Consider the following 55,096-nt stretch of genomic DNA (forward strand, 5'->3'; position numbering starts at 1 on the left):
CCCCACCAAGGGGGAGATGGAAGCAAGCGGTCGCGTCATCCTCCAATCTCCCCACTTGTGGGGGAGAAAGCGATTTCGATGGCTTAGCCGAAGGCTAAACATCAGAAATCGCAAGAGAGGGGGCGATTGATTTCCGGCTGTTATCAGTGCCCCTCGAAGAAACCTCTGGCCCCGATCCACCGTCTTGCTGCAAGATCATCTGGTGAAATCAGAACGCTGATAAAGCCGACATCACCCCACATCCAAGACAACATATCGTCACATTGGATGGAAAGAAGAGGTATTTCAGCGCTGAAATCCTCCGATGATTGCTGAAAAGTTGGAACCAGACCGAACATCGCGTGTGGAAGGACCCGCCAGCCGGAGCGGCCGCGTTTGTTGATCAGGAAGCTTCGGATTTCATCTGGAATGCGCGCGAAGACTTCAGCGGAATCTGTCATCATGTCTCTGTAAACATCTGATGCAGCGTGACGCAGCTTTGATGTCCCGCCGCCGTACCGGATATGGGGACGCAAAGCTTTCATACTGGTCTCAAGGTCATTAGCCGCGGCCTCTCCCAGCGCCTGAAATGGGTCCATAGTGCCCGAAATATTGTCCCAATGCTCGATGAAGGCGCGAACGTCCGGCATTTCGACTTCCTTTTTCTGCCAGGCTTCTTCCAGCTTTTGAAGCGTTTCTGCTGGCCAAGGACCGCGTCTCGATCGGTTGGCGTCATGTTCATTCACGACACGCTTGTAGTCTGATACGAGGCGTGTCACCGCCTGCCACGGAAATTGGGCCGATTCTATTCCTTCGAGGCTATCCTTTTCAAAAAGGTGAATGCTCTCTGGATTGGGACCAGCGCGGTCGATTGCCGCGCCCAGATCGGGGTATTTGCCGTCTCTAACTTGTGCGAGCGAGAACTCGATTGGCCAGCGCCGAAACACACGAGGTACGTCTTTAGCGATTGAGGAACCCGGATAGTAGTACGCCCAACCATCCCGATACAGGGGCGGGCAATCTTCCGGTGGCTGCGCCAGCGTCGTCGATGGATCTTCAGAGTAGACCACGCCGACGCTTGGCTCGTCATCCTTGAGGTACGTATCGATAAAGAAATTCAGGATTCCTCTACTGGGCAATGCCGGCGTGGTGTTTCCTCTCGGCAAATTGCCGAGGTCAATTTGCGCGATATGATGTAATGGAAAGCCCCCTTTTGGGGAGCGGGGCCATTTTGTCCCGTCGATGGCGGGCAAGCCTCCGAACCAGCTTGTCGCAGTCTGCCATTTGATTTCGTGATCGCGCTTCATCCGCGCCAAGACGATCACGTCCAAAAGATAGCTCTTGTACTTCATCGGCTCTCTCCTACTGGTTGTGCAGTCGTACACGTCAATAGATTTTGTTTTTATGAACGAAAGACGCAGGGCGCGGAATTTCAAATCCCGGCACCCGGAGCCATTTTCCCCACCCCCCTTTCGCAATTGCAAAAAAAAGGGTATGAGCGCGGCAAAGTAACTGGCGCTGTCCTCCCCGCATTTTTGCCGCGCCCAAGCCTCAGAGATCTAGAACGATGGAAATTCGCAATATCGCGATTATCGCGCACGTTGACCATGGCAAGACCACGCTTGTCGACGAACTCCTTAAACAGTCGGGCTCGTTCCGCGAAAACCAGCGCGTTGCAGAACGCGTGATGGATAGCAACGACCTCGAAAAGGAACGCGGCATCACCATTCTTGCCAAGGCGACCTCGGTCGAGTGGAAGGGTGTTCGCGTCAACATCGTCGACACCCCCGGCCACGCCGACTTCGGCGGCGAAGTCGAGCGCATTCTGTCGATGGTGGACGGCGCGATCGTTCTGGTCGATAGCTCTGAAGGCCCGATGCCGCAGACGAAGTTCGTGGTCGGCAAGGCGCTCAAGGTTGGTCTTCGCCCGATCGTTGCGATCAACAAGATCGACCGTCCGGATGGCCGCCATGAGGAAGTCATCAACGAAGTGTTCGACCTCTTCGCAAACCTCGACGCCACCGACGAACAGCTCGACTTCCCGATCCTCTACGGTTCGGGTCGCGATGGCTGGATGAATGTCAGCCCGGAAGGCCCGAAGGATGAAGGTCTGGCCCCGCTGCTCGATCTCGTTCTCAAGCACGTTCCGCCGCCGAGTGTTGGCGACGAAGACGGCGCATTCCGCATGATTGGCACGCTGCTGGAAGCCAACCCCTTCCTCGGCCGCATCATCACCGGCCGCATCCATTCCGGCTCGATCAAGCCGAACCAGTCGGTCAAGGTCATCGGCCAGGACGGCAAGCTGATCGAAAACGGTCGTATTTCCAAGATCCTCGCTTTCCGCGGCATCGAGCGCACCGCCATTGACGAAGCCCATGCGGGCGACATCGTGGCAATCGCCGGCCTCTCCAAGGGCACGGTTGCCGACACGTTCTGCGATCCGTCCGTGACCGAGCCGCTGCATGCGCAGCCGATCGATCCGCCGACGGTCACCATGTCCTTCCTCGTCAACGATAGCCCGCTGGCCGGCACCGAAGGCGACAAGGTGACGAGCCGCGTCATCCGCGACCGTCTCTTCAAGGAAGCCGAAGGCAACGTCGCGCTGAAGATCGAAGAGTCGGAAGGCAAGGATTCGTTCTTCGTCTCCGGCCGTGGCGAATTGCAGCTCGCCGTTCTGATCGAAACCATGCGCCGCGAAGGCTTCGAGCTGGCCGTGTCGCGTCCGCGCGTTGTGATGCACAAGGACGAAACGACCGGCGAAACGATGGAGCCGATCGAAGAAGTCGTCATCGACGTTGACGAAGAACATTCCGGCGTCGTCGTGCAGAAGATGTCCGAGCGCAAGGCCGAAATGGTCGAGCTTCGCCCGTCGGGCGGCAATCGCGTTCGTCTCGTCTTCTTCGCGCCGACCCGTGGCCTCATCGGCTACCAGTCGGAACTGCTGACGGATACGCGCGGCACGGCGATCATGAACCGCCTGTTCCACGACTACCAGCCCTACAAGGGCGAGATCGCAGGCCGCACCAATGGCGTGCTTCTCTCCAACCAGTCGGGGGAAGCGGTCGCCTACGCCATGTTCAACCTGGAAGATCGCGGCCCGATGATCATCGAGCCGGGTGAAAAGGTCTATGCAGGCATGATCGTCGGCATCCACAGCCGCGACAACGACCTGGAAGTCAACGTTCTGAAGGGCAAGCAGCTGACCAACATCCGCTCTGCCGGCAAGGACGAAGCCGTTCGCCTGACGCCGCCGATCCGCATGACGCTGGACCGCGCTCTGTCGTGGATCCAGGACGACGAGCTGATGGAAGTCACGCCGAAGTCGATCCGTCTGCGCAAGTTCTATCTCGATAGCAACGACCGCAAGCGTTTCGAAAAGAGCCGCTCGGCTGTCGGCGCTGCGTAAGTTTGATGTCATAGGCAATTAAAAAAGGCCCGCTTCGCAAGAGGCGGGCCTTTTTATTAGCCGATTAATTAGCCGGATTAGAACTTCGCCGTCATCGGGTCCGGGCCGACGCGGTTGTCGCCGTCGAGTGCATCGAGAACCGCCTTGGCATCCGCATCCAGCGTGAAGTCGAAGACCTTGAAGTTTTCTTCGATGCGGGATGGCGTCACCGATTTCGGGATGACGATCAGGCCGTTGTCGAGGTGCCAGCGGATGATGACCTGCGCCACCGACTTGCCGAGGCGCTGTGCCACCTTGGCGATTTCCGGGTTTGCGAGCAGCTTGCCCTGGCCGAGCGGGCTCCAGGACTGCGTGCGCATGCCGAGCTTTTCATGCACGGCGCGGAGCGCCTTCTGCTGGAAATCCGGATGCAGTTCGATCTGGTTCAGCACCGGTGTTTCGCCGGTTTCGCCGATGATGCGGGTCAGGTGTTCTTCGGCGAAGTTGGAGACGCCGATGGAGCGGGCGCGGCCCTGTTTCTTGAGTTCGACCAGAGCCTTCCAGGCCTCGACATAGGTGCCGCGATGCGGGGAGGGCCAGTGGATGAGGAAGAGGTCGACATAGTCGGTGCCGAGGCGCTTCAGGCTTTCGTCGAAGGCCTTCAGCGCTGCGTCATGGCTCTGGCGGTCGTTCCAGAGTTTCGTCGTCAGGAAGATATCGCCGCGCTCGACGCCCGACTGGCGGATGCCTTCGCCAACACCCTCTTCGTTTTCGTAGATCGCAGCGGTGTCGACATGGCGATAGCCGACGTCCAGCGCCTTGCGCACGGCCGGGGCCGCCTCTTCATTCGGCGTCTGCCAGACGCCAAGGCCGATCTGCGGAATGGTTTTGCCGTCGTTGAATGTGATTGTCGGTTGATCCATGGGTGGTTCCTCTTTGGGTGGTCAAGGCTGGTGACGAAAATGCACAAAGTTCCGATTTGTTACCCGTTCTTCACTTGAAACGGGTCCGCTCCTCGGCTTTGTTAGCGCGCGTCGCGCAAACATGTGCAGCGGTTTTGTGAAAACGACGTGCGAATGCATAAGGCCGCCAAACAGCGAAAAATGGAGAGTGCTTTGAAAACGGAATGGATGGACATTACCGCTTCCGACGGGAAGACCATTAAGATGTATATCGCCACGCCGGATGACAAGGTCAAAGGCGCCATTGTCGTGCTGCAGGAGATTTTCGGGGTCAACGAGCATATCCGCACAGTCTGCGAACGCTATGCGGCGGAAGGCTATGTGGCGGCTGCACCGGCGATTTTCGATCGCCAGTCGCCCGGCTACGAGCGCGGCTATGCGCCGGAAGACGTGCAGGCCGGTATCGCCATGATGCAGAGTTTCGACCGCGATGCGGTGATGCTCGATATAGGTGCTGCGGTCGAGGCCGTGAAGCAGTATGGCAAGGTCGGCGTCGTCGGCTATTGCCTCGGCGGGTCGCTCGCCTATCGCGCCGCGATCAGCCGTGACGATCTCGCAGCCGCCTCCTGCTATTATGGCGGCATGGTTTCCGACATGGCGGACATGGCGCCCAAGTGCCCGACGATCACGCATTTCGGCGAGACGGACCAGTCGATCCCGCTCGAAAAGGCGGAGATCGTCAGGCAGAAGCGTCCGGAAGTGCCGGTTTATATCTACCCGGCGGGCCACGGCTTCAGCTGCGACGCGCGCTCCGCCTATGAGCCGGTCTCGGCCAAGCTGGCCTGGGAGCGGACGCAGAAGCTGTTTGCGGAGAATGTGGGGTGAGTTTTCTCCTCACTCGTTGTGGGGGAGGAAGTGATTTCAATATCTTAGCCAAAGGCTAAGTGCTAGAAATCGCAGGTGAGTTGTCCAACTTCGGCGAAGCGTTGGACTCCTCGTCCGCAAGCTCCAGCTCGACGCTGGATATATCGCCTTGCTAAGGTTTGTTTGTGGCGTTGGGACCTGTCATCGCTCGCCTCGAGCGGACGGAAAGGAAAATATCCCCGTCTGGCGCCCTTTCAATCCGCCCCCACCCGCGTCGTCGGCACCCCCTGCGGCGCGAGCACCGGCACGAAGACCCGGCGAGAGGCGCGCACGGCAACTGGAAGGCCCTGATAGAGCCGTTTGTGCGCCTCGATGATGACGACGCCGGAAAAGGCGGGCCAGAGTTTGCGGCCGATCTTTTCCATGCCCTGCCACATGCCAAGCAGCGAGCGCCGCGCGGCGGGTGGGAAGAACAGCGCCTCGCTCATCGCGCCGGGGGTGAAATTGGTCTCGCGTAAGAGTGCGATCAGCTGGCTGCGGGAATAGGGTCGGCCGGTTCCGAACGGCGTGTTGTCGAGCCGCGCCCAGAGGCCGCGCCGGTTTGGCACGACAATGACGAGGCGGCCGCCGGGGGCGAGGACGCGCCACAGTTCTTTCAGCGTTTCGCGCGGGCTTTCGGCAAATTCCAGCGAATGCACCATCAGCACGCGATCAATCGCCGCATCCGGCAGCGGCAATTCTTCATCGAATACGAGGGCTGCGGCGGAGAGGCCCGGAACCGGCCAGTTCACGGCCCCTTGCCCTGCCGGCATGAAGGCGAAGGTGCGTTCCGCACCGGCCTTGAACCGGTCGAGATAGGGCAGCGCGTAGCCCAGCCCCATCAGCCGCTCGTCGGGCACGCCCTGCCAGATCGCCGCGAGCGCCATGGTGATGGACTGCTCCGCCGTCCGCCCGACGGGCGACAGGTAGAATTCTCTCAAATCGACGATATCGGCATACATGAAACGATTGTGACCTGCGGACGGGTGGACATCAAGCCGTGAACGACTAGATTCCAGATAAGGTCAACAATCGGGAAAACCAAATGACTGCGCTGGATATCGATCTCTTCTCCTGCCTCTCGGACAATTTCGGCGTCCTCATCCACGATCCGGAAACCGGGCTGACGGCGGCCATCGATGCGCCGGAAGAAGGCCCGATCCTGGAAGCCCTGCAAAGGCGGGGCTGGACGCTGAGCCATATCTTCATCACGCACCACCACCACGACCATGTCGGCGCCATCGCGCCACTTTCCGCCCGCTTCAAGCTCGACGTCATCGGCCCCGAGGGCGAGAAGGAGAAGATCGCCGGCCTCACCCACACGGTCGAGGATGGCGAGCGATTCGACTTCGCAGGCCACCCCGTCGAAGTCATCCTGACGCCGGGCCACACGCTCGGCCATATCTGCTACCATCTGCCCGACGACAAGCTGCTCTTTGCCGCTGACACGCTCTTCGCGCTCGGCTGCGGCCGCGTCTTCGAAGGCACCATGGAGCAGATGCACAATTCGCTGCAGCGCCTCGGTCAGCTTCCCGACGACACCACGGTCTATTTCGGCCACGAATATACGCTCTCCAATGCCCGCTACGCGCTGACCGTGGAGCCGGAAAACCCGGCGCTTGTTGCCCGCGCTGGAGAAATCTCTGAACTGCGCGAAAAGAACCGCTTCACCGCCCCGACGACGATCGCGCTGGAGAAACTGACCAACCCCTTCCTGCGGGCGAAGGATGCGGCCGAATTTGCCGAGATCCGCAAGGGCAAGGACAATTTCAAATGAGATCGGCCGAAATGAAACCCGCCGACATCATTGCAGCGCTCGGGATGCAGCGCCATCCGGAGGGCGGCTGGTATGCCGAGACCTTCCGCGACACGGAAGGTGGCCCGCGAGGTCATTCCACGGCGATCTACTACCTGCTGGAAAAGGGCGAACGCTCGCATTGGCACAAGGTGACGGATGCGAGCGAAGTCTGGCTCTATCACGCCGGAAGCCCGCTGACGCTCTCCCTGTCGGAACATGGCAAGACGATCGAGACCTACAGCCTCGGCCCCGACGTTGTGGCAGGCGAGCGTCCGCAGGTCGTCGTGCCCGCCGGCTGGTGGCAATCGGCCGAGCCGACTGGCGATTTCACGCTGGTCAGCTGCACCGTCGCCCCCGGCTTCATCTTCGAAAGCTTTGAAATGGCCCCGCCGGACTGGCAGCCCGGCCTATGAGGTGGCGCGCCGCCTGAAGATCATGTCGCGCGCGGCAATCACCGCGCCGGCCGTGATCAGCAGGCCCGCACCGGCAATCCGCCAGGACGGTTCGGCAAAGCCGCCGAGGATCAGCGCGCCGGTCGACAGCAGCGGTGCGGCGTAGCTTGCCGCCCCCAGCAACTGGATATCGCCCTTTTTCACCCCGTAATCCCAGGTGTAGAAGGCAAGGCCGACCGGGAAGAGCCCGAGCCCGATCACGGCGACCCATTGGCTGGTCGTTTCCGGCCAGACCGTCTGTTCCAGCGCCAGATGGCTGATCAGCGAGAGAGCCGAGGTGGCGAGACAAAAGGCCGTCACCGCATCGGTCGGCACGGAGCCGAATTTCCGCGACATCAGCGAATAGGCAGCCCAGGTGAAGGCGCAGAGAAACGCCATGACATAGCCGAGCGTATAGGCCCCATCGAAGGAGAGCCCGTTGCGCGAGACGATGAGGAACGAGCCGGACAGACCCAGCACCGCGCCGATGACATGATGCAGCCGCAGCCGCTCGCCCGGCAGCAGCGCCGAACCCAGCACGATGAAGAGCGGCCAGAGATAGGCAATGAGCCCTGCTTCCGCCGGCGGCGCGTTGCGCAGCGCGGTGAAATAGAGAAAGTGATAGCCGAAGAGCCCGGCAATGCCCGTCACCCAGACCGGCCAGGGCTGGCGGAAGGCGGCAATGCGGGCGGGCTTGGCCGCCAGCATGATCAGACCCGGCAGGCTGCCGATGAGGAAGGTCACGGCGGCAAGCTGGAAGGGCGGCATCTTGCCCGAGGCCGCCGTCATCAGCGCCAGCAGCGACCACATGAGAATGGCGGTGAAGCCGATGAGAGTAGCGCGGGATTTCATCAGCTCGTCTCCGGCCCAAGCCGGAAAAGCCAGCCGTCAGGCACCAAATCGGGTTGCAGCGATCTCGACAGATCCGAACCCAGTCGGCACGAGGATCTTCACCGGCGCATATACATCCGCAACCGGAGATTTGGCAAACCAGATCTCCATGTCCTTGAGCTTGGCGACATATTCCATGTCGCTCTTGCCCTTGCGATAGCCGGCCTTCAGCCCGAGCTTCAGCCCGCAGACATGGGCTTCGAGCTTTTCGCGACCGTTGCGATAGGTCTGCACGCCCTTGTCTGTCAGCTGGAAATCCGTCCGCGCCTCGCCATCGAAAACCGGGATGGTAGCGGCACATGGGTTGGTATCGGCGGGCAGGATCAGGCCCGACAAAGGATCCACGGCGCGGGCAATATCGGCCGGCGTCACCGGCACCCAATTTGCCGGCGGACTGAGCGGCGGCTGCGCCTGGAACGACTTCACCCCGCCGCCGGCAAAGGACACTTCATAGACCTTGTGGGCAGTGCCGGCGACATAGTCGGAACGGTAGTTCTCGGCGACAAAATTGTCGCCCTTGAGCTTGCCCGACACATTGGCCGTGCCCTCGACCTTTCTGAACAGCCGGGCAAGCCCGGTCGTCTTGAACTGCCCCTGGATCTGGAAATCCTTGCCGGCAATCTCCGTGCGGAAGGAGGCCTTGGCGAGACTGAGGCCCGAAAGGGTGATCGAATAATCGGTCACATGATTGATGGTCGCCGCCGGCAGCGCCGAATTGATCGGCGCGGCAATGCCGAGAGCGGACAGGGCAAGAACGGCCAGACGGGCCGGGCGAAAAGGGGGTATCACGCGGTTCTGATCCATGGCTTCTAACCGAAAAAGGAGTAAGACGATCCGAAGGCGATCCTGTCATTCACCGGCTGAATGCCGGCTGAACACTCGGTTCATGATATTGCAGGCCTGAATTTCGGCCTTTTCATGAGGTTTGGCTTGACGGATGTCCGCGTGGTGACTATAGAACCGCAACTTTCCAATCATGGCCAGATGGAAAAGGCCGTTCCGGCAACGGAAACCTTTTGCCCGGCCGCACGAAAAACATAGGGTGTAACCATGTCGCGCAGCTGCGAATTGACCGCCAAGGGCGTACAGGTTGGCAACAACGTCAGCCATGCAAACAACAAGACGAAGCGCCGCTTCCTCCCGAACCTCGTCAACGTGACGCTGATTTCGGATGCACTCGGCCAGAGCTTCCGCCTGCGCGTTTCCGCAGCAGCGCTCCGCTCCGTCGAGCATCGCGGTGGCCTTGACGCCTTCCTTGCCAAGGCAAACGAAAACGAACTCAGCATGCGCGCCCGCCTGCTGAAGCGCCAGATCGCCAAGAAGCTCGCTGAAGCTGCTTGATCGACTGATGCAGTCATTATGATTGAAGGCTTGGATGCCCGGCATCCGAGCCTTTTCTCATGAATGAGACCTGCTGGTCTCCCCAATTCACATTTCTGTCCCTCCAACTGGTGGCATCACCCAGGATAAAAAAATGCTGATAGACAAGCGTACTCTGCCCTTCGTGGCCCTGATGACCCTCGTGGTCGTCTCCTCCAACTACCTCGTCCAGTTCCCGATCCAGGGAACGCTGTTCGGCATCAATCTCGCCGACCTGCTCACCTACGGGGCTTTCACCTATCCCTTCGCCTTCCTCGTCACCGACCTGACGAACCGCCAGTTCGGCCCCTCGGCCGCGCGCAAGGTGGTTGCCGTCGGCTTTGCCGTGGCCGTTGTCTTCTCGATCTTTGCCTCCACGCATCGCATCGCGATTGCTTCAGGCACGGCCTATCTGGTCGGCCAGCTGCTCGACATCACGGTGTTCAACCGCCTGCGCCGCCTGTCGTGGTGGAAGGCGCCGCTGATTGCGAGCCTCTTGGGTTCGGCCATCGACACGATCATCTTCTTCTCGCTGGCCTTCGCCCCCGTCTTCGCCTTCATCGGCCCGAACGACGACTTCGCCATCGGCTGGGGCACGATCCTCGGCATCTTCTCGACGGAAGCCCCGCGCTGGATCTCCTGGGCCATCGGCGACTTCTCCGTGAAGCTCCTCTGCGGCATCGTCCTGCTGCTGCCCTACGGCGCCTTCATCTCCGTGGTGAAGCCCATGCCGGGCCAGGCTGCGAAGGCCTGAGCCTCGAAGGCAATGCCTCTCTTCTCCATTGTGCCGGACCTGATCCGGCACAATGGAAGGAACCCAGAGCCTCATATGAGGAACCCGCCCCTTCAATCCTTCAGCCGAAACTCCAGCATCAGATTGCTTTGCAGGAAGGAATTGTTGTTGTCGGAGACGAGGACAAGATGCGTTGAGCCGTCAGCGGCATGGAACGCATCCACGCCTTCCATATTGTCGATCTTGTAGCTCAGATCGGCCACCATCAGCTCCTCGCCATCGACGGTCGCATCCGGCCTGATGTCATCGGCGCGGATCAGTCGCAAACGGATTGCCACGCCCTGCAACAGGCTGAAGCTGCGCTCCAGCAGCACGAGATCACCGCTCGGCAGGAAGGTGCCGTCGCTGATGTCGAAGGCGCCATGGCGGCGGACATAGAAGATGCCCTTGCGCGGCCCCTCGAGAACGGCCGCGTAGTTGTCTCCAGCCGCGTTCAGGCTCTCCTCTGCCACGATCACCGGCGAACCCGCCAGCGGCCCGTTGGCAGGCGCTACAACGACCGTCTCAAGGCCCTTGTTGGCTTTCAGCCGCGCATCCGGGATCAGCTTGGACAATGTACGCTTCGGGGGTGAGGTCTGAAAGCCCGGATCGGGATAGACATCGACGCGGTGAACCCGCTCGAAACTCACCAGCACCTCTCCAGTCCTGAATGCCAGGCTCTCGGCATCCATCTTTTCCTTGCGGGCATCCGGCCTGCCGGATTTCGCCAGCATCGGCGTGACGTCCACGTCTGCGATCCCGGCAAGACGGCCGGCCGCATCACGCACCAGCGCACCGGTAATCCAGTCGCCGTTGTCGATCACGCCGACGAAATGTGTCTGGTCGGGCCGCAAGCGGATGGAAGACCAGCCGCCGAAATTCGGATCGGGCGATTTCATCACCAGCCCGACGAGAAATTCCAGCCGGCCGAAAACGGTCTCCGAACTGCCCGGGTGAAAGGTTTCGATGCGCTCGCTTGTCACCGCGACCGGAGCGGCATGCGCCATGGCAGGGGCGACGCCGAGCATGGCGACGACGGCGCAATCCCTCAGGAGACTCTTCACGTCAGGCAAACCTTTGTTCAAGCCGGCGATCAGCCCGCGCGGCGCATGCCCCGGCGGCCACTGCCGCCCGCTTCGCTCTCATCGGCAAAGAGGGCTGCCAGCTGCTCGGTCATCGCGCCGGCCAGCTCGTCCGCATCCACGATGGTCACGGCCTTGCGGTAGTAGCGCGTCACGTCGTGACCGATACCGATGGCGAGCAGCTCGACCGGCGACTTGGTCTCGATCTGCTCGATGACCGCGCGCAGGTGGCGCTCCAGATAATTGCCCGGATTGACCGACAGCGTCGAATCGTCGACCGGCGCGCCATCCGAGATCATCATCAGAATGCGCCGCTGTTCCGGCCGGGCGAGCAGACGGTTATGCGCCCAGATCAGTGCTTCGCCGTCGATGTTTTCCTTGAGCAGCCCCTCGCGCATCATCAGACCGAGATTGGCCCGTGCGCGCCGCCAGGGCGTGGCTGCCGACTTGTAGATGATATGGCGCAGATCGTTGAGGCGGCCGGGCGTTGCCGGCTTGCCGTCAGCCAGCCACTTCTCGCGCGACAGTCCGCCCTTCCAGGCCTTGGTGGTGAAGCCGAGAATTTCGACCTTCACGCCGCAGCGCTCCAGCGTGCGGGCGAGAATGTCGGCGCAAGTGGCGGCGACCGTGATCGGTCGGCCGCGCATGGAGCCGGAATTATCTATCAGCAGCGTCACGACCGTATCGCGGAACTTCGTGTCGCGCTCCTGCTTGAAGGAGAGCGGCTGCATCGGGTCGATGACCATGCGCACAAGCCGCGCCGGGTCGAGATAACCCTCTTCGAGGTCGAAGTCCCAGGAGCGGTTCTGCTGCGCCATCAGGCGGCGCTGCAGGCGGTTGGCAAGACGGCCGACCGCGCCCTGAAGATGCGCCAGCTGCTTGTCGAGGAACGCGCGCAGGCGCAGGAGTTCCGATTCGTCGCACAGCTCTTCGGCCGGGATTTCCTCGTCGAATTCCTGCGTAAAGACCTTGTAGTCGACCTTGTCGTTGAAATCGTCGAAGGGGCTCGCCGGGCGCTTCATTTCGCCGGGCGTTTCGCTGTCCTCGTCGCCGTCGTCGCTCATGTCGTCGTCGGAAATCTCCGCGCCGTCCATTTCGCCGTCGTCCAGCTGCTCGTCGGAGGCCTCGCTGTCTTCGGACGGGGCAGCATCATCGCCGGCCTCTTCCTCGACATTGTCCTGATTTTCCTCGTCGCTGCGCGGGCTGTCCTCTTCGGAGGAATCGTCCTCGTCGTTATTGTCTTCCGTGTCGTTGTCGCCGTAATTCTCGGCCATTTCCATCGAGGTCAGCAGATTGCGCACCAGCTTGGCAAAGGCCTGCTGGTCCTCGATCGCAGACGGCAGCTTGTCGAGATCGACCGCGCCCTTCTCTTCGAGGAAATCGCGCCACAGATCGAGCACCGCACCCGCTTCCGCCGGGGTCTTGCGCCCCGTCAGCCGCTCGCGCACCAGAAGTGCGACAGCATCGTGGATCGGCGCATCCTCGCGCCGCGTCACGGTGCGATAATTGGACTTCGACAGCCGGTCGGCCAGGACCGTGTCGAGATTGTCGCCCATGCCGGCCATGCGGTTGGCGCCGATCGCCTCCACACGCGCCTGTTCAACGGCATCGAACACCGCCTTGGCATCCTCGCCCTGCGGCGACATGACGGCGTGAACCTTGGCATTATGGCAGGCCTTGCGCAAAGCCATGGAATCGCCAAGGCCGCGCGTCATCGAGACATCATGCGCGGTCGGGCGCTTGGAAAGCTCAGGCAGGCGCATGCGGTCGCCGGCAAAGCCGGGCCGCTCGCTCGAAAAGACAACCTCGATCTCCGGGCTGCCGGCTACCGCGCGGATACAGCCCGTAATCGCCTGCCGAAGCGGCTCGGTATCAACCCCGCCGCCCGGTTTGGCCTTCGAATTATCGCCCCTGCCTGCCATGATCGTCTTCTTTGTTTACGCGTTTCCGGACGGAAAACCGCTTCACACTTTTCCTGGAAACGCTCTTAAGCCGTCAGTACGATATTGGCAGCGCTTTCCTTGAGCTCGACGCCAAAGGCGCGCTGGTAATGCTCAGCCACCAGCGTGCGCTCCAGCTCGTCGCACTTGTTGAGGAAGGTCAGCCGGAAGGCAAACGCGACATCGCCGAAGATTTCCGCATTTTCCGCCCAGGTGATGACCGTGCGTGGGCTCATGACGGTCGAAAGATCGCCATTGATGAAGGAGGCGCGTGTCAGATCGGCAACGCGGACCATCTTGGAAACCGTGTCGCGACCATTGCCCTGGCGGAAGCTCTTCACCTTGGCGAGAATGATGTCGACTTCGTTCTCATGCGGCAGATAGTTCAGCGTGGTGACGATCGACCAACGGTCCATCTGGGCCTGGTTGATCTGCTGCGTGCCGTGATAGAGGCCCGTCGTGTCGCCAAGACCGACCGTGTTGGCGGTCGCAAACAGGCGGAAGGCGGGGTGTGGGCGGATGACGCGGCTCTGGTCGAGCAGCGTCAGGCGGCCCGAGGATTCCAGAACGCGCTGGATGACGAACATCACGTCCGGGCGGCCGGCATCGTATTCGTCGAAGACGAGCGCGACATTGTGCTGATAGGCCCAGGGAAGAATACCGTCCTTGAATTCGGTGATCTGCTTGCCGTCTTTCAGGACGATGGCGTCCTTGCCGACGAGATCGATACGGCTGACATGGCTGTCGAGGTTGACGCGCACGCAAGGCCAGTTGAGGCGGGCTGCGACCTGCTCGATATGGGTCGACTTGCCCGTGCCGTGATAGCCGGACACCATGACGCGGCGGTTATGCGCGAAGCCTGCGAGGATCGCGAGCGTCGTGTCGCGGTCGAAGAGATAGTCCGGATCGAGGTCGGGAACGTAAGGGTCGCCCTGGGAGTAGGCGGGAACCATCAGGTCGCTGTCGATGCCGAAAACCGTGCGCACCGAGACCTTGGTGTCGGGGAGGTTGGAAATTTCCAAATCGATCTTGCTCATTGCGTCTCCATCGCGGCGGACCTCGTCCGGCCGACCGCGCAAGGCCTTCCCTGGCGGCTTTGTTCAATCTTGTCCTATCTCGACGGGTTAGCAGAAACCCGCCTGCTTTAGCAACTGATAGGCCTGGACGACGGCGCGAAAACGCTCCTCCGATCCACGGTCGCCGCCATTTGCATCCGGATGATGCTTTTTGACAAGCTCTTTGTAGCGCGACTTGATGTCCTCGGGCGTCGCATTTGCGGCAAGAGCCAGCGTCTCGAAGGCCTTGCCTTCCAGCGGCTTGAGTTTCTTCACGCGCGGCTCGAAGCGGGGTCCGCGGCCGCGCCCCTGTTCGACAAAGCCGAACGGGTCCTTCATGCGCGCCTGGGCGCCTGCAGAGCCGGACCGCGTGGTGCCCTGCGTCGGGCCATGTTTGGAATTCTTGTTGACCCCCACCGTCCAGGTCGGACGATGACCGGTGATCGCCTCTTTCTGATAGCGCGCGATCTCGGTGTCGGAGAGGCCGGAAAAGTAGTTATACCCCTTGTTGTATTTCTGCACGTGCTCGAAGCAGAAAAGAAAATACTGTCCCTCCGCGTGACGCCCGACAGGCGCGCGGTGCTTGCCCGGTTCGTCACAACCGTCCCACTGACAGGTGGGGGCGGAAGGCTCCGGCCTCGCTTGCGCATGCTTTCGCGTGCGGATGCGATCAAAGTATTTGGAATCAAGTTTCATGAGGCGCTGAGTATGGGGTTTTAAAAACCCCACCACAAGAATTGACAAGCAAGAATGTTGGTGGCCTTCTGGAACCCTTTTCGCCGCTTTGCAAGGGTGCCAATGTCCGTTCAATCCGAGATAGAGGAGCTGCTGGGAACACACTTCCAGCCGGAACGCCTCGCCGTGATCAACGAAAGCGACCGCCATGCCGGTCATCGCCCGGAGGAAGAGGGCAACGAGACGCATATGCGGGTCCGCATCGTCTCGCCCACCTTCGCCGGCATGACCCGCGTTGCCCGCCACCGCGCCATCAATGACGCGCTGAAGCCCGCCTTCGACAAGGGCCTGCATGCGCTGGCCATCGAGGCCGCCGCCCCCGGCGAGGCAACCCGGTGGTAACGCCGGCGGTGACGCGGCCGTCTTTTGCTGGTAATGCGCAGCCAGCAATGTAAATGTACAACACATGAGAGACGACAAGACATCGCGCGACAAGCGCGGCTATCACCACGGCAATCTGCGCGAGGCGCTGATCGAGGCCGCGCTGAAGCTGATCAACGAGCATGGCTCGGACGGCGTCACGCTGTCGGAAGCCGCGCGCATTGCCGGCGTCAGCGCCGCAGCCCCCTATCGCCATTTTAAGGACCGTAACAGCCTGATGACGGCGGTGGCCGAACAGGGTTTTGCGACCTTTGCCGAGGTGCTCGAAAAGGCCCGTGCGGCCACGCCAAACAATCCGGTGAAGTCGCTGATGGCGATCGGCGAGGCCTATCTGGATTTTGCCCGCCGCGCGCCGGCACACTATGCTGCGATGTTCGAAGCCGGTATCGCGCATGGTTCGACGCCGGATCTCGCCCGCGAAAGTGCCCGCGCCTTCAACGTGTTGCGCGATGCCGCCACCGACATCCACGCCATTCTCCCACCGGATCGCCGCGCCCCTGCGCTGATGATTGCGCTGCATATCTGGTCGCTGACCCATGGCGTTTCCTCGCTGTTTCTCCGCGGTGACAACGCCCGGCGAAACCTGCCGGTGAAGCCGGAGGAACTGCTGGAATCCGGCGTCCTGATCTATCTCGACGGCCTCGGCTACGCGCCGCGCTGACGGCGACCGCAACCCAACCGATCAAATATTTTCGTTGCCTTCTTGACTTTCCCCAGCACTCCGCCAATCTATGTGAATGTTATTAACATTAACACCAACGGAGGCAGCGATGAGCATCGCCACCAAACTGGATGAAATGGGACGTCCCGCATGGATCGTGGCGATGATTGCCGGCTTCATCATCTTCTGGCCGATTGGCTTGGCCATTCTGGCTTTCACCATATGGAGTGGTAGAATGGGTTGCAGATCTTACGCATATGCCGGCTATCGTGACGAACGCCGCGCCTGGAAGGAAGCATGGCGGGACCGCAAGCGCGAGATGCGCGAGATGTTCCGCTCGGAGCGCAACCGCTTCGGCGGTGCGATGAGCGCCACCGGCAACAGCGCCTTTGACGACTACAAGGCCGAAACGCTGCGCCGCCTCGAACAGGAACAGGCCGAATTCGGCGAATTCCTCGACAACCTGCGCCGTTCGCGTGACAAGGCCGAGTTCGAACAGTTCATGCAGAGCCGCCGCAACGCGACGGCGCCTGCAACGACCGAGACCAACGGTTCCAACAACGCCCCGAGCGATATCGAACCCTGGCGCGGCCCGTCGGAAAACAACACGCCGAACTACTGAGTCCGGCGTGACATCCAGAACCGGCATCGTCCCAGGGACGGTGCCGGTTTTCGTTTGTGACCTCGACCGGAACAAATGCTGCGTACCCTGCGTTTGCCTCCCCGAATGTCACATCATTCGTCAGCGCAGCAGTGCGGAGGTAAAGACTATGCTGAAATGGGCTCTGATTTTTCTCATCATTTCGGTCGTCGCCGGTCTCTTCGGCTTCACCGGCATTTCCGCGGCGGCAGGCGGCGTTGCGCGCGTCCTGTTCTTCATCGCGATCGTGATCTTCCTGATCTTCGTCGTGCTGGCCATTCTCGGCATCGGCGTGGTGGCATAACGAAGTTTGCCGCCCTCAGATATCATCCTCGGCGGCGGGGCGGATGCGCAGCTTGGTAATCCGGTTGCGCTCCCGCTTCATCACGATGAAGCGCTTGCCGTAAAAGGTGAAGGCCTGCCGCTCGTCGGGGATGGATTTCGACTCGTGGATGACGAGACCGGCAATCGTTGTCGCCTCTTCATCCGGCAGATCCCAGTCCAGCGCGCGGTTGAGGTCGCGGATCGGCACGGAGCCATCCACCACCATCGACCCGTCCGCCTCCTGGCGAACACCCTGCATGTCGAGATCGTATTCGTCGGAAATATCGCCGACTATTTCTTCCAGAATGTCTTCCAGCGTGACCAGACCCTGCACTTCGCCATATTCATCGACGACAATGGCGAAGTGGCCCTTGCGGCGGAGAAACGCGTTGAGCTGATCCTTGAGGTTCGTCGTGTCCGGCACGAACCACGGCTTCTGTGCGAGCTTCACGATGTCGATCCTGGACGTGTCCGCATCGACATCGGCCATCGCCCGCAACAGGTCCTTGGCGTGCAACACGCCGATGATGTTGTCGTTGGAGCCGCGCCAGACCGGCATGCGCGTATAGGGGCTATCGAGGATGATGCGGATATTCACATCCGGCGGATCATCCGCATTGATCGCCCGCATTGCCACGCGATGCACCATGATGTCGGAGACTTCCAGTTCGCCGAGATCGAGCACGCCGCCAAGACGGTCGCGGTCGGCTTTCACAACCGAGCCTTCCTTGTGGAGATAATCCACCGCGCCGCGCAGCTCCTCATGCGCCGTCAGCATGGACACCTCGCTCGAAAGCCTGACCCCGAACAGCGCCATGATGCCGCGCACCAGCCAGTTGACCGCCGCCGAAATCGGCCCGACCACCAGCACGAAGAGGCGCACCATCGGCGCAACGGCGAGCGCAAACCGATCCGGCCCGGCAATCGCCCAGCTCTTCGGCAGCACTTCCGAAAATACGACGACGATGGCCGATGTCACCAGCGTGGCAATCGCCACGCCGGAATCGCCGAAGACGTCGAGAAACAGGCTGGTCATCAGCGAGCCAGCCAGAATGTTGACGATCGTGTTGCCGATCAGCAGCGCGCCGATCAGCCGGTCGCGCCGTTCGATCAGATGCGTCACCATGCCGGCGCGGATCTCGCCGTTATTGCCCAGCGTGTGCATGCGCGACCGGGACGTCGCCGTCAGCGCGGTTTCCGAGCCCGAGAAAAAGCCGGACAGCAGAACGAGCGCGAGGATGCTGACCATGCTCACCCAGTAATTGCCCAGGAAAGTCAGGATCGCGTCAATCGTCATCGGGCGAGCTTCTCATCGAGGAACCGCACGACTTCCGAGGCCGGCACGTCGTCGGCAATGAAGGACTGGCCGATGCCCCGCGTCAGGATGAAGGTGAGCTTGCCGCCCTTGACCTTCTTGTCCTGCGCGATCGCATCCATCAGCTTGTCGGCCGGCGGCAGTTCGCCGGGAATTTCCTGCATGGTCGTTGGCAGGCCGACATCCTTCAGGTGGCGGATCACCCGCGCTGCCGCATCGGGGCTTGCAAGGTTCATCCGCGCCGAAAATTCATGCGCCAGCACCATGCCGATCGAAACGCCCTCGCCATGGACAAGCCGGGCGCTGTCATAGTGTGTGACAGCTTCCAGCGCGTGGCCGAATGTGTGGCCGAGGTTGAGAAGCGCGCGGGCGCCGTTCTCGCGCTCGTCGGCCGCCACGACATCGGCCTTGGCCTGACAGCTGGCGGCCACGGCCTCGATGCGGGCATCGCCACCGGCAAACACATCGCGCCAGCTCTTCTCCAGCCATTCGAAGAAGTCCGGCTTGTCGATGAGGCCATATTTGGCGACTTCCGCATAGCCGGCGCGGAATTCGCGCGGGGTCAGCGTATCGAGAACGTCCGTATCGGCCAGAACGAGATCCGGCTGATGAAAGACGCCGACAAGGTTCTTGCCGTGGCGCGTGTTGATGCCCGTCTTGCCGCCCACGGAGCTGTCGACCTGCGAGAGAAGCGAAGTCGGCACCTGGATGAAGCGCGAGCCACGCCGCACGATCCCGGCCGCAAAACCGGTCAGGTCGCCGATGACACCGCCGCCCAGCGCAATCACCGCGTCGCCGCGCTCGATCCGCGCTTCCAGAACGTGATCGACGACGCGGATGAGATGTTCGAAGCTCTTCGTCTTCTCGCCCGCCGGAAGGGTGAGCGAGGTCGCCGTCAGGCCCGATTTCGTCAGGCTCTCCATGAACGCTTCGAGATAACGTACCCCGACATTCTCGTCGGTGATGATGGCGAGCTTGCGGCCCTTCAGCCGTGCGGAAATCTCGCGACCGGCTGACGCAATCAGGCCTGGGCCGATCAGGATGTCATAGGAACGGTCTCCGAGCGGAACCCGGACGGTGCGTTTTGCTTCAGCCAGCATGGTCGGCCTCTTGAATGGATGCAGGCAAGGCATGGGCGGCAATCGCCTCCATCACTTCCCGCATGATGATTTCCTTCTTGGCGTCGCGCGACATCACCGTGATATCGGCTTCCGCATAGATCGGGTAGCGCGCGGCCATCAGATTGGCGAGCGTCTCGCGCGGATTGGCGGTTTTCAGCAGCGGACGATTGTCGCGCTTGGAAACCCGGACCCACAGCGTTTCCAGATCGGCATTGATCCAGACGGTCAGCCCGCCCATGTCGCGGATGACGCGGCGCGTATTGTCGTTGATGAAGGCGCCGCCGCCGGTCGAGATGACGCGCGGCCCGGTCTTCAGGAGGCGCTCGATGACACGCGTTTCCAGCGACCGGAACTCCGGCTCGCCATAGGCGGCGAAAAGGTCGTTGATCGTCATGCGCGACACGCGCTCGATCTCGTGGTCGGAATCGACGAAGGGAATGTCGAGCGCCTGTGCCACCATCTTGCCGATGGCCGATTTGCCGGCCCCCATCAGCCCGACAAAGACGAGATCGCGCTTGCCGAGCGCACGCCGCGCCCGTGCCACCACATCGTCGTCTTGCATCGTCTCGGACACGCTCCACCTTCAAAGTCTTGCCGTTTGCCCCTGTTCCTATCGGCAAAAGCAAAGCGGGCGTCAAGTGCGGCTCGTCTTGTGTTGCCGCCGCGAAGGTCGCATATAGGAAAAAGCTCGATTCGCTTGCGGGATATCCCATGCCGACCTTGTTCCGCCTCATGCTTTGGTGCGCGATGATCGCCGGAACCGGCTATGCCATCCTCTATGTGCTGGCCTATGGCGTCCAGCCGACGCCGCGCGAGGCTTTCGTGAAAATACCATCCGAGCGCGTCAACGTGCAGCCGGCGAGCCAGTGAGATGGCAGACCTTTCGGGCGCGCATGTCGAAGCCTTTCTGGAAATGATGAGCGCCGAGCGCGGTGCCGCGCAAAACACGCTCGCCTCCTACAAGCGCGACCTCGACGATGCCCGCGCCTTCATGAAACGGCGCGGCGTGGCGCTGACGGAAGCCGCCTCCGCCGATCTTTCCGCCTATCTCTCCGATCTGGCCGCCCAGGGCTTCGAGACCTCGTCGCAGGCGCGCAGGCTTTCCGCACTCCGGCAGTTCTACAAGTTTCTCTATGCCGAAAATCTGCGCGGCGACGATCCGTCCGGGATCATCGACGCGCCGAAGAAAAATCGACCGCTGCCAAAAATCCTCAACGAGGATACGGTCGGCAGGATGCTGACGCTGGCTTCGGAAGAAGCCCAGCGCCCCGGGCCCGGCCAGACCGACCGGCTGCGCATGGCCGCCCTTCTCGAACTTCTCTATGCGACCGGCATGCGCGTCAGCGAACTCGTCTCGCTGCCCGCCCGCGTGCTGAACGGCGAAGGCCGCTTCCTGCTGATCAAGGGCAAGGGCAACAAGGAACGCATGGTGCCGCTGTCGCGACCCGCGATTGCCGCCCTCGACGCCTATGGCGCCGCACTCAAGGCCGAAGCCGCCGGCAAGGATGGCCCCGAAAGCGCCTGGCTCTTCCCGGCCCGCAGCAAGGAAGGCTATCTCCCGCGTCAGGTTTTTGCCCGCGACCTCAAGGCGCTCGCGGCACGCGCCGGCGTTCCGGCCGCCAGCGTCTCGCCGCATGTGCTGCGCCACGCCTTTGCCAGCCACCTTCTGCAGAACGGCGCAGACCTGCGCGCAGTGCAGGAATTGCTCGGCCATTCCGACATTTCGACCACGCAGATCTACACCCATGTTCTCGATGAACAGCTGCAGAAATTGGTCCATGAGCATCACCCCCTTGCAAAAAAGCCAAAAAGCGACGATTAGGGTCCGCGTAAACTGAAGCTGCCAGCGCTTGAAGCGCGGCTCACGCGCGCGCAAAGTAGCGACCGGAACGGATCAGATGCACAATTACCTCGACTTCGAGAAGCCGATCTCCGACCTGGAGGGCAAGATTATCGAGCTGAAAAAGCTCGCCGAACAGGACGACAGCGTCGATACGTCTGACGAAATTCAGAAGCTGGAAGCCCGCGCCCATGAGGCGATGGTGGAAATCTATGCCAAGCTGTCGGCCTGGCAGAAGACGCAGGTCGCCCGCCATCCGCAGCGCCCGCACTTCGTCGATTATATGGAAGCCCTGTTCGAGGACTTCACGCCGCTCGCCGGCGACCGCGCCTTTGCCGAAGACGCTGCCATCCAGGCCGGCCTTGCCCGCTTCCGCGGTCAGCCGGTGGCCCTGATCGGCCAGGAAAAGGGCAACGACACCAAGTCGCGCATCAAGCACAATTTCGGCAGCCCGCGTCCGGAAGGCTATCGCAAGGCGATCCGCGTCATGGAACTCGCCGACCGTTTCGGCCTGCCGATCATTTCGCTGATAGACACCGCCGGCGCCTATCCTGGCGTTGACGCCGAAGAGCGCGGCCAGGCCGAGGCCATCGCCCGCTCGACGGAAATGTGCCTCAACGTCAAGGTGCCGGTCATCTGCATCGTGCTGGGCGAAGGCGGCTCGGGCGGCGCAATAGCCATTGCCACCGGCAACCGCGTCTATATGCTCGAACATGCGATCTACAGCGTGATCTCGCCGGAAGGGGCCGCCTCGATCCTGTGGCGCGATTCCGCCCGCGCCAAGGAAGCTGCGACCAGCATGAAGATCACCGCCGAAGACCTGAAGGGCCTCGGCGTCATCGACGGCATCATTCCCGAACCCGTCGGCGGCGCCCATCGCGACCCTGAAGCGGTGATTGCCGCGACGGGCGACGTGATTGCCCGCGCGCTGGCCGACCTCAAGAGCGTCAAGGACCTGCGCAAGCAGCGCCGCGAGAAGTTCCTGGCCATCGGCCGCAATCTCTGAGGGAAGGGGCTTCAGGCCCCTTTTCCGCACCATGCAGACTCAGCCGACACGATCCGCCCGTCCTGGAGCGCCTCGTTATATAAGCTGGCCATAGTGTTTCCACATTTGCCCAAACTTTAACACATTTGGGCTGTTTGCAGTGGATAAGTCCGAATCCTTCATGCGGCGGTGCGTCCTGATAAGGTCCGCTTAACGATTTGTGAACTATAACAGGCTGCCGGCATCGTGCCGGGCTGTCCAGGCGTCAGTTTATCGAGCGGTGAATATGCGGTTCAAAGCCTTTGTCATCATGGCCTTTGCGGCAACCATGCTTTCAGCTTGCCAGCAGGAAGACGTGCTGGATATTTCGCGCATCCAGGGCAAGCCGGAACTGCGCCTGTCCAACGCGACGCTGTCGCGCATGAAGGCGCTGAACATGGATCGCAATTCGCCGATCATGATCCGCATCTTCAAGGAAGAAGGCGTGATGGAGGTCTGGAAGGCCAACACCTCCAACCGTTACGTCATGCTGAAGAGCTACCAGATCTGCGCCTGGTCGGGAAAGCTCGGCCCGAAGACCAAGGAAGGCGACCGTCAGGCGCCGGAAGGCTTCTACGACATCACGCCGGCGCAGATGAACCCCAATTCGCGCTACTATCTCGCCTTCAACATCGGCTATCCCAACGCCTATGACCGCTCGCTGAACCGCGGCGGCACCAACCTGATGGTGCATGGCGCCTGCTCGTCGTCGGGCTGCTATTCGATGACGGATGCGCAGGTGCAGGAAATCTTCGCGCTGGCGCATGACGCATTTGGCGGTGGCCAGCAGGCTTTCCAGATCCAGGCGCTGCCCTTCCGCATGACGGCGGACAACATGGCGCGCCACAAGAACAGCCCGAACATCGATTTCTGGAAGATGCTGAAGGTCGGCTACGACCAGTTCGAAATCACCCATCGTCCGCCGGTCGTCAACGTCTGCAACCATTCCTACGTCTTCAACCAGGTCGCAGTCCCGGGACAGAGCTTCAATCCGTCGGGCGCGTGCCCGGCCACCTCGACGCCGCCGGAAATGGCGCAGGCCTATTCGGCCTATCAGGCCAAGTACAGCACCGACTATGCTGCGGCGGAAAAGAAATATGCCGGCTACATCTGGGACGAGCCGACAGAGGCCCAGCGCAAGGCCGCCGTCGCCGACCTGAAGAAGAAGAGCACCGACCTCGCCTTCGCCCCCACCGGCAACGGCCTGCAGGCCGGCAAGCTGGTGAAGCTTGAGGACTTCAAGGCCGCGGAACAGCAGCGCGCCCAGACGGAAGCCGACAAGGCGCTCGCACAGGCCGCCATCAAGGCCGTCGAGAAGACAAGGCGCGCGCCTGTCCCGCAGGCCAACCCGCTCGCACCCGCCGCCCAGCCGACCACGGCAAGCGTCGCCTCCAACGTTCCGGAAAACCGCCCCTTCTGGAAACTCTGGAACTGACGGCGATGACCGGGCAGCAGCCCGAAAAACCCGACCTCACGCTCGACCTCAGGGGCCTCAAATGCCCCCTGCCGGCTTTGCGCGCCCGCAAGGCCCTGATACCGCTCGGTTCAGGCGCCCTCGTTGAGATCGAAACCACCGACCCCCTCGCCGGCCTCGACATCCCGCATATGTGCAACGAGGATGGGCATACGCTCGTGTCGTCGGAACGGACTGAGACGGGGCACCGATTTCGGGTGCGACGGGGGTAGGACGGTGCCCCCCGCCAATCTCCCCTCATGCGGGGGAGATGCCCGGCATGGCAGAGGGGGGGCCTCACGGAACGTCCGTCATCGAACGCACCCTTTGAAAGACCCCCTCTGGCTGCCGCCATCTCCCCCACAAGGGGGGAGACGGATGGAGCACCCGCAATGCCCCCATTAACGCCCGCAGATTTCAAGATTCCGGGCGCAGCAGTGCGGCCGGGTTAAGCCCTCCCCCTTGTGGGGAGGGTTTGGGAGGGGTCTTCAACCACACCCTCGACGCCCCTCGATCCTCACCAACCCTTAACGACGTTTCCGCTTTCTGACCGCTCCCCCGTCCGAAACCCAGGCATTCCCGCTCTCCACAACTTGCGATTTCCGTCAACCCACGGTTATGTTCGAGCCGATCTTTCAAGCGATGGCGTTGCGATGCCGAACCGAAGAGCCATCAATCCCGTGCGCAAGCCATTGAGAATCCTGATCCTCCTCCTGATTGCGTTGCGGCTGCTGGTGCTGGCGAGTTGCGGCAGGGATTACGACTGGCACCAGAAGCTGACTGTTGAGGTCGAAACGCCTGAAGGCTTGAAGGCCGGCTCCAGTGTGATGTCAGCAAGGCTCATAGACACGCATGGCCCTTTCGTTCCGGCGGAGGCAAATGGCGTCAGCTTTCAATTGAACGGGGAAGCCGTTGCATTGGAAGTGTCGCAAGGGCGATATCTGTTCGTGCTTCTCAGAGATATTCCGGCACTGAACTGGCTGATTTATCCCAAGATGGAGAGTGTCAAGGCGGGCGCACTTCTGGAAAACGGCGATGACGGAGGCGCCGGCATAGTCGCGCTTCCCCGCAGCCAATACCCCCTCCTCGTCACCTTCGACGACATCAACGACCCGGCAAGCGTCAAGCGCGTCGACCCCGCCAATCTCGAAGCCACCTTCGGCCCCGGCTATCGACTGAACGGGATCACGCTGTCGCTGACGAAGGAGCCGGTGACGAAGGGCGAGGTGGAGAAGGTGTTGGGGTGGTGGTGCGAATACAGGACAGAAAACGCCCGATTGAATGGCTCAACCAGTATCGCAATTTCAACAAACGAGCTGCCGGATGTTTTGGGGACGGGCGCATTTAGAGTTGGAGATTGCAGCTTGTGATCCGAGATCGAGCCAGCTCGCGTCGGCGAGCTGAAAGGACTCTTTAAAAGAGTCTCCCCGCCCGCGGACGCGGGCGACTGGATGCCGGATCGGGTCCGGCATGACGGACGGAGAGGTTGAGCCTCAGTCCCCCACTCCCCCTTCGCCGCAACCTCCACACCCTCTAAAACTTCATCCCCGGCACCGCCAGCGGATTGTCCGTCAGCGCCGCCCGATCCGCACCACCCACGCGCGGCTTGCCGATAAACGCATCGAAGAGATCACGCACGAAATCCTCTTCGAGGTCCTTGGTGATCAGCACCAGCCGCGTGCGGCGATCCTCGCCGGGCCAGGCGTCCAGCCGCGCCGGCGGGTGGAGCGTCGACTGGGCGGCATGCAGCACCAGCGGCCGCGACGGATCGTCGGAGAGCATGACGATCGCCTTCATGCGCAACAGCTTCTCGCCATGCGCCGAGCGCAGGAGGTCCACGAACATGGCTACGGCGTTCCGGTCGATCGGCTGGTCATGCACGATGGAGAAGGAGCGGATGCTGGCATCGTGGCGGTTCACGTCGTCATGGCTGTGGTGATGGTGGCCATGGGCGTGAGGCGCATGATCGTGGTCATGGGCGTGATGATCTTGGCCGTCATGGTGATGATGGCCGTGGTCATGGTGCCCATGGTCATCGTGATGATGATCCCGCGCCTTGTCCTCATGTGCCAGCCAGCGCGCCACATCCGGGCTCTTGGCCGTCACGTCGAAATAGCCGGCTTCCAGCAGCCTGGCCGTGCCCGCCTCATCGCCATCGGCATCGAGGATGCGCGCATTCGGATTGATTGCCATCAGCCGCGCGGCCAGCACATTGACCTCGGACGGTTCGGCCATGGCCGTCTTGGAAATCACCAGCCGGTCGGCCACCGCCGCCTGCCGGCGTGCTTCTTCGTGATTGTCGAGCGAGCGCATGCCATTCAGCGCGTCGATCACCGTCACGACGCCGTCGAGATGGAAATTCTGCGCCAGAACCGGATTGCCGATGACCGATTGCAGAACCGGCACCGGATCGGCAAGCCCCGTCGTCTCGATGACGACGCGCGAGATCGGCTTCATCTTGCCCGTCTGCATCAGATCGATGAACGAGGCGAGCGTGTCGACCAGCTCGCCGCGCACCGTGCAGCAGAGGCACCCGTCGGAAAGCTCCACCATCTGGTCGCCGGATGTCTCGACCAGCATGTGGTCGATGCCGACATCGCCGAATTCGTTGATGATGACGGCGCAGTCGGAGAGCTGCCGATCCTTCAGCAGCCGGTTGAGCAGCGTCGATTTGCCGGCGCCGAGAAAGCCGGTGATGATGGAAACGGGGATGCTTTTCACGAGGCGCCCTTACTCTTGCGAAGGACGCGGCTTCGGGATCGGAATGCGCTTGAGCTTCGGCCCGCCATCGCCCTGCTCGATCCCGTCGCCATTGGCCGCGCCCGGCTCCGGCGGCAGGAGGTCGGCGACGACAAAGCGCGGATCGTGATCCATCTCGTGCAGATAGGGCGACTTGAGCTTCATCTTGCCCTCTTCGTCACGTCCCTCGGAACGCACCTGCGCGGCCTTCGGATTGCAGATCTCGTCGCGCACGTCGGCCACCTGATCGCGGGTCGCGCCGTAGGGCGCAAGGCTCGACAATGTGTCGCCGCCCATCATGGTCTTGGTCAGGCCCAGTTGCAGCAGGTCGGCCGCCTGATCGGCGCGCCCGCCAAGGCTGTCGGCGCCGAGAACGACGGCCACCACCGTGCGCCCGCCGCGCGTGGCCGAGCCGATCTGGTTGAAGCCGGACGAGCAGATGAAGCCCGTCTTCATGCCGTCCGCGCCGTCGAAACGGCCGATCAGCAGATTGTAGTTGGTGTATTTCTTGGTGCCGTTGATGAAGCCTTCGAGCGAGAAATAGCTCGCATATTCGGGAAACTCGCGGCGCAGCGCCACGGTCAGCACGGCCAGATCACGCGCCGTCGTATACTGCCCCTGTTCGGGCATGCCATTGGCATTGACGAAATGGCTGGAGAACATGCCGAGCCTTGCGGCTTCCGCATTCATCATCGACACGAAATTGTCGTCCGAGCCGCCCACTGCCTCGCCGATCGCCATGGCGATATCGTTGGCTGACTTGACCAGCATGATCTTCAGCGCCGTGTCCATCGTCATGCGCGCGCCGGGCTTGAAATACATCTTGCTCGGCTTCTGCGCCGCCGCCTGCTTCGACATGACCACGGGCGTGTCGAGCGTGATGCGGCCGCTTTTCAGCGCCTTGAAGGTGACGTAGGAGGTCATCAGCTTGGTGAGCGAGGCCGGATACCAGCGCTGGAAGGCCTCCTCGTGATAGATCACCTTGCCGGTCGCGACATCGACGACGATCTTCGGATTGGCAAGCGCATCCGCAGGCAGGGCAATCGTTGCCGCCACAGCCAGCGCCACCGCGCCGCCCATCACCTTCCGCAGGATGCCGACCGCTACCATGTGAGAAACTCCTTGAAATGAACGTTCGTCGCTCGAAACCCTGGGTCTATTACCCTATATGGACGGGACGAGGAAAGGCCATTGATTGATTTGGCGCGCCGGTCCAAGATCGGTTCGACACCTTTATGGCCCGCCGCATACACACCAATGAAGACAGGATTTCGACTATGCCGATTTTGAACCGCGCCGCAGAGCTTCAGGACGAAGTCGCCGGCTGGCGGAGGAAGCTGCACGAGAACCCGGAACTGCTCTACGACGTCCACGCCACTGCCGCCTTCGTTGCCGACAAGCTGAAGGAACTGGGCGTTGACGAGGTGGTGACCGGCCTTGGCCGCACCGGCGTCGTCGGCATCATCAAGGGCAAGGGCCCCGGCCGCACGATCGGCCTTCGCGCCGACATGGACGCGCTGCCGATCAACGAACTGACCGGCAAGCCCTGGGCCTCCAAGACCCCCGGCAAGATGCATGCCTGCGGCCATGACGGCCACACCGCCATGCTCCTGGGTGCGGCAAAATACCTCGCCGAGACGCGCAACTTCACCGGCTCTGTCGCGGTCATCTTCCAGCCCGCCGAAGAAGGCGGCGCCGGCGGCTACGAGATGGTGAAAGACGGCATGATGGAGCGCTTCGGCATTGCCGAAGTCTATGGCATGCACAATTTCCCCGGCGTTCCGGTCGGAACCTTCGCCATCCGCAAGGGCGCGATCATGGCCTCGACGGACGAGTTCATGATCACGGTCAAGGGGCTGGGCGGCCATGCGGCCATGCCGAACCGCGGCGTCGACCCGGTCGTCATCGGCTCGCAGATCGTCATGGCGCTGCAGACCATTGCCTCGCGCAATGCCGACCCGCTGGAATCGGTCGTCGTCTCGGTCACCAAATTCAATGCCGGCAATGCCCATAACGTCATCCCGAACGAGGCCAAGCTCGGTGGCACTGTGCGCACGCTGAAAAAGGAAATGCGCGACCTCGCCGAAAAGCGGCTGAAGGAAATCGCGCAAGGGATTGCCGCCGCCGCCGGCGGCAGCGCGGAGATCTGGTATGACCGCAACTACCCGGTCACCTACAACCACGATCTCGAAACCGAACATGCGATTGCAGCAGCCGTCGCGATTGCCGGCGAGGCCAATGTCGAGAAGAACATGAACGCCACCATGGGCGGCGAGGACTTCTCCTACATGCTCGAAGCCCGCCCCGGCGCCTTCATCGTCATCGGCAACGGCGAAAGCGCCAGCCTCCACCACCCGGAATACGACTTCAACGACGAGATCATCCCGCACGGGATTTCCTATTGGGTGAAGCTGGCCGAAAGCCGGTTGGCGGGGTGAGAGGCTGGTCCTCTCCCCTTGTGGGACCGTTGCATAACTCGCGCTTGTTGGGATTTTGAGGATTGAAGACGCAGCTTTTCGAGCCCGGTTGTTGATGTGCTGGGCTTCTGGGTTGTTCTTTGTCGGCGTTGGGTGGTTTTGGGCGCAGTTCGCCCCTGGTCAAGTCGTCGTCAGCGTGACTCAGTGGCACATGTTGAAGGTGAGTGGCAGCAAGCAGCACCTGCGCCCTGGTCTTCGCCAGTGGTTGCGGAAGGTCGCGGTGATGCTTGTTGGCCCGCCGCATCAGGCGCGGCTTGATCCCGCGTTGCATGAGCACCCGCTCCGCGATCATAGGTGTGATAGGCGCCTCCGACCAGGACCGTGCGCTTGTCGCCGCGGACCAGATCATCGGCCACGACCTTGTCGTTGACATTGGCCGGCGTCGTGATAACCCCCCGCCGGACTGTCTTCCCACCGCCGCCAGACCCTGCAGAACCAGTGCATCATTTCAGTGGAATTTTTCCATCTCCCCGCAAGGCGAGATGGAAAGTGGCGCTGAAGGATTCGCCGGACTGGACAATCGTTAGTCTGCGCTGATCCGTCCCAAATCCCCACACTCGACAAAAACCCCTTTCCGCACTATTGCCTTGGCCTTCCAAATTCAGGGGCTTTTCGCATGACCATGACTGCTTCCGCACCCGTTCCGCGTCCCGGCGTGATGGAGATCTCGGCCTATGTGCCGGGCAAGGATGGCGCTGGCTTTTCCGGCCGGATCTTCAAGCTGTCGTCCAACGAGACGCCGCTGGGGCCGAGCCCAGCGGCGATCGAGGCCTATCGTCATGCGGCGGAGCATCTGGAGCTTTATCCGGACGGTCAGGCGACCGAGTTGCGCGAGGCCATTGGCGCGGTGCATGGGTTGAACCCGGCCAATATCATCTGCGGCGCTGGGTCCGACGAACTGCTTGGCCTGATTTGCCGCTGCTATCTGGGTGCTGGCGATGAGGCGATCATCACCGAGCATGGGTTCCTCGTCTATCGCATCCAGATCACCGCTTCGGGCGCCACGCCCGTCACGGTGAAGGAAGACGATTGCCGGGTGAATGTCGACAACATCCTCGCCGCCGTCACCGACAAGACCAAGGCGGTCTTCATCGCCAATCCGGGCAATCCGACCGGCTCCTATATTCCGATGGCCGATATCCGCCGCCTGCATGCCGGTCTGCCGGCGCATGTGCTCTTGGTTCTGGATGCGGCTTACGCCGAGTATGTCCGCCGCAACGATTACGAGACGGGCGTCGAGCTGGTATCCGCCAATCGCAATGTCGTCATGTGCCGCACCTTCTCCAAGGCCTATGGCCTGGCGGCGCTGCGCGTCGGCTGGCTCTATGGGCCGGCGGAAATCCTTGCCGCCCTGAACCGTGTGCGCGGACCCTTCAACATGACCGTGCCGGGCCTTGCAGCAGCGGCTGCCGCCGTGCGCGATCAGGCCTTTGTCGAAAAGGCGGTGGCGCATAATTCGCTCTGGCTGGAAAAGCTGACGCATGCCTTCGAGGCGATGGGCCTCAAGGTCACGCCATCGGTCGCCAATTTCGTGCTGATCCATTTCCCGGATACCGATGGCAAGCGCGCGTCGGATGCGGATGCGTTCCTGACCTCGCGCGGCTACATCCTGCGCGGCGTTGCCGGCTACGGCCTGCCCAATGCCCTGCGCATGACGGTCGGCACGGAAGAGGCCAATCGCGGTGTCATCGAGGCACTGGATGAATTCATGGCCCAAGAAGCGGGGCGCAAGTAACGTGGCAAAGCTTTACGAAAACATTGCCCTGATCGGCATCGGCCTCATCGGCTCGTCGATTGCGCGCGACATCAAGGCCCATGGTCTGGCCTCCAAGGTCACGATCTCGACGCGTAGCGCCGCGACGCTGAAGCGCGCGGAAGAGCTGGGGCTGGGCGACGCCTATGTGGCGGATGCGGCGGAAGCCGTGCGCGATGCCGATCTCGTCATCGTCTCGGTTCCGGTTGGCGCTTCGGGTGCTGTCGCCGAGCAGATTGCCGGCAGCCTGAAGCCCGGCGCGACCGTTACCGACGTGGGGTCGACGAAGGCGTCCGTCATTGCGCAGATGCAGCCGCATATGCCGGAACATGTGCATTTCATTCCCGGCCACCCGATTGCCGGCACCGAACATTCCGGCCCTGACGCCGGCTTTGTCGGCCTCTTCACGGGCCGCTGGTGCATTCTGACGCCGGTTCCGGGGACGGATGCTGGAGCGGTCGCCAAGCTGCGCGATTTCTGGAACGCGCTCGGCTCCAAGGTCGAGGAGATGGACCCTGCGCATCACGACAAGGTGCTCGCCATCGTGTCGCATCTGCCGCATATCATCGCCTACAATATCGTCGGCACCGCGGACGATCTGGAGACGGTGACGGAATCGGAAGTCATCAAATATTCGGCCTCCGGCTTCCGCGACTTCACGCGTCTCGCCTCCTCCGATCCGACCATGTGGCGGGATGTGTGCCTGCACAACAAGGACGCGATCCTGGAAATGCTGGCGCGGTTTTCCGAAGACCTCGCCTATCTCCAGCGGGCGATCCGCTGGGGCGATGGCGACAAGCTCTTCGATCTCTTCACCCGCACCCGCGCCATCCGCCGCTCGATCATCGAGGCGGGCCAGGATACGGCAGCGCCGAACTTCGGCCGTAACGCTGCCGCCGGCGAGCTCAAAGCGGGGGAATGACCCCAAGCGGAATGATGCCGAGCTGGACGCGCCCGTCGCGGATGTTCAGCGTCACCTTGCCGGTCTTGCCGTCGGCCGAGAGGCTTTTCAGCAGGATCGAGGCGGTGTCGATGATGGTGGTTGCCCGCGGGAAGCTCTTGGAGAGCGTCGCCTGAAGGGCGGCGTAATTTTCCACATCGATGGTCAGGTCGCCGGTGAGCAGGCCGTTTTCGGCGATCCGGAACGGGCCGGAAACGGCGAGCGTGCCGTTACTGCCGAAATTGATGGCGAGCCGCTTGATGTCGCCCTGGATTGCCTCGCCGGCAACGATGGGCGCGCCGGAGAGAACATTGCCGCGCCCGTCGAGCGTCGCCTCCAGGCTGGTCGAAAATACCGGCAGGTTGACCGGGATGAAGCCGGTTTCGACCTTCGAGCCTTCCGAGCGGGAGGATATGTCGAGATCCGGGCCGTTCTGGCGGACATTGAGTTCGGCGTGATCGCTGGTGATCTTCAGCGGGGTCGGGCCCGAGGGCAGCGTGACCGTACTGTCGATCTTGCCGATCTGGACCAAGCCGTGGGTGATGCCTGTGAGGTCGCCGCCAATATCGCTGTCGAGGTTCTGCCAGTTCGTGTCGGTGGTCAGGCCGTTGGCGAACTTCGCCTTGACCGGGCTTGCGATCGAGAATGTGGCGTGTAGCGGATCATGGACGAAGGTGGTCGTGCGCACCGTGCCGGTGGAAAGATCGATGCCTGTCACCGGGTCCACGAATTTCGCCGACTTGCAGACAGCGGAAACCCGCGCCGGCAAGCCCGTGAAATCATATTCGGCGCAGCTGTCGGGCGCATTCGTGCCCGGCGGGGCAACGACGGCATTCAGATAGACCCTGGCCTGATGCGCGGCGAAATAGAGGGCCCCACCATAAAGCACGACAACGAGCAGGATCAGTTTGGCCCACCAGGGAAATCGGCGGCGGCGATTGACGGGCTCGCTGTAAGTCGGCATGGAAAACTCCGTGTTGGTGATCGAACAGGCGTATACTGAGGCGCGATATGGAAGATTTTTGGGTCTTTGGCTATGGCTCGCTGATGTGGAATCCGGGCTTTGCCTTCGAGGAGCGGCAGATTGCCCGCGCCTATGGCTATCGGCGCTCGCTCTGCATACGCTCCTGGGTGCATCGCGGCACGCGTGAAAAGCCGGGTCTGGTGCTCGGGCTCGACCGCGGCGGCAGCTGCAAGGGTGTGGCTTTCCGCGTGTCGGAGGCCGAGCGAGAGGCCGTGCTTGAATATCTGCGCGCCCGCGAACTCGTCACCAATGTCTATCTGGAGCGGTTCGCCCAGGCTCGCCTGGCCGATGGGCGCTGGGTCCGGACGCTGATCTATGTCGCCGATCCGGGCCATGAACAGTTCGAGCGGCCTTCAAGCCCGGAAGAAGCGGCGGGCATTGTCGCGAACGCTGTCGGCGCGTCAGGCGACAATCTCGACTATGTGCGCAATACGGTCACGCATATGCGCGAGCTTGGCATTCGCGATCACTGGCTGGAAGGCGTTCTGCACCACGCCGAATCGGTCGAAATGCCGATTACTGGCTCCTAAGCTCCGAGATCCGCTTCTTCGCCGTCGGCGGCAGGATGAGGTGAGGATTGGCGTCCACCGTATCGAGGAGGCACTTGTCGCTGGCCTCTTCCATCGTCTTCACCAGATGGTCGAAGAATTCCTTCTCGTCCATGCCCGGTGCGATCGGCGGCAGGATGCGCGCCTTGATGACGCCGCCCTGGCGGATCGACTTGCGGCGCGGCCAGAAAATGCCGGCATGGTGGACGACTGGGACGACCGGCATCTGCAGGTCGCGATAGAGCCGCGCGATGCCGTATTTGTAGACGGGCTCGGCGCCTGACGGGCGGCGCGTGCCTTCCGGATAGATGATCAGCTGGCGGCCGGTCTTCATTTCCTCCAGCGTCCGGGCCATGACATCGGTCATGGCCTTGCCGCGGGCGGCGCGGTTGACGCCGATCATGCGCTGCTTGGCGACATACCAGCCGAAGACGGGAATCCAGAGAAGTTCGCGCTTCAGGATGAAAAGCGGGTCTTCGATATGCGGCAGGAAGGCGAATGTGTCCCAGAAGGACTGGTGCTTGGGCGCGAAGATGAAGGGCCCCTTGGGCAAGTTTTCCAACCCCTCGATCTCGACGCGCGTGCCGACGATCACCTTCATCAGCCAGAGGTTCGAGCGCGCCCAGAACTTGGGGACGAAATAGGCCTTCTTGCGGGGCAGGATGAAGTAGATCGGCGTGAAGATGATCATCTCGGCGATGAACATCATGTAGAACAGCACGTTGAAAATTACCGACCGGATCGCGACCATTCTTGCCTTCCGCCTTACCAAAGCTCCGTCCTGCCCGACGGGCCCGGATGTTGCGGGAAGAGCTACACGAAAACCAATCTGGACAAAAGCAAGGAAAGTGCTTCCTCGCAAAGATCTCAGCGCTCGCCTTTGCCGCTGCGCAGGCTCGATGTGTCCGGCGTGAAGAGATGCGCCCGGATCGTCGCGCCGACGAGTTTCACATATTCCGAGACCATCGCCTTGACGACCTCGGGCATGGCCATCCAGTTTTCGGATTTCAGGTCCGTGTAGACGATCGGGTAGCCGACATACTGGGTTTCCGGGTCGATGCGGTGCAGTTCGAGAAGGCTGCGCGGCATGTGGTAGTTGCTGGTGACGACCAGCACGCGGCGATATTTGTGTGCGCGCACCCATTTGGCGGTTTCGAGCGCATTGCCCACGGTGTCGATCGCGTCATAGCCGAGGTCGACGCAGCAGACGAAGAGGCTTTGCGGCGCGCGGGTCATTTCGCGGATGCGGGCCGCCGACGTATCGGGATGCACGCCGGAAATCAGCAGGCGCTGGCCGGTGCCGGTCTCCAGAAGATTGACCGCCTGGTCGATGCGCTGGGTGCCGCCGGTCAGAACGACGACGGCATCTGCCTTCGGCTTTTCGGGCGGCAGCAGGCCGGCCACGGTGTCGGCAAAGCGCAGGAAGCCGCCGAAGAGCAGGCCGACGATGATCAGCACGACATAGCTCAGCCGGCGCAGGAAGACACGGTGGATGGGACGCGTGGATTGCCACGCGCCTCGACCTTCCCGAGATGACCGTGCGTTCACATTCGCCATGACTATTTCATACACTCAGATTGCGGCGGCTGGCGGTTGATCACGCTCATGTGTTCAGACCGTCGCTGCGGGCGGGATCGGAGCGGATCTGGTCGATCTCGTAGATGGTGCGCATCACCGTCAAGCGCGCCGTGAGCGTTGTCAGGCCGGCAATCAGGATCATGGTGAGCGCGATCCCGACATAGCCGAGCCAGCCGACCGAGAATGTGCCGAAAAGGGCGGTTGCCTGATCGCTTGCCGGGGTGGCGAGCGAGCGGGACTGCCACCATGAGGCCAGCATGAAGAACAGCGCCGCAAGCGCGCTGCCGGCACCCGACCCCTTGAGGCTGATGATCAGAAAGTGCTTCTGGAATTCGTTGGCGACGAACGAGGCTTCCGCGCCGACGAAGTGCAGGACTTCCACGATATGCCTGTTGCCGGAGAGCGCGCCGCGCGTGGCGAAGATGACGGTCAGCACCATCGCCGAAAACACGAGGACGAGAACGCCGGTGCCGATGGCGACCGTGGTGCGTGCCATGGAGACCAGGCGGTTGACCCAGGTGCGGTGATCGTCGAGCGAGGCCTGCGGGATCTTCTTCGACAGCGCATCGCGCAGTGCCGCGAAATCCGGTGGCGCGCTTTCGTCGATCGTGACGATCACGAGGCGAGGGACCGGAAGCTCGTCGATATCGAGGCTCGCGCCGAGCCAGGGCTCCAGCAGGCGCGAGGTCGCCTGCTTGTCCATGATGGTGGCACCGGTGACGCCGACGAAGGAGGAGGCGAGGTTGCGCGCGTCATTCAGCGCCTTTTCCATGTCGAAATTGTCGTCGGGCTTGATCTGGATGGTGATCTCGCGGGAGATCTGGCTCTGCCAGCTCGCCGCCGTGGCGCGCACCATGCTGACGCCGCCGAGCGTCAAGCAGGCGAGGAAGGACATGATGGCGATGACCGCGAGCAGCGCGCTGCCCTGGACATTGGCCGATGGCACGATCGGCCCATGCGGGCGGGTCGCGCCGTCATTCAGCCTTTTCCGCTCCGGCGGTGCCGGTGTCTTCTCGGCGACGCTCATGAGAAAATTTCCAGCCGGCCTTCGGAGAGAATCATCCGGCGCGCGTCGACCTGGTCCATGAGGGCGAAATCGTGAGTGGCGATGAGAACGGCAGTGCCCTGCCGGTTCAGTTCGCGGAAGAGGCCGAGCAGTCGGCGCGCCATCGGCGGATCGACATTGCCGGTCGGTTCGTCGGCGAGCAGAATTTCCGGCCGGTCCATCAGTGCGCGGGCAATCGCTGCGCGCTGCTTCTCGCCACCGGACAGAACCGGCGGCAGGACATTGATGCGCTGGCCGAGGCCGACCCACTTCAGAAGCTCGATCACGTCGCTGCGATAGGTGTGCTCTTCCTTGCCGCGCACGCGCAGCGGCAGGGAGACATTCTCATAGGTCGTGAGATGATCGAGCAACTGGAAATCCTGGAAGACGATGCCGATGCGCCGGCGGAGCATCGGCAGGTCTTCGCGGGGAATTGAGGCAATGTCGCGGTCGAACATGCGGATGAGCCCGCGCGTCGGCTTGAGCGACAGGAACAGGAGCTTCAGCAACGTCGTCTTGCCGGCGCCCGAAGGGCCGGTCAGGAACTGGAACGAGCTTGCGGGGATATCAAAGGTGATGTCCCGGAGAATTTCCGGCCCGAGCCCATAGCGCAATCCGACATTTTCGAAATGTATCACGGCTGATCGCGGTTCCTGATCGACGTTTCCAGAGGGGCACGCCGCATGGGTTGTTTCAAGATCGGCGCATCGCGCCGGGATACCCGGTTTTGCGAAGCATTAACCATTATCGTTTACGTCTCATAAGGATTCGTTTCAATGCCCGAGCCCGCTTGTCCAATACTGCGGCATTCCGGGCTGGAGGTTAGGTCATGGCTCCGTTCCACTCCGACAGCAGCGCGCGCATCGCCTATGACGTGATCCCGCCGGAGCGGTCGCTGCAGCGGACGGGTCGCAGGGCCGCCGCGATGCGCGATGTCGAGGATGCCGAATTCGAGGTGGTCTCCGCGTCTCCCAAGGCCCGGGCGCATGCGACATTCAACGACAACAGCCACAATACTGCACGGCGCCGCCCCCAGACGAGCGCGCGCGAGAATTTCGGCATGGGTGCGACCCCGGTCAAATCCGAGGCGATGGCGTCTGGTTCCCGACTGCCGCAATATGGCCTTGCCGGTCTTGCCGTTGCATTCCTGCTGACGCTTGGCATTGCCGCCTTTTTCAATCTCGGTGCCTTTGCCGCAGCCGATGGCGGGCTTGTGATTACCGAACTCCATCAGTCGCCGATCGATTCGAACGGGCTTCGCGTCATGGAGCTTTCCGGCAATGTCGTGAACCGCTCGCGCGAGGCACAGCCCCTGCCGGCGCTGATTGCGCAGATGAAGTCGGACACCGGCGCCATCAACCAGTCGGCAATCAGCCTGGGCGATGGGGTGCTGGCAGCCGGCGAAACGGCGCGTTTCAGGCTTCGCATTCCCTCTCCCGGTGGAAAACGTCAGGAAGTCTCGATCTCCTTTGCACCAAAGGGTGTCTGATCTGCCAAGCCCGTGCTAGGCATACGGGAGTTTCATTCCCCCGGAGCCCCTTCATGCCTGTCATTCGTGGTAAAATCATCGAGCCGCTGTTCACGTCCGAGGTGATTGCCAAGCGCAATGACGAACTGGCCGCCGAAATTTCCAAGGGCCCGACGCAGGACCTGCTGGTCATTTCGATCCTCAAGGGCTCCTTCATCTTCGCCGCCGACCTGATCCGCTCGCTCCACCATGTCGGGCTTGCGCCGGAAGTCGAGTTCATCACCCTGTCGAGCTACGGCAAGGGCACGGTCTCGCAGGGCGTGAAGATCATCAAGGACATCGACAGCGATGTGCACGGACGCGATGTCCTGCTCATCGACGACATTCTCGAATCGGGCCGCACCCTGCAGTTCGCCCGCGATCTCATGTATGAGCGCGGTGCCGCCAATGTCTCCATCGCCGTCCTTCTCGACAAGAGCGTCAAGCGGCAGGAGAACCTGGAGGCCGACTATGTCGGCTTCGAATGTCCCGACTATTTCGTTGTCGGCTATGGCATGGACGTGGCCTATGCCTTCCGCGAACTGCCCTTTGTCGGGGTCGTGACGGGTGACGCATAACGGCACCAGCGGTCGCTGTTTGTTAACCACAGTCGCGATGTGAGGGGTCTGAAGCGATCTCTTCGGCCGGATGTTTACCTGTCGACAAGGAAAGTCTGGTGTTTTGTCCCATAAGACAACATGAGCAGGGATAGACACGTGGCCAGGATTCTTATCACCGAAGACGAAGATTCATTGCGGTCCTTCGTCGCCCGTGCGCTCCGTCTCGACGGACACGAAACCATGGAAGCTGCCGACGGGGCCGAAGGCCTCGAACGCCTGACCGAAGGCGAATTCGATCTTCTTCTTTCCGATATCCGCATGCCCGTCATGGACGGCATCGAGCTTGCCCATCAGGCGGCCGACCGTTTCCCTGGCCTGAAAATCCTGCTGATGACCGGCTATGCCGAGCAGCGCGAGCGCGCCGACGACCTCGCGGTGAAGATCGTGGACGTCGTCTCCAAGCCCTTCAGCCTGCCCGATATCCGCCTTGCGGTCGCGCAGGCGCTCGCGGCCTGAGTTCTCTCATCTTCCGAATAGTGACGGTTGAACAGGAGCAGCTGCGTTACTGCAGCTGCAAAAGCCGTTCGAGATACTGGCGTTCCAGATCGTTGGGTTTGGCATTTTCGCCGAGCTTGCGGCGGATGGTTTCAAGAATCTGACGTGCGCGTTCCGCGTCAAATTCATCCGGCACCTTCACGTCGTTGTCGAGTTCCGCGCTTGTACGGCCCTGTTGACGGCCAAGCGGGTCGAGGCCTTCGCGGTTCTGGCCCTGCTGCTGCATGCCGCCCTGACCGCTGCCCTGCTGCCCCTGCTGGGCAAGCTGCTGCATCAGTTCGCCCGCACCCTTGCGCAGCGCCTCGATGGCGCGGCCCTGCGAATCAAGCGCGCTCTGCCCCTTGCCGTCGTTGAGTGCCCCGGTCGCGTCCTTCATTTCCTTGCCGGCGCTGTTGAAGCCTTCTCCCGGCTTGACGCCGAACTTGCGCAGGCCTTCCTGCAGGCTCTTCAGATCCTTCTCGAGCTGCTTCTGGCGCTCTGACAGCTCCTTCAGCGCCTGCTTCAGCTGTTCCTTGGTCATGGAATCTTCCGGCCGGCCGCCCTGTTGCGGCTTCTGCGCGCCGGGATCCGGCGGCATCGGCTGGTTCATTCCATCCTGCTGTTCATTTGGCTGGCCGTTCGGATCGCTATCTTCGTTCTCGCCCTGCTGGTTCGGGGCGTTTTCGAAGAGCTGCTGGTCCTGCCCGTTGTTCGGATCGCCATATTGCATGCGATCGCGCAGCGCCCGTTCCTTCGAGAACGTATCGTCGAGAAGCTTCTTCTGGTCCTGCAGCAGCTTGCCGAGCTTGTCGATCTCGGCGCGCATCTGGTCCTTGCCCTGCTGCTTGCCCTGATTGGGGCGGGCGGTCTGCAGGTTGTTCATCATGCGTTGCATCTGGTTCAGAAGATTGCGTGCCTCGTCGCGTGACCCGCTTTCGGCCAGCTTCTGGATCTCGTCCAGCATCTTTTCCAGATCCTGCTGGCGCAGCATCTTGCGCTGATCGGCCGACATCTGGTTCTGGTCGGGATTGTTCTGCATCTGCTTGGCGAGCGCCTGCATGAACTCGTTCATGGCCTTGCGCAGTTCGTTCGTCAGCTTGCGGATTTCCTCGTCCGAGGCGTTGCGGTTCAGAGCGTCGGAGAGTGCCTGCTGCGCATCCTTGACCCTGCGCTCGGCATTGGCGACATCGCCGCCTTCGATCCCGAGCGCGATCTGCCAGAGGTAATCCGCGGTCGCCTTCAGGTCCTTCTCGGAACGGGCAAGCCGCATCTGCTGGCCGGCGGAGCGGATGAGCAGGAATTGCGAGAGGTCGGGGATGGTTTCTTCCGGGCGGATGAACAGCGCCTCGTTCAACTCGATGGCGCGGTCCAGCTTGCGCTCGTCGAGTGCGAAGACCTGACGCTCTTCGGCAACGGCGGCGGCCAGCGGTTCGCGGAAATTGCGCGCCGGCAGGATGATGTCCTTCGTTTCGCTGCGGCCGGTATGGCCGGCAGCATCGGTGGCGATCAGCGTCAGATGCACCTTCTTGCCGGCCAGCGGATGCTCGGTCAGGTCGCGGCTCGTCACGCCCTTGGCCTCGCGCGCGTCGGTGCGCGGTAGTTCGAGGCGGAAGTCCGGCAGCGGGTAGAGTGCGACCGCGCCCGGTTCCTGTTCCGCCGGCTCGATCAGCGCCTGTGCGGAGGTGAGCCCGTAATCGTCGCTTGCCTTGTAGGTGATTTCGAGCGCGCCGCTGACGGCCCGCTGCGGTTCGCCTTCGAAGGCGATCTTCGGCGTCTCGTCCCTCTGGATCGCGAAGGTCCAGCGGTTGCCGCCGACATCAAGCATGCCGGCAACCGTCAACGCCACCTGGAAGGTCTTGCCGTCGGCTGGCTGCTTGTCTTCTGCCTTCGGATTGCCTTCGGCGACGAGCGGAACGGGCGTTTGCGCGCCGGTGGGCGCGAAGGTCACCGGCACATCCGTCTTGTCGCCCGAGAGGCGAACCGTCAGGCGCGAGCCTTCCGGGACGGTGAGCGGCTTCGGGTCGCCGGCATTGGCATCGACGGTCAGGAAGACCGGCGGCTTGCGGGTGTAGACCGGCGGCGTCACCCAGGCATCGACACGCAGCCCGGCAATGGCACCGCTGGCCGGCATCGGGCGGAACGGATCGGAAAGCCGGCCGGCATTGTTGGACCAGGAAAAGCCGAAGGCGACGAAAAGCAAGAGCGCCGGGATGGCGCGAAGCGCGAAGCGGTCGTGTGCGGCGATATCGGGCGTCGGCGTGCCGGCCGTCAGCGAGCCGACAAGGCGGGCCATGCGGCGCTTGTGCTCGCGCCACAGCGCCTCGCCGAAGGGGCCGCTTGTGGTGGCCGGAACGTCTTCGAGTGCGGCCAGCGCCCGGTGTGCAAGGCCGCTGCGTTCTTCAATACGCCGGGTGGCTTCCGCATCCGTCGGCCATTTGGCGGTGACGATGCGCAGGAGCGACCAGAGGAAGACGAGACCCAAAAGAATGGCAAGGCCGCGCGCAAGGCTTGGCGGCATCAGCCGGAAGAGGCCGAACCAGCTTGTCGCGACATAAAGGGCCGCGACCGACAGCGCAGGCAAGCCGAGCGGCATCAGCCGCTCGATTAAAAGCACGATCTTGGCAAGGCCGCGCGAGAGCGCAATACGCCGTTTCAGGCGGCTCATGCCGTCTTCCGCGCCTGCGCCTGTCTCGCGATTATCCATGCCGCTCCTTCATGTGTTCGAGCGTCAGAATAACATTCTTTGTGGCAAAGGCGAGGGCAGGACGGCTTATTCCAGCCAGTCGGGCACGGAATCCAGACCGATCAGTTCCTCGTAGCTCGTGCGCGGGCGGATCACATGGTAGCGATCGCCGTGGACCAGAACCTCGGGGACCAGAAGACGGCTGTTATAGGTGCCGGCCTGAACCGCACCGTAGGCGCCAGCCGACCCGATGGAGAGAAGATCACCGGGCTTCGGCATCATCATCTCGCGGTCGAGCGCCATATAGTCGCCCGTCTCGCAGACGGGGCCGACGACATCTGCCTTGATGAGCGGTGCGCTGGCAGCGGAAATGACGGCCGGCTTGATCTCGTGCCAGGCCTCGTAAAGCGTCGGGCGGACGAGGTCGTTCATCGCAACATCGACAATCACGAAGGTCTTCTCGCCGCCGTCCTTCACATAGAGGACTTCGGTCAAGAGGATGCCGGCATTGCCGGCGATCAGGCGGCCGGGTTCGGCGACGATCTTGCAATCGAGCCCGCGCAGCTGGTTCTTCACCACGTCGGCATAATCGGCCGGGAGCGGCGGAATGTCGTTGCTGTCCTTGTACGGAATGCCGAGGCCGCCACCGATATCGACATGCTCGATCGTGTGGCCATCAGCGCGCAGCGTCTCGACCAGTTCCTTCAGCAGGCGGAAAGCATCGGCAAAGGGCTGCAGCTCGGTGATCTGGCTGCCGATATGCATGTCGATGCCGGTGACTTCGATGCCGGGCAGGCGCGCGGCATGGGCATAGACGGCGCGTGCGCGGTCATAGGAAATGCCGAACTTGTTTTCCTTCTTGCCGGTCGAAATCTTGGCATGCGTCTTGGCGTCCACATCGGGGTTGATGCGGAAGGAGACCGGCGCGCGCTTGCCGGCCTTGACGGCGCGGGCGTTCAGAACTTCGAGTTCCGGCTCGGATTCGACATTGAAGCAATAGATGCCGGTTTCCAGCGCCAGATCCATTTCGCGCACGGTCTTGCCGACGCCCGAAAACATGATGCGCGAGGCGGGAATGCCGGCAGCCAGCGCACGGCGCAGTTCGCCTTCGGAAACGACGTCGATGCCGGCGCCGAGGCGGCCCAGAACCTTGAGCACGGCCTGATTGGAATTCGCCTTCATCGCATAGCAGACGAGCGAATCGACATCCTTGAAGGCCTGCGAGAAGACCGTGTAGTGGCGTTCCAGCGTTGCGGTCGAATAGACATAGCAGGGGGTGCCGACGGCGGCGGCGATTTCTGCCACCGGCACGTCTTCGGCGTGGAGCACGCCGTCGCGATATTCAAAATGGTTCACGGGGGAGCGACCTTATAGAAGCGGATCGAGAATGAAGGGCTTGTCTTCCTTCGGGAGCGGCTTGGTCTTGACCGTGCCGGTTGCCTTGTCCATCGGCTGGCCCTCATAGGTGCCGGGCGCATCAAGGTCGCCCTTGCGGCCGCAGGAGGAAACGCTTGTCACAATGGCGACGCAGACGGCGGCAAGCGCCAGTTTCTTGAACAATTCCGGCATCGGAAATGCAGGCCCTTCTTGTTAACTTGCGAAAACACATAGCGGATTGCCGGCGCGCTTGCACTCCAATTTTGCTGAAGTGAAATCGCGGATGGTGATTGATGGGCGAAGGCAGTGCCACATCCGTCTCCCCCCTTGTGGTGGAGATGGCGGCAGCCAGAGGGGGCCTTTGCCGCGAATGCTGAGCAAGCGGAGATAAAGACCCCTCCCCAACCCTCCCCACAAGGGGGAGGGAGAGCGGCCGTCGCGGCCCCTCAAACCCGCTTCTTCCACTCCGAAATCTGGAACCGCACCTGATCCGGCGCCGTGCCGCCATAGCTCTTGCGCGATGCAACCGAGGCATCGACCGTCAGCACGGCATAGACGCTGTCGTTGATATCCGGATGGATCGCCTTCAGCTCGTCGAGCGTCAGGCCGGAGAGATCGACGCCCTTCTTTTCGGCGGCGGCAACGGCGGCACCCGTGACATGGTGGGCATCGCGGAAGGGGAGGCCCAGTTCGCGCACCAGCCAGTCGGCGAGATCCGTCGCGGTCGAGAAGCCGGAGCCGGCGGCCTTGCGCATGGAGGCGGTGTTGATCGTCATGTCGCCGATCATGCCGGTCATGGCGGCAATCGACAGTTCCAGGCTTTCGGCAGCGTCGAAGACCTGTTCCTTGTCTTCCTGCATGTCCTTGGAATAGGCGAGCGGCAGGCCCTTCATGACGGTCAAGAGCGCGATCAGCGAGCCGTTGATGCGGCCGGTCTTGGCGCGCACCAGTTCGGCAGCGTCCGGGTTCTTCTTCTGCGGCATGATGGAGGAGCCGGTGGAGAAACTATCCGAGAGCCGCACGAAATTGAACTGCGGCGTCGACCAGATGACGATTTCTTCCGCCAGCCGCGACAGATGGGTGGCGGCAATGGAGGCCAGCGACAGGAATTCCAGCGCGAAATCGCGGTCGGAGACCGTATCGATCGAATTGCGCGTCGGCTCGCGGAAGCCGAGTGCGGAAGCGGTCATGTGGCGGTCGATCGGATAGGGCGTGCCGGCGAGCGCCGCAGCCCCGATCGGGCTTTCGTCCATGCGGGTGATGCAGTCACGCACGCGCGACCGGTCGCGGCCGAACATTTCGACATAGGCCATGCAGTGATGGCCGAAGGTGACGGGCTGGGCCGTCTGCAGATGGGTGAAGCCTGGCATCACGGTATCGGCATGTTCCTCGGCGCGGGCGAGGAAGACGGAGATGAGTGACGTCAGCGCCGCATCGACCTTCACCAGCTCTTCCTTGACCCAGAGGCGGAAGTCGAGCGCCACCTGGTCGTTGCGCGAGCGGGCGGTGTGGAGGCGCTTGGCGGCGAGACCGATCTCGTCGGCCAGCCGCGCCTCGATATTCATGTGGATGTCTTCAAGTTTGCGTGAGAACTCGAATTTGCCGTTTTCGATTTCCGCGCGGATGCTATTGAGGCCTTGAGTAATCTGTTTCAGGTCCTCGGCGGAAATGATGCCCTGCTTTGCCAGCATCTCGGCATGCGCCAATGAGCCGCGGATATCCTGGGCGTAGAGTTTCTTGTCGAAGCCGATGGAGGCGTTTATCTCCTCCATGATCGCGGCGGGGCCGGAGGCGAAACGTCCGCCCCACATCTGGTTCGAGGATTTCTTGTCTTCGGCCATGGATCACGATTCCGGAGTTGATGTCGATATGGTCACTGAAAACCGAAAGGCGCTTCCCGTCTTCACGCTCGCCGCAGCGGCAGTGGTTCTGGGTGTCCTGTCCGGAGCCGTCGCGGTTTACATGAAGAGTTCCGGGTCTGGCAATGGTGCCGTTGCCGCGAGTGGCGATTGCGCCAAGGCGGATGGGCTTCTGACGAAGCTGAAACCGCTGATGAAGGGTCAGGTTGCCGCCCTTGTCGCCGCCAATCCGCCGCGCTCGCTGGGCGACTTCTCCTTCAAGGGGCCGGACGGCAAGACGATGACACTTGCCGATTTCAAGGGCAAGACCGTGCTTCTCAATCTCTGGGCGACATGGTGCATCCCCTGCCGCACCGAAATGCCGGAGCTGGATGCTCTGCAGAAAGAAATGGGCGCGGACGGGAAGTTCGAGGTCGCGGCGATCAATATCGACACCGGCAACGACGACAAGCCCAACGCGTTCCGGAAGGACACCGGCATCACCTCGCTCGCCGTCTATCGCGACAAAACGCTCAACACCTTCAATCGCCTCAAGAAAGAAGGTCTAGCCTTCGGCCTGCCGGCAACGATGCTGATCGACAAGGACGGGTGTCTGGTCGCCGCGATGAACGGGCCGGCGGCGTGGCATAGCGATGATGCCAAGGCGCTGGTGGTTGCGGCGAAGGGGGAGTGAGGGGGCGGAGGCTCAACCTCTCCGTCCGTCATGCCGGACCCGATCCGGCATCCAGTCGCCCGCGTCTGCGGGCGGGGAAACGCTTCAATTTGCGTCCTTTCAAGCGGGATACTTAGCGAATCTGCGTCGCCTCTTCACTTCTTCCAATGATCAAGCGAAAGAAAGTCGGCGGGCGTAATTAGTTGCTCTGGTGTAAAGTCTTTCATCAGCGACGGCGCATGAGGATCGAGATAGAAGCGCTTGTTACCAACATCGATCAGCCACCCCAACACCTTCTCCACCTCGCCCTTCGTCACCGGCTCTTTCGTCAGCGACAGCGTGATCCCGTTCAGCCGATAGCCGGGGCCGAAGGTGGCTTCGAGATTGGCGGGGTCGACACGCTTGACGCTGGCCGGGTTGTTGATGTCGTCGAAGGTGACGAGGAGGGGGTATTGGTTGCTCGAAAGTTCGCGGGTCTCGCCGGTCATGGCCTTGAACTTCTCGATGGTGGCCTGCGGACCCTCACCGGGGAAAAACACGTTCCATGGGTCACGGTTGCTGCTGAGCAGTGCGAAGAGATATCGGCCCGGCGCAACCTCCAGAACGACGGCTTCGCCCCTTCGGGTGATTGTCGCATTATCGAAGCCCGCAGCGGGTCCCTTTAGCAGCGGCGGCGTGTAGGAGATTTCCTCGACGCTTGATGTAGTCTTTTCGCCGCTTGGCGTTTGCACAGACAGCTCCACTTTTTGCCTGACGACATATTTGTCGAAGCACCCCGTCAGCACCAGCAGGGGCAGGACGATGACGATCAGGCTTCTCAAGAAAGCGCGCATGGGGTCGAGGGCTCTCCGGTTCGGCGAGGATGCCGTTGCTTGCAGGATCGGTTCAACCATAGAGGTCCCGCCGCTGAAATCGCAAGTTGCAGAGGGCGGGAATGCCTGGGTTTCGGGTGGGGGAGCGGCCGGAAAGCGGAAATGTCGTTAAGGGTTGGTGAGGATGAGGGGCGTTGAGGTTGTGGTGGACCCCCCTCTCTTGGAATTTCTAGCACTTAGCTGAAGCTAAGATGCTGAAATTCCGTTCTCCCCCTCCAAGGGGGAGATTGGAGTGCGCGGGGTCGGCATTCTCCCCATCTCCCCACTTGTGGGGGAGAAAGCAAAATCATGGTCTTAGCCAAAGGCTAAGTCATAGATTTTGCAAGAGAGGGGGCTGCTACCCTGCGCCGAGTTACCGCGTCGGAACCGGCACTTCCCCACGATAATCGTAGAACCCGCGGCCCGTCTTGCGACCAAGCCAGCCGGCTTCGACATATTTGACCAGAAGCGGGCAGGGGCGGTATTTGCTGTCGGCCAGCCCGTCGTAGAGGACCTGCATGATCGAGAGGCAGGTGTCGAGGCCGATGAAGTCGGCGAGTTGCAGCGGGCCCATCGGGTGGTTGGCGCCGAGCTTCATCGCCGTGTCGATCGCCTCGACCGAGCCGACGCCTTCATAGAGCGTGTAGATCGCCTCGTTGATCATCGGCAGCAGGATGCGGTTGACGATGAAGGCGGGGAAGTCCTCCGACACCGTGATGGTCTTTTCCAGCGCCGTCACATAGGCGCGGGCCGCCTGGAAGGTCGGGTCGTCGGTGGCGATGCCGCGCACCAGTTCGACCAGTTTCATGATCGGAACCGGGTTCATGAAATGGATGCCCATGAAGCGTTCCGGCCGGTCTGTTGCGGATGCCAGACGAGTGATCGAAAGCGACGAGGTGTTGGTCGCCAGCATCGCCGAGGGCTTCAGCAGCGGGCAGAGCTGGGCGTAAATCTTGCGCTTGATCGTCTCGTCTTCGGTTGCCGCCTCGATGACGAGATCGGCTTCAGACAGAACCGCCATGTCGGAACCGCCGGAAATGCGGGCCATGGCGGCGTCGCGGGCTTCGGCCGTGATCTTGCCGCCGGCGACCTGACGGGCCATGTTGGCGCCGATGGTCGCAATGCCGGCCTCGACGCGCTCTGCGGAAATGTCGTAGATGGCGACCTTGTAGCCGGCGAGCGCGCTGACCTGCGCGATGCCGCCGCCCATCTGGCCTGCTCCGATGACGCCAATCTGTTCGATGGCCATGATGTTCACTCCCCCAAGTATTTCCGCTCGTAACCCTTGAAATCTTTTGGCTTCAAAGCCTTGCCTAGTGATAACGTCAGAGAGTGTCGATGACCAGCCATTTCGCAAGTGCGAGATGATTTCAATCGATTTGGATTTGCAGAATTCTCAAGTGTAAAAAGGTTGCGACGCTTATGCAGGTCAAGATGAACGGCAATGTGTCTTTCTGGTATGCCGATCTTGGAGGTCTGCCGAAAAAGCGCCCCGGCCTGCCGGGCGACAGGCAGGCCGATATCTGCATCATCGGCGCCGGTTATACCGGGCTTTGGACCGCCTATTATTTGAAGAAGACCAATCCTTCGCTTTCCATTGTCATCGTCGAGCGGGAATTTGCCGGTTTCGGTGGAGCAGGGCGCAATGGCGGGTGGCTGTCCGGCGGGTTCGACTGGTCGCGGGAGAAATATCTGAAAGGGTCCAGTCGGCAGGCGGTGATTGCCATGCAGCGGGCGATGGCGGGCACCGTGGACGAGGTGATCCGCATTGCTGCGCTTGAAGGGATCGATGCCGATATTCTGAGAGCCGATAATCTGGTTGTCGCCACCAATGTCGCGCAGATGGAGCGACTGATTGATGACCACAAGACGATGCTCGACTGGGAGGTGCCGGCGGAAAAGATCGGACTGCTTTCGGCCCATGAGGCGGCGGAGCGGGTTTGCGTGGCGGGTGTCCGGGGCGGGCTGGTGACGCGCGGCATGGCGCGGGTGCAGCCGGCGAAGCTCGCGCGCGGGCTGGCTAAGGCCGTGGAGCGGCTGGGCGTGACGATTTATGAGGGGACGGCTGTCACGGGCTATCGCAACGGCGTGGTGGAGACGGATCTGGGCAACGTGCGTGCGCCGGTGATCCTGCGGGCGACGGAAGGGTTTACGGCGGGTCTGAAAGGCCATGAGCGGGAATGGTTGCCGCTCAACAGTGCCCAGATCGTGACGGAACCCTTGCCGGATGCGCTCTGGGACGAGATCGGCTGGCGGGGACATGAATTGCTGAGCGAAGGTGCGCATGCCTATTGCTATGCGCAGCGCACGCGGGAAGGCCGCATCGCCATGGGCGGGCGCGGCGTGCCCTACCGCTTCGGCTCGCGCACGGATGTGAACGGGCAGACGCAGGACGCAACGATCGCGCAGCTGCAGGCGATCCTTTTCCGGTTGTTTCCGCAGGTGAAGGGGATCGGCATCGACCATGCCTGGTGCGGCGTGCTTGGCGTGCCGCGTGACTGGTGCACGACGGCGGGCTTTGATGTGGCAAGCGGCATCGGCTGGGCCGGCGGCTATGTGGGCCTGGGCGTTTCAAGCTCCAACCTTGCCGGCCGCACGCTGACGGATCTGGTGCTGAAGCGGGATACGGAGTTGGTGCGCCTGCCCTGGGTGAACCGAAGCGTCAGCCGCTGGGAGCCGGAACCGTTGCGCTGGCTTGGCGTTCACACCATGTATCAGTTGTACCGCCTTGCCGACGAACGCGAGGCGCAGGGACTGGGGAGAACATCGCGGCTCGCGCGTTTTGCCGACAAACTCACGGGACATTGATGCCCGATTGTAACGGGGCACTGGCATCGCGACGCAACTGACGATAATCTCCGCCACGCACTTTTGATCAATCGCCGGGTGAACGGGAAAAACTTGCTGAAGCCTTTGGACAGGAACACGCGTGAAAGCGTGAAGAAATGGACCTACCGGTCGCTGCGCTATTCGGTGATGACCGGGCGTCTGCCGCCCGGCCAGGCGGTCACCATCACCGGGCTTGCGGAACAGCTTGGCGTTTCGGCCATGCCGATCCGCGAGGCGCTGCATCTGCTGGTGGCCGACGGGGCGCTGGAACATCTCGACAATCGCCGCGTGCGCGTGCCCAACATGACGCCGGAGAAATTCGACGAGACGTTGTCCGCACGCATTGCGCTCGAAACGCTGGCGGCCGAACGCGCCATGCTGCATGTCGACGAGGCGCGGCTGATGCGCATGCAGAAGATCGATTCCGAGATCGACGAGGCCTATGATGCCGGCGACATCGAAACCGGGATCGAGCGCAATTTTGCCTTCCACCGCTGTCTCTACGAGACGCGCTCGTCTGCCGTGCTGCTGCCGCTGATCGAATCGGTCTGGGTGCGGCTCGGGCCGTTCATGCGCGAAGCGACGGAAAATCTGGAAGAGACCTATCGTTTCGACCGCCATGCCGAGGCAATGCAGGCGATCCGCGACAAGGATAGCGAAGCGCTGAGACGCGCCATCGAGTCCGATATTCAGGACGGGGCAGGCTATCTGGGACGCAAGCGTTTTTCCGAGGCGTGAAGGTGGTTGCTTGGATATCCTGACGATCAACGGCGATACCGGCCGCTATCCCAAGAGCTATTACGCGGCCACAGCCCATCCGTTTGAGGCGGCGCCGGCGCCGCAAGGCGATATAAGCTGCGATGTCTGCATCATTGGTGGCGGGTTTACCGGGGTGTCGAGTGCGCTGCATCTGGCCAAGCGCGGCTACAAGGTCGTGCTGCTGGAGGCGAACCGCATTGGCTGGGGTGCTTCAGGGCGCAATGGCGGGCAGGTGAATACCGGCATGCGGCTCGACCAGCCGGTGCTGGAGGCGAAATACGGGCGCGAGACGGCGCATCGGCTGTGGGCAGTTGCGACGCAGGCGGTCGATCTGGTAAAGGGGCTGATTGCCGAACATGGGATCGATTGCGGCTTCAAGCCGGGCGTGATCCATTCTTCGCACCGTCCCGGCGATGCGCTACATCTGGCCGAACTGACCGACGCGATGCGTGATCATTACGGTGTCCAGTCGATGGAGTTGCTGGACCGCGATGCGCTGCATGCGCTGCTACCGACGGATTTTTATTGCTGCGGCTTGCTGGATCGCGATGCGGGGCATCTGCATCCGCTGAACTATCTCTTCGGCCTTGCCCGTACGGCGCAGGCGCAAGGTGCGGTGCTGCATGAGAACGCGCGCGTCGTTTCCATCGAGAAGGGTAGCCCGGCTATCGTAAAGACGGATCGGGCGACGATCCGGGCGGATCACGTCGTGGTTGGCGTCAATGGCTATGGCGGACGGCTGGTTGGCGAGGATGCGCCCTTTGTCATGCCGATCAATGCCTATGTCGGCACGACGCGGCCTCTGACGTACGACGAGGCGGCGCGGGTGCTGACCGAGGATTACGCCGTTGCGGACTCCAAATTCGTCATCAATTACTTTCGTTTGACGCAAGATCGCCGGCTGCTGTTCGGCGGTGGCGAAAGCTATGGCTATCGCTTCCCGGCCGATCTCGACGGGATCGTGCGGCGGCCGATGAGCCGAGTCTTCCCGCATCTGCGCGACGTGCCCTTCGACTATCGCTGGGGCGGAACGCTCGGCATTACCATGAGCCGGATGCCGCATTTCAGACGGCATGCGGGGAATATCCTGACGGCGGGTGGCTTCTCGGGCCAAGGTGTGGCGCTGGCGACGCTGGCGGGTCAGGTGATTGCCGATGCGGTTGCGGGGCAGGCGGAGCGGTTCGACCTCATGGCCTCGCTGCCGGCGGTGCCTTTCCCCGGTGGAACGGCGATGCGGCTGCCGCTGCTGGTGCTGGCGATGACGTGGTATGCGCTGAGGGACCGGCTGGGGTAATCCCGGCTTCGGTAAGAATAAAGGCCCCTCCCCACCCTCCCCACAAGGGGGAGGGAGGCCGTGCGGCCCCCATAAGTGCGCCATCAATCGCAAACGGCGTGGAAAACTCGGTGCTCAATCGAGGCGTTGCAGGCGCATCTATCCGTCTCCCCCCTTGTGGGGGAGATGGCGGCAGCCAGAGGGGGTCTTTACCCACAAACGAAAAACGGGCCGGCAAGCCGACCCGTTCTTCAATCACAATGCCTTGATGGCTCAGAGCGCCTTTTCGAGCTCCGGCAGGGCTTCGAAGAGGTCTGCGACGAGGCCGTAGTCGGCGACCTGGAAGATCGGGGCTTCCTCGTCCTTGTTGATCGCAACGATGACCTTCGAGTCCTTCATGCCGGCGAGGTGCTGGATGGCACCGGAAATGCCGCAGGCGATGTAGAGTTCAGGCGCGACCACCTTGCCGGTCTGGCCGACCTGCCAGTCGTTCGGGGCGTAGCCGGCGTCGACGGCAGCGCGCGAGGCGCCAACGGCGGCACCGAGCTTGTCGGCGACGGGCAGGATGACTTCCTGGAACTTCTCGGAAGAGCCGAGTGCACGGCCGCCCGAGATGATGATCTTGGCGGAGGTCAGTTCCGGACGGTCGGAAGACGACAGTGCATCCGAGACATGGGCCGAAAGGCCCGGGTTTGCAGCAGCGCCGACGGTTTCAACAGCAGCCGAACCGCCTTCAGCAGCGGCCGCGAAGGAGGCCGTGCGGACCGTGATCACCTTCTTGGCGTCAGTGGACTGAACCGTCTGGATGGCGTTGCCGGCATAGATCGGACGCTTGAACGTGTCAGCCGAGACGACCTCGATGATTTCCGAGATCTGCATGACGTCGAGCAGGGCAGCAACGCGCGGCATGATGTTCTTGGCCGAGGCCGTTGCGGCGCCAACGATGGCGTCATAGGAGCCGGCGAGCGACACGATGAGGGCGGCAACCGGTTCAGCCAGCTGATGGCCATAGGCGGCGTCATCGGCAACCAGAACCTTGGCAACGCCTTCAAGCTTGGCAGCCTGTTCGCCAACAGCAGACGCGCCGGCACCGGCCACCAGCACATGCACGTCGCCGCCGATCTTGGCGGCAGCGGTCAGTGCCTTGGCGGTCTGGTCGGAAAGGGTCTTGTTGTCGTGGTCGGCAACGAGAAGAATGGTCATGATGGTTCTCCCTTCCGTAACTTTAGAGGACGCCAGCGGACTTGAGGCTGGATACCAGCTCAGCCACGGACTTGACCTTGACGCCCGCCTTGCGGCCGCCCGGCTCTTCGGTCTTCAGCACCTTGAGGCGCGGCGCGACATCGACGCCGTAATCGGCAGGCGACTTCTTGTCGAGCGGCTTCTTCTTGGCCTTCATGATGTTCGGCAGCGAGGCGTAGCGCGGCTCGTTCAGACGCAGGTCCGTCGTGACGATGGCGGGCAGCTTGATCTCGATGGTCTGGAGACCACCATCGACTTCGCGGGTGACGTTGGCCTTGGAGCTGTCCACGATCTCGATCTTCGAGGCGAACGTGCCCTGGGCCCAGCCGAGGAGGGCGGCCAGCATCTGGCCGGTCTGGTTGTTGTCGTCGTCGATCGCCTGCTTGCCAACGATGACGAGGCCAGGCTGTTCGGCTTCGACGACACCCTTGACGATCTTGGCAACGGCGAGCGGCTCGACGGTTTCGTCGGTCTCGATCAGGATGCCGCGGTCGGCGCCCATGGCGAGCGCGGTGCGGATGGTTTCTTCTGCCTTGGCAGGACCGACCGACACGACAACAACTTCGGTTGCCTTGCCGGCTTCCTTCAGGCGAAGCGCCTCTTCAACGGAGATTTCGTCGAACGGGTTCATAGACATTTTCACGTTCGCCAGTTCGACGCCCGTTCCGTCGCCCTTGACGCGGATCTTCACGTTGTAATCCACAACGCGCTTCACTGTGACAACAATCTTCATGGAGCCCTTCCTTCGCAATTTCCTGGAGGAACATGCGTCAATCCACACACGGCCGTTTGCCGGTTGGCGACATGGATAAGCGTTTTTCCTCCAAATTCAACGCGCATCACCCCGCCATGGGGATTTTTTTGTCGGCACCTGGAGTTTGTCCGCGGGACAATCGATCCGCGGCGCCTCCGGGTTTCGGGCAGTTCTCTATCTTACGTTTACGTGAAGGTCAATAATCTTCACGGTCGATCATCTGAAAGCGACAAATTCACGCATGGGAATTTGGTTCCCGATGGCCGCTATTCGCCCCCGCCCTCCGCCGGTTTCGGCGTCCCGCGGTCGAAGAGATGGACGCTCCGCCGCTTGAGGATGATCACCAGCACGGCACCGGCGACGATCCCGCCCGTGTGGGCGCCCCAGGAGACCATGCCGCTATGGTCCGTCGCCAGCATGTAGAATTGTTCGCCGATCCACAAGAGGAGTGGAATGAAAGCCGGAAGGGGCAGGGGAATGCCGAAGAGGACCAGCGCCCAGATGCGCACACGCGGGTGCAGCAGGACATAGGCCGAGAGCACGCCCGAAACCGCGCCGGACGCGCCGATCAGCGGCAGCTGCGATGTCGGGTCCGTCAGGCCGTGGACAAGCGCCCCGAAGGCGGCGCAGGCGAGAAAGAAGAACGCGTAGCGGATGTGGCCGAGTGCATCCTCGATATTGTCGCCGAAGACCCAGAGGAACAGCATGTTGACCGCAACATGCATGGTGTCGATGTGGAAGAAGGCATAGGTGACGAAGGTCGCCCAGGTCGGCACGAGCGCGATCGAGGCATCGAGCCGGTCGCCATTGAACACGGTCCCGGGGATGAAGCCAAGCGCCATCTGGAGCGTGTTCTGCTCCAGCACGGTTTCGCGCCGCATGGCGATCCAGATCAGAAGGTTGACGATAATCAGGGCATAGTTGACGTAGGCGCGCTTGATGTATCGGAGGCCGTTCTGATCGTGGATCGGCAGGAACATGGTGCTATCTGTCCTTCCCCGGCACCCAGAGCACGTCGCTCGCGCCATTGTCGTTGGCGACTCGGGCGGCGACGAAGAGCAGGTCGGACAGGCGGTTGATGTAACGCATCGCCGCCGGGTTGATGGTGCCGTGCTCGCGGTCGTTCAGCGCCACCATCAGGCGTTCGGCGCGGCGCGAGACCGTGCGGGCAACGTGAAGGGCGGCGGAAGCCGGCGAGCCGCCGGGCAGCACGAAGGAGCGCAGCGGCTGGAGATTGGCGTTCAGCGCGTCGATCGCGTGTTCGAGATCGTCCACCTGTTTCTGTGTCACGCGCAGCGGCTCATAGCCCAGCTCTTCCGGCGTGCCGGGCGAGGCGAGGTCTGCGCCGAGGTCGAAAAGCGCATTCTGGATTGCCGCGAGGATCGGGTCGAGACTTGGCATATTGGCGGTCGACAGACGCGCCATGCCGATGAAGGAATTGGTCTCGTCGACCACGCCATAGGCCTCGACGCGGAGATCGGTCTTGGAAACGCGGTCGCCGCCGGCAAGACCCGTCGTGCCGTCATCGCCGGTGCGGGTATAGATCTTGTTGAGCTTCACCATGTGCGATCAGCGGCCCCCGCCGGTCAGCCACAGTGTCAGCATGATCAGCGCCACGGCGATGGCCTGCAGGGCGACGCGCATCTGCATGAGCTTGTTGGACGTGTTGCCGCTGCCACCTCTGAGGAGGTTCCAAAGGCCCCGGATCAGGACGAGGGCGGTGGCGACCATGAAAATGATCGCCAGAACGTAGGTAAATCCCCCCATGACATTTCCTTGATGGTTGCGGCGTTCAGCCGACTCTTGAGATCAGTTTGTAAAACATATCCGCAGGAAGCAGCTTTTTCAAAAGCATTCCCTGCCTTGCCACTGTGGTTACGGCATAATGCGGCTTTGGATTGGGCGAGGTCAGCGCTTTTTCCAGAACCGCCATCACCGCCTCCGGCCCCAGCTTGCCCTTGGCGCGGCGTTCGCCCTTCAGGCGGTGGAGCTGGCGCTCGTAGGATGCGGCGTGAACCGAGTTGCGATAGTCGATATTCGCCAGGAACTTCTCGAGCGCGGTGGCGAGAAAGCGCGAGTCGATCGGGCCGGGCTCGATCAGGCAGACATGAATACCGGTGC

General features: G+C 62.1%; 58 protein-coding genes and 1 pseudogene (1 of these 59 cut by a window edge). 27 read left to right on the forward strand and 32 right to left on the reverse strand.

Annotated elements, in window-relative coordinates; genetic code table 11:
• Positions 1–143: 143 nt before the first annotated feature.
• On the reverse strand, positions 144–1,331 hold the full coding sequence (locus LQK84_RS22085; protein WP_230830948.1) for a DUF1963 domain-containing protein: 1,188 nt from the start codon (positions 1,329–1,331) through the stop codon (positions 144–146).
• Between the two features lie 215 nt (positions 1,332–1,546).
• On the opposite strand from LQK84_RS22085, the gene typA reads away from it, so the two are divergent.
• The gene (gene typA / locus LQK84_RS22090) at positions 1,547–3,385 is read left to right on the forward strand and encodes a translational GTPase TypA (protein WP_230830949.1); all 1,839 of its coding nucleotides are present in this window, start codon (positions 1,547–1,549) and stop codon (positions 3,383–3,385) included.
• A 77-nt stretch (positions 3,386–3,462) separates the two neighbouring features.
• On the opposite strand, the gene LQK84_RS22095 is transcribed toward typA, so the two are convergent.
• Positions 3,463–4,287 carry an aldo/keto reductase gene (locus LQK84_RS22095; RefSeq protein WP_230830950.1) on the reverse strand — a complete coding sequence of 275 codons (825 nt, stop codon included), beginning with the start codon at positions 4,285–4,287 and terminating at the stop codon, positions 3,463–3,465.
• Between the two features lie 192 nt (positions 4,288–4,479).
• On the opposite strand from LQK84_RS22095, the gene LQK84_RS22100 reads away from it, so the two are divergent.
• Entirely contained in the window at positions 4,480–5,151 is a 672-nt protein-coding gene (locus LQK84_RS22100) for a dienelactone hydrolase family protein (RefSeq protein WP_230830951.1), read from the forward strand.
• Positions 5,152–5,384: 233 nt separating this feature from the next.
• On the opposite strand, the gene LQK84_RS22105 is transcribed toward LQK84_RS22100, so the two are convergent.
• Entirely contained in the window at positions 5,385–6,131 is a 747-nt protein-coding gene (locus tag LQK84_RS22105) for a class I SAM-dependent methyltransferase (protein WP_230830952.1), read from the reverse strand.
• Between the two features lie 83 nt (positions 6,132–6,214).
• Between LQK84_RS22105 and gloB the strand changes: the two genes are divergently transcribed.
• Positions 6,215–6,946: a hydroxyacylglutathione hydrolase gene (gloB, locus tag LQK84_RS22110; protein ID WP_230830953.1), complete on the forward strand. Its 732-nt coding sequence runs from the start codon at positions 6,215–6,217 to the stop codon at positions 6,944–6,946.
• An 11-nt stretch (positions 6,947–6,957) separates the two neighbouring features.
• Positions 6,958–7,380 (forward strand): cupin domain-containing protein, encoded by a 423-nt coding sequence (locus tag LQK84_RS22115; RefSeq protein ID WP_230831047.1) that lies wholly within the window; start codon positions 6,958–6,960, stop codon positions 7,378–7,380.
• Here LQK84_RS22115 and yddG read toward each other — a convergent pair.
• Both yddG and LQK84_RS22125 read right to left on the reverse strand, forming a co-directional pair.
• Positions 7,375–8,250 (reverse strand): aromatic amino acid exporter YddG, encoded by an 876-nt coding sequence (gene yddG / locus LQK84_RS22120; RefSeq protein WP_230830954.1) that lies wholly within the window; start codon positions 8,248–8,250, stop codon positions 7,375–7,377. The two genes, LQK84_RS22115 and yddG, sit on opposite strands and share 6 nt — an antisense overlap.
• A 36-nt stretch (positions 8,251–8,286) precedes the next feature.
• Positions 8,287–9,078, reverse strand: coding sequence for a DUF3108 domain-containing protein (locus tag LQK84_RS22125; RefSeq protein WP_230830955.1), 792 nt, complete (start codon positions 9,076–9,078; stop codon positions 8,287–8,289).
• A gap of 261 nt (positions 9,079–9,339) precedes the next feature.
• On the opposite strand from LQK84_RS22125, the gene rpmB reads away from it, so the two are divergent.
• Together rpmB and LQK84_RS22135 are read left to right on the forward strand one after the other, a co-directional pair.
• Positions 9,340–9,630 carry a 50S ribosomal protein L28 gene (rpmB, locus tag LQK84_RS22130; RefSeq protein WP_109856484.1) on the forward strand — a complete coding sequence of 97 codons (291 nt, stop codon included), beginning with the start codon at positions 9,340–9,342 and terminating at the stop codon, positions 9,628–9,630.
• Positions 9,631–9,763: 133 nt separating this feature from the next.
• Entirely contained in the window at positions 9,764–10,402 is a 639-nt protein-coding gene (locus LQK84_RS22135) for a queuosine precursor transporter (RefSeq protein ID WP_230830956.1), read from the forward strand.
• A 92-nt stretch (positions 10,403–10,494) separates the two neighbouring features.
• Here LQK84_RS22135 and LQK84_RS22140 read toward each other — a convergent pair whose 3' ends face one another.
• The 4 genes from LQK84_RS22140 to LQK84_RS22155 all read right to left on the reverse strand — a co-directional run bounded on the left by LQK84_RS22140 (position 10,495) and on the right by LQK84_RS22155 (position 15,193).
• On the reverse strand, positions 10,495–11,448 hold the full coding sequence (locus LQK84_RS22140) for an esterase-like activity of phytase family protein (RefSeq protein WP_269072224.1): 954 nt from the start codon (positions 11,446–11,448) through the stop codon (positions 10,495–10,497).
• A 65-nt stretch (positions 11,449–11,513) separates the two neighbouring features.
• Entirely contained in the window at positions 11,514–13,424 is a 1,911-nt protein-coding gene (cobT, locus tag LQK84_RS22145) for a cobaltochelatase subunit CobT (RefSeq protein ID WP_230830958.1), read from the reverse strand.
• 65 nt (positions 13,425–13,489) lie between these two features.
• The gene (gene cobS, locus LQK84_RS22150; RefSeq protein WP_230830959.1) at positions 13,490–14,479 is read right to left on the reverse strand and encodes a cobaltochelatase subunit CobS; all 990 of its coding nucleotides are present in this window, start codon (positions 14,477–14,479) and stop codon (positions 13,490–13,492) included.
• 87 nt (positions 14,480–14,566) lie between these two features.
• Positions 14,567–15,193 carry a J domain-containing protein gene (locus LQK84_RS22155; protein ID WP_230831048.1) on the reverse strand — a complete coding sequence of 209 codons (627 nt, stop codon included), beginning with the start codon at positions 15,191–15,193 and terminating at the stop codon, positions 14,567–14,569.
• Between the two features lie 102 nt (positions 15,194–15,295).
• Here LQK84_RS22155 and LQK84_RS22160 point away from each other — a divergent pair, with 102 nt between their 5' ends.
• The 4 genes from LQK84_RS22160 to LQK84_RS22175 all read left to right on the forward strand — a co-directional run bounded on the left by LQK84_RS22160 (position 15,296) and on the right by LQK84_RS22175 (position 17,218).
• Positions 15,296–15,574 carry a BolA family protein gene (locus LQK84_RS22160; RefSeq protein WP_230830960.1) on the forward strand — a complete coding sequence of 93 codons (279 nt, stop codon included), beginning with the start codon at positions 15,296–15,298 and terminating at the stop codon, positions 15,572–15,574.
• Positions 15,575–15,638: 64 nt separating this feature from the next.
• Positions 15,639–16,274 carry a TetR/AcrR family transcriptional regulator gene (locus tag LQK84_RS22165; protein ID WP_230830961.1) on the forward strand — a complete coding sequence of 212 codons (636 nt, stop codon included), beginning with the start codon at positions 15,639–15,641 and terminating at the stop codon, positions 16,272–16,274.
• A gap of 109 nt (positions 16,275–16,383) precedes the next feature.
• Entirely contained in the window at positions 16,384–16,896 is a 513-nt protein-coding gene (locus tag LQK84_RS22170) for a DUF2852 domain-containing protein (RefSeq protein WP_230830962.1), read from the forward strand.
• Positions 16,897–17,044: 148 nt separating this feature from the next.
• On the forward strand, positions 17,045–17,218 hold the full coding sequence (locus tag LQK84_RS22175) for a DUF1328 domain-containing protein (protein WP_230830963.1): 174 nt from the start codon (positions 17,045–17,047) through the stop codon (positions 17,216–17,218).
• 15 nt (positions 17,219–17,233) lie between these two features.
• Here the strand turns inward: LQK84_RS22175 and LQK84_RS22180 are convergent, their stop codons facing one another.
• The 3 genes from LQK84_RS22180 to LQK84_RS22190 are packed head-to-tail and all read right to left on the reverse strand — an operon-like array spanning position 17,234 to position 20,236.
• On the reverse strand, positions 17,234–18,535 hold the full coding sequence (locus LQK84_RS22180; RefSeq protein ID WP_230830964.1) for an HlyC/CorC family transporter: 1,302 nt from the start codon (positions 18,533–18,535) through the stop codon (positions 17,234–17,236).
• Positions 18,532–19,653, reverse strand: coding sequence for a 3-dehydroquinate synthase (gene aroB, locus LQK84_RS22185; RefSeq protein WP_230830965.1), 1,122 nt, complete (start codon positions 19,651–19,653; stop codon positions 18,532–18,534). The genes LQK84_RS22180 and aroB overlap by 4 nt, the downstream gene beginning before the upstream one ends.
• Positions 19,643–20,236 (reverse strand): shikimate kinase, encoded by a 594-nt coding sequence (locus LQK84_RS22190; protein WP_230831049.1) that lies wholly within the window; start codon positions 20,234–20,236, stop codon positions 19,643–19,645. Before LQK84_RS22190 ends, aroB begins: the two co-directional genes overlap by 11 nt.
• A gap of 149 nt (positions 20,237–20,385) precedes the next feature.
• On the opposite strand from LQK84_RS22190, the gene LQK84_RS22195 reads away from it, so the two are divergent.
• From LQK84_RS22195 to LQK84_RS22220, 6 genes are all read left to right on the forward strand, one after another.
• Positions 20,386–20,544, forward strand: coding sequence for a hypothetical protein (locus tag LQK84_RS22195; protein WP_230830966.1), 159 nt, complete (start codon positions 20,386–20,388; stop codon positions 20,542–20,544).
• A 1-nt stretch (position 20,545) separates the two neighbouring features.
• Positions 20,546–21,496 (forward strand): site-specific tyrosine recombinase XerD, encoded by a 951-nt coding sequence (xerD, locus tag LQK84_RS22200; RefSeq protein WP_230830967.1) that lies wholly within the window; start codon positions 20,546–20,548, stop codon positions 21,494–21,496.
• A 76-nt stretch (positions 21,497–21,572) separates the two neighbouring features.
• Complete coding sequence (locus tag LQK84_RS22205; RefSeq protein ID WP_230830968.1) at positions 21,573–22,520, forward strand: acetyl-CoA carboxylase carboxyltransferase subunit alpha; 948 nt, start codon at positions 21,573–21,575, stop codon at positions 22,518–22,520.
• A 265-nt stretch (positions 22,521–22,785) separates the two neighbouring features.
• A complete protein-coding gene (locus tag LQK84_RS22210) occupies positions 22,786–23,973 on the forward strand; it encodes a L,D-transpeptidase family protein (RefSeq protein ID WP_230830969.1) in 1,188 nt (395 codons plus the stop codon).
• 5 nt (positions 23,974–23,978) lie between these two features.
• Complete coding sequence (locus LQK84_RS22215) at positions 23,979–24,224, forward strand: sulfurtransferase TusA family protein (protein WP_230830970.1); 246 nt, start codon at positions 23,979–23,981, stop codon at positions 24,222–24,224.
• A gap of 420 nt (positions 24,225–24,644) precedes the next feature.
• Positions 24,645–25,361 (forward strand): hypothetical protein, encoded by a 717-nt coding sequence (locus LQK84_RS22220; RefSeq protein ID WP_230830971.1) that lies wholly within the window; start codon positions 24,645–24,647, stop codon positions 25,359–25,361.
• A 163-nt stretch (positions 25,362–25,524) separates the two neighbouring features.
• On the opposite strand, the gene LQK84_RS22225 is transcribed toward LQK84_RS22220, so the two are convergent.
• Entirely contained in the window at positions 25,525–26,712 is a 1,188-nt protein-coding gene (locus LQK84_RS22225) for a CobW family GTP-binding protein (protein ID WP_230830972.1), read from the reverse strand.
• A gap of 9 nt (positions 26,713–26,721) precedes the next feature.
• Entirely contained in the window at positions 26,722–27,840 is a 1,119-nt protein-coding gene (locus tag LQK84_RS22230) for a D-alanyl-D-alanine carboxypeptidase family protein (RefSeq protein WP_442967005.1), read from the reverse strand.
• 167 nt (positions 27,841–28,007) lie between these two features.
• Here LQK84_RS22230 and LQK84_RS22235 point away from each other — a divergent pair, with 167 nt between their 5' ends.
• Positions 28,008–29,168: a M20 aminoacylase family protein gene (locus tag LQK84_RS22235; protein ID WP_230830973.1), complete on the forward strand. Its 1,161-nt coding sequence runs from the start codon at positions 28,008–28,010 to the stop codon at positions 29,166–29,168.
• Between the two features lie 232 nt (positions 29,169–29,400).
• On the opposite strand, the pseudogene LQK84_RS22240 reads toward LQK84_RS22235, so the two are convergent.
• A pseudogene (locus LQK84_RS22240) lies at positions 29,401–29,647 on the reverse strand (IS5/IS1182 family transposase); the annotation flags it as partial.
• A 176-nt stretch (positions 29,648–29,823) separates the two neighbouring features.
• On the opposite strand from LQK84_RS22240, the gene hisC reads away from it, so the two are divergent.
• Both hisC and LQK84_RS22250 read left to right on the forward strand, forming a co-directional pair.
• Positions 29,824–30,942, forward strand: coding sequence for a histidinol-phosphate transaminase (gene hisC, locus LQK84_RS22245; RefSeq protein ID WP_230830974.1), 1,119 nt, complete (start codon positions 29,824–29,826; stop codon positions 30,940–30,942).
• Between the two features lies 1 nt (position 30,943).
• On the forward strand, positions 30,944–31,882 hold the full coding sequence (locus tag LQK84_RS22250; RefSeq protein ID WP_230830975.1) for a prephenate/arogenate dehydrogenase family protein: 939 nt from the start codon (positions 30,944–30,946) through the stop codon (positions 31,880–31,882).
• Here LQK84_RS22250 and LQK84_RS22255 read toward each other — a convergent pair.
• Complete coding sequence (locus tag LQK84_RS22255) at positions 31,866–32,864, reverse strand: DUF2125 domain-containing protein (protein WP_230830976.1); 999 nt, start codon at positions 32,862–32,864, stop codon at positions 31,866–31,868. The genes LQK84_RS22250 and LQK84_RS22255 overlap by 17 nt on opposite strands.
• 47 nt (positions 32,865–32,911) lie before the next feature.
• On the opposite strand from LQK84_RS22255, the gene LQK84_RS22260 reads away from it, so the two are divergent.
• Positions 32,912–33,454, forward strand: coding sequence for a gamma-glutamylcyclotransferase (locus LQK84_RS22260; RefSeq protein ID WP_230830977.1), 543 nt, complete (start codon positions 32,912–32,914; stop codon positions 33,452–33,454).
• Here LQK84_RS22260 and LQK84_RS22265 read toward each other — a convergent pair.
• The 4 genes from LQK84_RS22265 to ftsE all read right to left on the reverse strand — a co-directional run bounded on the left by LQK84_RS22265 (position 33,441) and on the right by ftsE (position 36,733).
• Entirely contained in the window at positions 33,441–34,223 is a 783-nt protein-coding gene (locus tag LQK84_RS22265) for a lysophospholipid acyltransferase family protein (RefSeq protein WP_230830978.1), read from the reverse strand. The genes LQK84_RS22260 and LQK84_RS22265 overlap by 14 nt on opposite strands.
• Positions 34,224–34,339: 116 nt before the next feature.
• On the reverse strand, positions 34,340–35,029 hold the full coding sequence (locus LQK84_RS22270; protein ID WP_230830979.1) for a YdcF family protein: 690 nt from the start codon (positions 35,027–35,029) through the stop codon (positions 34,340–34,342).
• Between the two features lie 46 nt (positions 35,030–35,075).
• Positions 35,076–36,077: a cell division protein FtsX gene (locus tag LQK84_RS22275; RefSeq protein WP_230830980.1), complete on the reverse strand. Its 1,002-nt coding sequence runs from the start codon at positions 36,075–36,077 to the stop codon at positions 35,076–35,078.
• A complete protein-coding gene (gene ftsE / locus LQK84_RS22280; RefSeq protein ID WP_109856496.1) occupies positions 36,074–36,733 on the reverse strand; it encodes a cell division ATP-binding protein FtsE in 660 nt (219 codons plus the stop codon). Before ftsE ends, LQK84_RS22275 begins: the two co-directional genes overlap by 4 nt.
• A gap of 191 nt (positions 36,734–36,924) precedes the next feature.
• On the opposite strand from ftsE, the gene LQK84_RS22285 reads away from it, so the two are divergent.
• From LQK84_RS22285 to LQK84_RS22295, 3 genes are all read left to right on the forward strand, one after another.
• On the forward strand, positions 36,925–37,584 hold the full coding sequence (locus LQK84_RS22285; RefSeq protein ID WP_230830981.1) for a hypothetical protein: 660 nt from the start codon (positions 36,925–36,927) through the stop codon (positions 37,582–37,584).
• A 53-nt stretch (positions 37,585–37,637) separates the two neighbouring features.
• On the forward strand, positions 37,638–38,180 hold the full coding sequence (gene hpt / locus LQK84_RS22290; RefSeq protein WP_230830982.1) for a hypoxanthine phosphoribosyltransferase: 543 nt from the start codon (positions 37,638–37,640) through the stop codon (positions 38,178–38,180).
• Between the two features lie 138 nt (positions 38,181–38,318).
• Positions 38,319–38,678: a response regulator gene (locus LQK84_RS22295; protein WP_230830983.1), complete on the forward strand. Its 360-nt coding sequence runs from the start codon at positions 38,319–38,321 to the stop codon at positions 38,676–38,678.
• A 46-nt stretch (positions 38,679–38,724) separates the two neighbouring features.
• Here the strand turns inward: LQK84_RS22295 and LQK84_RS22300 are convergent, their stop codons facing one another.
• From LQK84_RS22300 to argH, 4 genes are all read right to left on the reverse strand, one after another.
• Positions 38,725–41,400 (reverse strand): TIGR02302 family protein, encoded by a 2,676-nt coding sequence (locus tag LQK84_RS22300; RefSeq protein ID WP_230830984.1) that lies wholly within the window; start codon positions 41,398–41,400, stop codon positions 38,725–38,727.
• 66 nt (positions 41,401–41,466) lie between these two features.
• A complete protein-coding gene (gene lysA / locus LQK84_RS22305) occupies positions 41,467–42,735 on the reverse strand; it encodes a diaminopimelate decarboxylase (protein ID WP_230830985.1) in 1,269 nt (422 codons plus the stop codon).
• Positions 42,736–42,747: 12 nt separating this feature from the next.
• A complete protein-coding gene (locus LQK84_RS22310; protein WP_230830986.1) occupies positions 42,748–42,948 on the reverse strand; it encodes a lipoprotein in 201 nt (66 codons plus the stop codon).
• Between the two features lie 254 nt (positions 42,949–43,202).
• On the reverse strand, positions 43,203–44,597 hold the full coding sequence (argH, locus tag LQK84_RS22315) for an argininosuccinate lyase (protein WP_230830987.1): 1,395 nt from the start codon (positions 44,595–44,597) through the stop codon (positions 43,203–43,205).
• 28 nt (positions 44,598–44,625) lie between these two features.
• On the opposite strand from argH, the gene tlpA reads away from it, so the two are divergent.
• Complete coding sequence (gene tlpA, locus LQK84_RS22320; protein WP_230830988.1) at positions 44,626–45,288, forward strand: thiol:disulfide interchange protein TlpA; 663 nt, start codon at positions 44,626–44,628, stop codon at positions 45,286–45,288.
• 134 nt (positions 45,289–45,422) lie between these two features.
• Here the strand turns inward: tlpA and LQK84_RS22325 are convergent, their stop codons facing one another.
• Both LQK84_RS22325 and LQK84_RS22330 read right to left on the reverse strand, forming a co-directional pair.
• Positions 45,423–46,160 (reverse strand): hypothetical protein, encoded by a 738-nt coding sequence (locus tag LQK84_RS22325; RefSeq protein WP_230830989.1) that lies wholly within the window; start codon positions 46,158–46,160, stop codon positions 45,423–45,425.
• Positions 46,161–46,491: 331 nt separating this feature from the next.
• A complete protein-coding gene (locus LQK84_RS22330; protein WP_230830990.1) occupies positions 46,492–47,367 on the reverse strand; it encodes a 3-hydroxybutyryl-CoA dehydrogenase in 876 nt (291 codons plus the stop codon).
• Positions 47,368–47,540: 173 nt separating this feature from the next.
• Between LQK84_RS22330 and LQK84_RS22335 the strand changes: the two genes are divergently transcribed.
• The 3 genes from LQK84_RS22335 to LQK84_RS22345 all read left to right on the forward strand — a co-directional run bounded on the left by LQK84_RS22335 (position 47,541) and on the right by LQK84_RS22345 (position 51,000).
• Positions 47,541–48,926 (forward strand): NAD(P)/FAD-dependent oxidoreductase, encoded by a 1,386-nt coding sequence (locus tag LQK84_RS22335; protein ID WP_230830991.1) that lies wholly within the window; start codon positions 47,541–47,543, stop codon positions 48,924–48,926.
• Between the two features lie 93 nt (positions 48,927–49,019).
• The gene (locus LQK84_RS22340; RefSeq protein WP_230830992.1) at positions 49,020–49,685 is read left to right on the forward strand and encodes a GntR family transcriptional regulator; all 666 of its coding nucleotides are present in this window, start codon (positions 49,020–49,022) and stop codon (positions 49,683–49,685) included.
• 10 nt (positions 49,686–49,695) lie between these two features.
• Complete coding sequence (locus LQK84_RS22345) at positions 49,696–51,000, forward strand: NAD(P)/FAD-dependent oxidoreductase (protein ID WP_230830993.1); 1,305 nt, start codon at positions 49,696–49,698, stop codon at positions 50,998–51,000.
• A gap of 252 nt (positions 51,001–51,252) precedes the next feature.
• Here the strand turns inward: LQK84_RS22345 and LQK84_RS22350 are convergent, their stop codons facing one another.
• The 6 genes from LQK84_RS22350 to LQK84_RS22375 all read right to left on the reverse strand — a co-directional run.
• On the reverse strand, positions 51,253–52,182 hold the full coding sequence (locus tag LQK84_RS22350; protein ID WP_230830994.1) for an electron transfer flavoprotein subunit alpha/FixB family protein: 930 nt from the start codon (positions 52,180–52,182) through the stop codon (positions 51,253–51,255).
• 22 nt (positions 52,183–52,204) lie between these two features.
• Complete coding sequence (locus LQK84_RS22355) at positions 52,205–52,954, reverse strand: electron transfer flavoprotein subunit beta/FixA family protein (protein WP_230830995.1); 750 nt, start codon at positions 52,952–52,954, stop codon at positions 52,205–52,207.
• A 287-nt stretch (positions 52,955–53,241) separates the two neighbouring features.
• Complete coding sequence (locus LQK84_RS22360) at positions 53,242–53,955, reverse strand: rhomboid family intramembrane serine protease (RefSeq protein WP_230830996.1); 714 nt, start codon at positions 53,953–53,955, stop codon at positions 53,242–53,244.
• Between the two features lie 4 nt (positions 53,956–53,959).
• A complete protein-coding gene (locus tag LQK84_RS22365) occupies positions 53,960–54,538 on the reverse strand; it encodes a cob(I)yrinic acid a,c-diamide adenosyltransferase (protein WP_230830997.1) in 579 nt (192 codons plus the stop codon).
• 6 nt (positions 54,539–54,544) lie between these two features.
• Positions 54,545–54,742 (reverse strand): twin transmembrane helix small protein, encoded by a 198-nt coding sequence (locus LQK84_RS22370; protein ID WP_230830998.1) that lies wholly within the window; start codon positions 54,740–54,742, stop codon positions 54,545–54,547.
• Positions 54,743–54,767: 25 nt separating this feature from the next.
• Positions 54,768–55,096, reverse strand: partial view of an SDR family oxidoreductase gene (locus LQK84_RS22375; protein ID WP_230830999.1) — the 3' end only. Its footprint extends 502 nt past the window's final position; only the last 329 of its 831 coding nucleotides appear in the window; its start codon lies beyond the right edge, outside the window; the stop codon is at positions 54,768–54,770.

This window comes from Rhizobium sp. C4, from assembly GCF_021026315.1.
Taxonomy (GTDB): Bacteria; Pseudomonadota; Alphaproteobacteria; order Rhizobiales; family Rhizobiaceae; genus Ensifer_A.

What these genes read in the sequence shown, in the direction of transcription:
- LQK84_RS22085 (WP_230830948.1), bottom strand. Translation starts at nt 1,331, where the DNA reads ATGAAGTACAAGAGCTATCTTTTGGACGTGATCGTCTTGGCGCGGATG.
- typA (WP_230830949.1), top strand. Translation starts at nt 1,547, where the DNA reads ATGGAAATTCGCAATATCGCGATTATCGCGCACGTTGACCATGGCAAG.
- LQK84_RS22095 (WP_230830950.1), bottom strand. Translation starts at nt 4,287, where the DNA reads ATGGATCAACCGACAATCACATTCAACGACGGCAAAACCATTCCGCAG.
- LQK84_RS22105 (WP_230830952.1), bottom strand. Translation starts at nt 6,131, where the DNA reads ATGTATGCCGATATCGTCGATTTGAGAGAATTCTACCTGTCGCCCGTC.
- gloB (WP_230830953.1), top strand. Translation starts at nt 6,215, where the DNA reads ATGACTGCGCTGGATATCGATCTCTTCTCCTGCCTCTCGGACAATTTC.
- LQK84_RS22115 (WP_230831047.1), top strand. Translation starts at nt 6,958, where the DNA reads ATGAAACCCGCCGACATCATTGCAGCGCTCGGGATGCAGCGCCATCCG.
- yddG (WP_230830954.1), bottom strand. Translation starts at nt 8,250, where the DNA reads ATGAAATCCCGCGCTACTCTCATCGGCTTCACCGCCATTCTCATGTGG.
- rpmB (WP_109856484.1), top strand. Translation starts at nt 9,340, where the DNA reads ATGTCGCGCAGCTGCGAATTGACCGCCAAGGGCGTACAGGTTGGCAAC.
- LQK84_RS22135 (WP_230830956.1), top strand. Translation starts at nt 9,764, where the DNA reads ATGCTGATAGACAAGCGTACTCTGCCCTTCGTGGCCCTGATGACCCTC.
- LQK84_RS22140 (WP_269072224.1), bottom strand. Translation starts at nt 11,448, where the DNA reads ATGCTCGGCGTCGCCCCTGCCATGGCGCATGCCGCTCCGGTCGCGGTG.
- cobT (WP_230830958.1), bottom strand. Translation starts at nt 13,424, where the DNA reads ATGGCAGGCAGGGGCGATAATTCGAAGGCCAAACCGGGCGGCGGGGTT.
- cobS (WP_230830959.1), bottom strand. Translation starts at nt 14,479, where the DNA reads ATGAGCAAGATCGATTTGGAAATTTCCAACCTCCCCGACACCAAGGTC.
- LQK84_RS22155 (WP_230831048.1), bottom strand. Translation starts at nt 15,193, where the DNA reads ATGAAACTTGATTCCAAATACTTTGATCGCATCCGCACGCGAAAGCAT.
- LQK84_RS22160 (WP_230830960.1), top strand. Translation starts at nt 15,296, where the DNA reads ATGTCCGTTCAATCCGAGATAGAGGAGCTGCTGGGAACACACTTCCAG.
- LQK84_RS22165 (WP_230830961.1), top strand. Translation starts at nt 15,639, where the DNA reads ATGAGAGACGACAAGACATCGCGCGACAAGCGCGGCTATCACCACGGC.
- LQK84_RS22170 (WP_230830962.1), top strand. Translation starts at nt 16,384, where the DNA reads ATGAGCATCGCCACCAAACTGGATGAAATGGGACGTCCCGCATGGATC.
- LQK84_RS22175 (WP_230830963.1), top strand. Translation starts at nt 17,045, where the DNA reads ATGCTGAAATGGGCTCTGATTTTTCTCATCATTTCGGTCGTCGCCGGT.
- LQK84_RS22180 (WP_230830964.1), bottom strand. Translation starts at nt 18,535, where the DNA reads ATGACGATTGACGCGATCCTGACTTTCCTGGGCAATTACTGGGTGAGC.
- aroB (WP_230830965.1), bottom strand. Translation starts at nt 19,653, where the DNA reads ATGCTGGCTGAAGCAAAACGCACCGTCCGGGTTCCGCTCGGAGACCGT.
- LQK84_RS22190 (WP_230831049.1), bottom strand. Translation starts at nt 20,236, where the DNA reads ATGCAAGACGACGATGTGGTGGCACGGGCGCGGCGTGCGCTCGGCAAG.
- LQK84_RS22195 (WP_230830966.1), top strand. Translation starts at nt 20,386, where the DNA reads ATGCCGACCTTGTTCCGCCTCATGCTTTGGTGCGCGATGATCGCCGGA.
- xerD (WP_230830967.1), top strand. Translation starts at nt 20,546, where the DNA reads ATGGCAGACCTTTCGGGCGCGCATGTCGAAGCCTTTCTGGAAATGATG.
- LQK84_RS22205 (WP_230830968.1), top strand. Translation starts at nt 21,573, where the DNA reads ATGCACAATTACCTCGACTTCGAGAAGCCGATCTCCGACCTGGAGGGC.
- LQK84_RS22210 (WP_230830969.1), top strand. Translation starts at nt 22,786, where the DNA reads ATGCGGTTCAAAGCCTTTGTCATCATGGCCTTTGCGGCAACCATGCTT.
- LQK84_RS22215 (WP_230830970.1), top strand. Translation starts at nt 23,979, where the DNA reads ATGACCGGGCAGCAGCCCGAAAAACCCGACCTCACGCTCGACCTCAGG.
- LQK84_RS22220 (WP_230830971.1), top strand. Translation starts at nt 24,645, where the DNA reads ATGCCGAACCGAAGAGCCATCAATCCCGTGCGCAAGCCATTGAGAATC.
- LQK84_RS22230 (WP_442967005.1), bottom strand. Translation starts at nt 27,840, where the DNA reads ATGGTAGCGGTCGGCATCCTGCGGAAGGTGATGGGCGGCGCGGTGGCG.
- LQK84_RS22235 (WP_230830973.1), top strand. Translation starts at nt 28,008, where the DNA reads ATGCCGATTTTGAACCGCGCCGCAGAGCTTCAGGACGAAGTCGCCGGC.
- hisC (WP_230830974.1), top strand. Translation starts at nt 29,824, where the DNA reads ATGACCATGACTGCTTCCGCACCCGTTCCGCGTCCCGGCGTGATGGAG.
- LQK84_RS22255 (WP_230830976.1), bottom strand. Translation starts at nt 32,864, where the DNA reads ATGCCGACTTACAGCGAGCCCGTCAATCGCCGCCGCCGATTTCCCTGG.
- LQK84_RS22260 (WP_230830977.1), top strand. Translation starts at nt 32,912, where the DNA reads ATGGAAGATTTTTGGGTCTTTGGCTATGGCTCGCTGATGTGGAATCCG.
- LQK84_RS22265 (WP_230830978.1), bottom strand. Translation starts at nt 34,223, where the DNA reads ATGGTCGCGATCCGGTCGGTAATTTTCAACGTGCTGTTCTACATGATG.
- LQK84_RS22270 (WP_230830979.1), bottom strand. Translation starts at nt 35,029, where the DNA reads ATGGCGAATGTGAACGCACGGTCATCTCGGGAAGGTCGAGGCGCGTGG.
- LQK84_RS22275 (WP_230830980.1), bottom strand. Translation starts at nt 36,077, where the DNA reads ATGAGCGTCGCCGAGAAGACACCGGCACCGCCGGAGCGGAAAAGGCTG.
- LQK84_RS22285 (WP_230830981.1), top strand. Translation starts at nt 36,925, where the DNA reads ATGGCTCCGTTCCACTCCGACAGCAGCGCGCGCATCGCCTATGACGTG.
- hpt (WP_230830982.1), top strand. Translation starts at nt 37,638, where the DNA reads ATGCCTGTCATTCGTGGTAAAATCATCGAGCCGCTGTTCACGTCCGAG.
- LQK84_RS22300 (WP_230830984.1), bottom strand. Translation starts at nt 41,400, where the DNA reads ATGGATAATCGCGAGACAGGCGCAGGCGCGGAAGACGGCATGAGCCGC.
- LQK84_RS22310 (WP_230830986.1), bottom strand. Translation starts at nt 42,948, where the DNA reads ATGCCGGAATTGTTCAAGAAACTGGCGCTTGCCGCCGTCTGCGTCGCC.
- argH (WP_230830987.1), bottom strand. Translation starts at nt 44,597, where the DNA reads ATGGCCGAAGACAAGAAATCCTCGAACCAGATGTGGGGCGGACGTTTC.
- tlpA (WP_230830988.1), top strand. Translation starts at nt 44,626, where the DNA reads ATGGTCACTGAAAACCGAAAGGCGCTTCCCGTCTTCACGCTCGCCGCA.
- LQK84_RS22325 (WP_230830989.1), bottom strand. Translation starts at nt 46,160, where the DNA reads ATGGTTGAACCGATCCTGCAAGCAACGGCATCCTCGCCGAACCGGAGA.
- LQK84_RS22330 (WP_230830990.1), bottom strand. Translation starts at nt 47,367, where the DNA reads ATGGCCATCGAACAGATTGGCGTCATCGGAGCAGGCCAGATGGGCGGC.
- LQK84_RS22335 (WP_230830991.1), top strand. Translation starts at nt 47,541, where the DNA reads ATGCAGGTCAAGATGAACGGCAATGTGTCTTTCTGGTATGCCGATCTT.
- LQK84_RS22350 (WP_230830994.1), bottom strand. Translation starts at nt 52,182, where the DNA reads ATGACCATTCTTCTCGTTGCCGACCACGACAACAAGACCCTTTCCGAC.
- LQK84_RS22355 (WP_230830995.1), bottom strand. Translation starts at nt 52,954, where the DNA reads ATGAAGATTGTTGTCACAGTGAAGCGCGTTGTGGATTACAACGTGAAG.
- LQK84_RS22360 (WP_230830996.1), bottom strand. Translation starts at nt 53,955, where the DNA reads ATGTTCCTGCCGATCCACGATCAGAACGGCCTCCGATACATCAAGCGC.
- LQK84_RS22365 (WP_230830997.1), bottom strand. Translation starts at nt 54,538, where the DNA reads ATGGTGAAGCTCAACAAGATCTATACCCGCACCGGCGATGACGGCACG.
- LQK84_RS22370 (WP_230830998.1), bottom strand. Translation starts at nt 54,742, where the DNA reads ATGGGGGGATTTACCTACGTTCTGGCGATCATTTTCATGGTCGCCACC.